This is a genomic window from Thalassomonas sp. RHCl1 (assembly GCF_947387555.1).
GTDB lineage: Bacteria > Pseudomonadota > Gammaproteobacteria > Enterobacterales > Alteromonadaceae > Thalassomonas.
In genome coordinates this window covers 1-57671 of the sequence record NZ_CANDNZ010000006.1, presented here as the reverse complement: position 1 = coordinate 57671, position 57671 = coordinate 1, and the positions used below count along the sequence as shown (strand labels likewise).

The window sequence follows — 57671 nt, the reverse complement described above, 5'->3', positions numbered from 1 at the left end:
CTGGCAAACGTATCATGGCATCGCCGGTGGAACCATTGGTGGGCCAGAAAGTACTGGGGAAAGGTTTATAGTTAAACGCCACCCAATAACTGTTGTCATTGGCCAGACCGAATTCGTTAAAGGCTTTATCCGGGTAAGGCAGATCGGCAATCGGGGTCACTTCCCCCTGCCAGTTATCATCATTTTCCAGTTTAGTGATCAAGGCAGAATAATTATCTGTAGTGATCCATTGTTTAATGCTGCTATCGGAGATTTTCTCGATCAGCGGCCTGCGGTTAACAAACAGGTTTTTCCAGTGATTGCTCAGCCCGAGATCAGAAAACTCATACTCCCCCTGCAAATCGCCGTCACGCATCATATTGGTACGTGTTTTCTCCTGGCCATAACTTTGATGACAGGCAAAACAGGGATTATTAACGCCGTCGGTCTTGGTATAACACTGGGGCGGGATCACCGACTCGGCATTATAAACTTGCTTGTGCTCGATATAAGCCAGCGCGGGAATATCGTCGCCAGCCCGGTAAGGATAAATCTTTTCCATGTCCTGAACAGCGACAACAGGCTCCAAGGCTTGTTTATCGCAGCCGATCAAGGTTAACAGACTAACAGCGACTATTTTGAATTTAACCAATAATTTTGTTTTCAACATCATCATGCTTCACTGGAATAAAAGAAGGGCATCCGGCTGGATGCCCCGGGAGTGTTATAGCCAGAGGCTGTTATTTAGGGGCGTACATCCACAAAGTATTGTTTTCCTGGAAGCCGTCCTCACCGATCAGGATACGGCCATCCTTCATGACAATCACATTGTCCGGTTGCGACAGCTGGTTGACGTCACAACGCTCGGCGCCGTCCAGGCTTGAACGGTAAGTGCCGCCCATGATCACCGGCTCGATGCGGGCCAGATCATAGTTTTCTTCCAGTTTGGCGCGGTAAACGCCGCCACAATCTTTCACCCGGGCTGACAGTTGGATATCTCCTTCATCATCGATCAGGGTTTTATCGATATCGGCAATGCCCATATAGAGATAAGCCCGGGTCACTTCTTCACCGGCAACGGCATCTACCCCTTCAACCGCTTCTATGGCCCTGTCCTGGTTGATGCTTAAGCCTTCCAGCTTGCGCCATTCTGCCGTGGCCCCTTTAAGGCGCGCTGCCTGACGGGATTCCAGGAATGCTGATCTGTCATCCATAGCCTGGCCCGCGGTTACCGCACTGCCGCCGTTTTCTACGCTGGGGTAGGTGGCATCGCCGTTGGCCCAGGCTTCAACATCCGCCATGGTCATATAACTGGTTTGCCCTTCGACATAATCTGAAGTGTCGATACCGTCGTATTCGCTGATCCAGGCTTCAATGGTGGCATTGCTGGCACTCGCCAGCGCTACCCAGGAAACATCAAAACCTGTGGTGCTGGGCTCAGTGCTGCCGGCGTCCTGGGTCAACTTGGCGCCATATAAGGTGCCCGAGCTGAGATCTTCCGGGTTATCGGCGATAAACTTAAACAATACCCCACCGGTATCATCCTGTGACGAGTAAACGGTTTTGCGATCCGGCATTACCACCGAATTTTCATGTTCGTAGCGGCCAATAGTATAATGCTTAACCACCACGGGCTCGGCCTCTGTCGGCTTAGTGATCTCGGCGATATAACCGTAGCGATAAGGATTGGGGAAGTCTGGGGCGGTCATGGCTTCAATACCATCGGTGCTGGTATCTTCGGGATCATTCCAGCTGGCATCCGTGGTAGTCTCCAGGCTGGAACGTACAATCCATTCTTCTGAAGTTAACGGTGTCCCCCAGGGAGAAACTGAACCGAAACAATTGGCGGCGGTACCGGCAACCTGATCAAAATCCACCATCATGGCCTCAAGTACCGACCATTTACCAAAGCTGTCTTTTTTGATCTTCATGCGACTGACGCCACCGGGATAAGATTCCCAGTTGCTGAACAGGTAACCTTCACCGTCACTGGTGGGGATAAAACCGTTAAAGTCCGGGGTATTGCTTTCAACCACTTTTTCGCCGGAGACGATATTGTGGATCACACCCAAACCGGATGGCAGGCCTTCAAAAACCTCATTGGTTTGCCCGAGAATCTGGTATTCACCGACGGCTGACATCACGGTTTGGCGTTCCATCTCAGTGCTGGGCACGGGGGAATCGGCCAGATTGTCGGGTAAGTTATTAAAGTTCACACCGCGCAGCACACCTACGGTGCCGGAATTAAAAGGTTTGCCGTTAACGGCATCCACCTGGGTGTTGGCATCGGAAGGATGTTGAACATTGAAAAACAGATCGCCTTCATCGGTGAGGAACAAGCCGGTGACTTCAGCACCTTCCGGCACAGTAGCGATACGGGTTAATTGACCAACGCTGCCATCGATACCATCTACACCATTACTGCCATCGACACCCGGCGCTCCCGCTTCACCGACGGTGCCATCAACCCCGTCTTTACCCGCCTTACCGTCATCGCTGTTACATGCTGTCAGGACAAAAGCGACAGAAAGTGCCAGCGCAGACAATTTAAACTTATTCATTAACCTTATCGACATGATATTACCCTACACATTATTATTTTTACTCAGTGCCCGTATATTTTTCAGGACGACAAGCACCCAGCCGTTTGATTGCGCGGCTATCTTAGGGCAGATTTTTGACAATAAGGTGATGATAAAGTGACAAAAATATGAAAGGCTGGTGATGCATTGCGGGCTATATAATCGCTGCTTTCCCCTTTAAATGACCTGTGCCTGCAGTACTCAGCTCCCAGATAAACAATCTCATTTTAAAAACTTTTCGTTTAAAACTTGACCAACACCCATATCAAAGTTACATTAAATTAACATTACGACAACCTTTGCGTAATGAGAAAAATTGAGTAATAAAAATTCAATCAATAACAGCGAATAGGATGTTTTATGAAAAATAATAAAGTAAAAGTGGCATTACTGGCTCTTGGACTGGGTTTTGGTATGAATTCGGCCACTATAGCCGCCTGGTATCCGACCCCGGAGCAATGTGCCGAACTGGAAGTACAGTGTGAGGAAGATTTTAATGCCTGCCGTGACTATTTCCACTATTGCCTGAACAGATAAACATCTAACAATATTTTATGGTGAAGCCAGCTATGCTTCACCTTTATTAACTTACGCCGATATGACCTCGTTTTAGTGCCCCTTAACCGGTCGCTATTAAGCTTTTAATGACGTTGATTCCTGATGGCTTATGATCAACAAAATGAAACAATTGGCGAATAACCTTAGCCATTATAATAATCAGCCTGGTTAATTCATCATACCCGCCATAATTTTATATTTTTTTCAAAGTATTACGTCAATCTCCAGTGCGAGAAGAAAGCACTTCGCCAGATATTTCAACCATTTTTACCACTCGCAGATTTTTTCGTCATTTATTACTTTTTCTCAAGCACTTGGCCAATCAATCAAGTGAACGTCAAACGATTAAGCTTAAATTAATAACAAATTTATAAACTTATTATCAAACCACCTTTACCCCCCGGCTATTGGCACAAAGTATGTAAAGCAATCAACAAAGAAAACTTAAGGAAATAAACAATACCGCAAAAACCCGTCCGTACTTGCCAAATTCACGGATAAGCATGAAAACAGAGCACAAACCAACAGCTGAATTTAATATTGCTAAATGAGGTAATGAGTTATGGAACTTCAAAGAAATAATGACACCGTACAAAGGATAGGTAATCGTTTTGAGGCTTTTGTATCTAAACATGCCATTTGGCAAAACCCTTTATTAAAAGCCTGTCAGAATAATGAACTGACCCTGGCGGACTATGGCTATATCATTGCTCAGCACTTTTATTATTCCAAGGGTTTTACCCGGCTGATAGCCGCCCTGATGGTCAATTGCGACGACGATAAGTTCCGTGCCGAGTTATCCCACAACTTATGGGAAGAAGCGGGTGAAGAAGACAGTACAGAGCGTCATTCGAACCTGTTACGGAAAATGCTCAGTAATGTTTTTGCCGTAAATGACCCGGATAACAGCCAGTTTCAAGATTATACCCTGCACTACTTTGAAGACTGCCTGCACTTTTTAAAACATAGCAATTGTATCGGCGCCGCCGCCTTTTTAGGTTGGGGCACCGAAGGTGTGGTTGCCAAGATCTATAGCTACCTGTTCAACGGCCTGACGCAATTAGGTGTTGACGAAAAAGAGTTGGCTTATCTCAGTATCCATATGGAATGCGATGATGAACATGCCGCTGTGATAGAAAACATCGCCTTAAGCCAGTGTAGCGGCGACCTTGATAAGCACAGTCACGAAATTGAAGCGGCTATCGACAGGGCGCTCACCCTCAGGGACAGATATTTTACTGCCATTTACCGCGATCTCACCAGCGTTAAGCTTAACCCACTGATAGATAATATCCTGAAAAAAACCGCTTACCGCAATATTGATGATGTCCGGGCTTACTCACTCAAGCAAAGCACAGGCGCAGGCTTATACAACAACAAGGATAGCAGCTCGAATATCGACTTTACTGTCAGCCGCTTTAATATCGGCAGTGAAGTCATGGATCCGCGTATATTGGAGATCCCGCAAGGTTGTAAAAATGAACAGCATCAACATGCCCATGAATCTATCTTTTATATTCTTTCAGGGGCAGGGCGCGTACATCTGGGCACAAGAACCATAGAGATGCAAGCCGGGGACCTGGTCTATGTCCCCCGCTGGATTGAACACTACAGCGAAAACATTGGCAATGAAAGGCTCAAGGTCCTGGCGCTCACCGACTTTGGCCTGACCAAACTTTTCCCACAAAATACCGACTTTAGTTACCGAAAAAAAGTCGCCGCAATCACCTGACGGATAAACTTTTAAATCCGCACCATAAAATGCCGGGGATCTCGCCAGAGTGCTTTAATAATATCAACAGCACTCAGGTAACCCCTCTAAACAGGGCAAGACGGATCCGTTCACTGTTAATGACTTGCCTGCTCCCATATCTCAAAAACAGCACCGTCTTCACCGTCAATATTGACACTGCAGAAATGAACTTCTGCAGGTATTTTCACAATAACACCTTCAGCAACCGGGTATTTTTCATCATAAGATTCACAGCTGACATTCACATCCCCCAGCCGCCCATGGATATTTTCAATTGAAAAAGCTGAGCGTGCCAGTTTGTGATGCCAGGGTTCGCCTTTGCTGAGCTTACCGGGCACTTTAATCACCCGGTCGCTGTTTATCAGCTGGAGAATTTTATTTTTACTCTCGGTTAAACGCTTAACCCAGTCTTCATCATATTCTTGCGCCGCTTTGATCAGATAATGCACTGTGGTTAACGCGCGGTAATATTGCTTTTGCGCCAGCTCCAGCATATACAAATCGTACAGGGCAATAACATAATTATTATCATCCAGATATTGACGGGCATTAAGATAGCCGTCATCCGAAACATTGGTTGCCGCTATCAAACTGGTGATTTGCGCCTGAATATCTCCGCTTGCCTGATAATAATGGGCTTGCAGCATGGCGTACCAAACAGATTCTATTTTGCTGAATATCCGCTTTTCCTGTAATGCCACTATTTTCACCTTGGCCTCGGTTAACGCCTCGTCGGTAATCAATTGTTCAATCTCGGCATAGGCCTTTTTAAAGTCTCGGCCCGCTCTCATCACGCCATCAATTGACTCAATAATAAAATCTAACCGAACAGACATACCTTCACAGTGCTCAGGTTTTTTACCAGCAATTTCAGTTATTTCATAACGCCACTGGGACAAAGCCCTGCGTCCTGTTTTTATAAAACCTCTATGTCCTTCATAGTCCAGCAGGCTGATATCCGTCACCTGGCCATCGGTTTCAACAGTAAAACTAAAGGATACCCAGCCAGATAGCCATTTACGTGCAGCTTCGATAGGGTATTTGGGCGCCACTCTGTGCTTAGCAACGACCTCGCAGGTTTTTTCATCCGATACGGTCTCAGCGAAACCAATAGCAGGCAGCATTAAGATAAAAGCAAAAAATAATTTCATAAAACAATAATAAAAAATACCGGCACCTGGATGGCACCAGGTCAATGACAGGGTAGTAATAAGGGGTCGGCTCAATGAACTCACCGATAAAAAATCATTCTACCACAGTTTGCGAATGCTGACTTACATGAAACAGGAATGACACAAAGAAAAGCTCCCTGTCAGGCAACAAAGTCCAAAAATAGCGATAAAAAAAAAGCGGCCATCGGGCCGCTTTTTATTCACTAAAACTTAGTGCTTATTTTGACAAGTTTAATTTGGCTTACGCCTGATTAAACTTTTTTCTTGGCAGACTGAATGACGCGTAATTGCGCCACAGCACGGGCTAATTCAGCAGCAACTTCGGCGTAGTCAACATCGGCGCCGCCGGCGCTGATGTTTTCTTCTGCACGTTGTTTCGCTTCTATAGCCGCCTGCTCATCCAAATCGTCGGCACGTGTTGCCACATCGGCAAGCACGGTAACGTTGTTTGGCTGAACTTCTAACATGCCACCGGAAAGATAGATAACTTCTTCCGTGTCATCGCTTTTGACGATGCGTGCCATACCAGGTTTTAGTGAGGTCAGTAAAGGTGCGTGACCAGGCATAATACCTAACTCACCTTCACTACCTGTGATCTGCAGTGACTTGATGCTACCGGAAAACAAGTTTTCTTCGGCACTGACCACATTCAGATTTACAGTTAATAACGCCATTTTGACCTCCTAACAGTGACTTTCTAAAGCCAAATTACATGTTTTTGGCTTTTTCAGTTGCTTCTTCAATAGAACCAACCATGTAGAAAGCTTGCTCAGGTAATTCATCATGCTCACCGGCAAGGATACCTTTAAAGCCAGCAATAGTGTCTTTAAGAGATACGTACTTACCAGGAGAACCTGTGAATACTTCAGCAACGAAGAACGGCTGAGATAAGAAACGCTGGATCTTACGGGCACGAGATACGGTTTGCTTATCTTCTTCAGAAAGCTCGTCCATACCCAAGATAGCGATGATATCTTTAAGTTCTTTATAACGTTGTAATACTGACTGAACGCCACGAGCAACTTCATAGTGCTCAGCACCAACCACTAACGGGTCAAGCTGACGAGAAGTTGAATCTAACGGGTCGATCGCAGGGTAGATACCCAATTCAGCAATTGAACGTGAAAGTACAACGGTTGCATCCAAGTGAGCAAAGGTTGTTGCCGGGCTAGGGTCAGTCAAGTCATCCGCCGGTACGTATACCGCCTGGATTGAAGTGATTGAACCTTTGTTGGTTGAAGTAATACGTTCCTGAAGGATACCCATTTCTTCAGCCAGCGTAGGCTGGTAACCTACCGCAGATGGCATACGACCTAATAGTGCAGATACTTCGGTACCCGCAAGTGTGTAACGGTAGATGTTATCAACGAAGAATAATACATCGCGACCTTCGTCACGGAATTTTTCCGCCATTGTAAGACCGGTCATCGCAACACGTAAACGGTTACCCGGTGGCTCGTTCATCTGACCGTAAACTAACGATACTTTATCAAGTACGTTAGAGTCGTTCATTTCGTGGTAGAAATCGTTACCTTCACGAGTACGCTCACCAACACCGGCGAATACAGAGTAACCACTGTGTTCGATCGCGATGTTACGGATAAGCTCCATCATGTTAACGGTTTTACCAACACCGGCACCACCGAACAGACCAACTTTACCACCCTTAGCGAATGGACAAACCAAGTCGATTACTTTGATACCTGTTTCTAATAATTCGTTTGATACTGCTTGCTCAGCATAAGCAGGCGCTTCACGGTGAATAGACCATGTCTCTTTCTCACCGATTGGACCAGCTTCATCAATTGGCTCACCTAAAACGTTCATGATGCGACCTAGGGTCTCTACACCAACTGGAACTTTAATAGATTCGCCTGTATTTACTACATTCAGACCACGACGCAAACCGTCAGATGAACCCATAGCAATTGCACGTACAACACCGCCACCAAGCTGCTGTTGTACTTCAAGTACTAAACCTGAAAGGTCACCTTCAGTTACATTTAATGCGTCATATACCTGAGGTACAGCATCTTGTGGAAATTCAACATCCACAACTGCGCCAATGATTTGGACGACTTTACCTGTACTCATGATTAATCCTCTAAACTGTTTTGTTTTTTCATTAACAAAAACTTTTGCCTATATGGATTTAGCTTGCCAGGCCAGGGCCCGGCATCTAATCCTATACCGCTGCCGCACCGGCGACGATCTCACCCAGCTCTTGGGTAATGCCTGCCTGACGTGCTTTGTTGTATACCAGTTGTAAATCGTCGATCAAGTCGCCGGCATTGTCGGTTGCGGCTTTCATCGCAATCATACGGGCAGCTTGTTCGCAGGCAAGGTTTTCAACCACGCCTTGGTATACCTGGGATTCAACGTAACGAACCAGTAATTGCTCAAGTAAAACCTTGGCATCGGGCTCGTACAGGTAATCCCAACGATGTTTTATTTCTTCATCGTCTGACTTCGGTAACGGTAAAAGTTGATCGATTGACGGCTTTTGCGTCATGGTGTTAACAAACTTGTTGTAAACAACATACAGCTTGTCGATTTCACCATTGTCGTAGGCGTTTAACATCACCTTAACACTGCCGATAAGGTCAGTGATAGATGGTTCATCACCTAAACCGGAAACTTGTGCTGACACCTTAGCGCCCATGTTGTTGAAAAACGAGGTGGCTTTAGAGCCAACCACGGCAAATTCAACTTCGGCATCTTGTTGCTGCCACTTGGCAGCATCTGCTAAGACTTTCTTAAACAAGTTAATGTTTAAGCCGCCACACAAACCACGGTCTGTTGACACGACGATATAGCCTACACGCTTGACTTCACGCTCTTCCAAATAAGGATGGCGATATTCTAAGTTACCAAGCGCGATATGACCGATCACGTTTCGTATATTTTCTGCATATGGACGAGAGGCAGCCATGCCGTCTTGCGCTCTGCGCATCTTACTGGCTGCAACCATTTCCATAGCATTGGTGATCTTCTGAGTGTTTTTAACACTCGCGATCTTAGATTTTATCTCTTTACCACCGGCCATGACTTTTCACTCCGAAACTTATCTTAAAAAAGATGCTTACCAGGTTTGCGTAGACTTGAATGACTCAAGTGCTTTGGCAAGTCCTGCTTCGATATCTTTATCGTAGTTACCAGTTTCGTTGATCTTAGCCATCAGCTCGGCGTTTTCGTTGTTGACATAGGTATGCAACGCCGCTTCAAAATCATTGATTTTGTCTAGGGCAACGTCGTTTAAGTAACCTTTTTCAGCAGCGAATAAAGACACTGCAGTGTCAGCAACAGATAACGGGCTGTATTGCTTTTGCTTCATCAATTCAGTAACGCGCTGACCATGCTCTAACTGGGCACGAGTCGCGTCATCAAGATCGGAAGCGAACTGGGCAAACGCCGCTAATTCACGATATTGTGCAAGTGCTAAACGGATACCACCACCAAGTTTCTTGATGATTTTCGTTTGTGCAGCACCACCAACACGAGATACCGACAGACCCGCGTTAACAGCAGGACGGATACCCGAGTTGAATAAATCGGCTTCAAGGAAGATCTGACCATCGGTGATCGAAATTACGTTAGTCGGTACGAACGCAGATACGTCGCCCGCTTGTGTTTCGATGATAGGCAGGGCGGTTAAAGAACCTGTCTTACCTTTTACTTCACCTTTAGTGAAACGCTCTACGTATTCTTCGTTTACACGAGCAGCACGCTCTAGCAGACGGCTGTGAAGGTAGAAAACGTCACCCGGGTAAGCTTCACGGCCCGGCGGACGACGAAGTAGCAATGAAATCTGACGGTAAGCAACAGCTTGCTTAGACAGATCATCATATACGATCAACGCATCTTCACCGCGGTCACGGAAGTATTCACCCATAGAACAACCGGAGTAAGGCGCCAGGTATTGCAGGGCAGCGGCTTCTGAAGCAGAAGCAACAACTACAATAGTGTTGGCCAGAGCACCGTGCTCTTCAAGGCTACGTACTACGTTGGCTACGGTAGAAGCTTTCTGACCGATGGCTACGTAAACACATTTAATGCCTGTGTCTTTTTGGTTGATGATGGCGTCTAACGCAATGGCAGACTTACCGATTTGACGGTCACCGATGATCAACTCACGCTGACCGCGACCGATTGGGATCATGGAGTCGATAGACTTGATACCCGTTTGTACCGGCTGGTCAACAGATTTACGGTCGATAACACCTGGGGCTACGACTTCAACAGGAGAGAAACCATCGTTTTCGATTGGTCCTTTTCCGTCTACTGGCTCACCAAGAGTGTTAACTACGCGGCCTAATAAGCCACGACCTACAGGTACTTCCAAAATACGGCCAGTACCTTTAACTTTTACGCCTTCAGCCAGGTCAGCATATGGACCCATAACTACCGCACCGACCGAATCACGGTCAAGGTTTAACGCGATAGCGTAGCGGCTACCAGGAAGTTCGATCATTTCACCTTGCATTACATCGGCAAGGCCATGGATGCGAATGATACCGTCAGTTACAGAAACGATAGTACCTTCGTTGCGAGCTTCGCTGACAACGTCGAACTGTTCAATACGTTTTTTGATCAGTTCGGCGATTTCAGTGGAATTCAGTTGCATGCTCTGTTCCCCGTTAAGATTGCATCATTGTTGCTAAGCGGCCCAGTTTACCTCGTACTGAACCATCTATTACCATGTCGTCGGCTTTAATTACCAGACCGGACACGATACTCGCATCAATGTTACAATTGAGCTTTACTTTTCGAGCCAAACGCTTTTCAAGCGCGGCGCTTAATGTAGTCATCTGTTCTGCCGATAATTCAACGGCAGACGTTACATCCACAGCGACAGTTTTCTCATATTCGGCTTTTAACTCGCCAAATTGAGCCGCGACCTGTGGTAGCACCAACAAACGTTTGTTTTCGGCCATCACTTTAATAAAGTTCTGTCCGTTGCTGTCGAGCTGGTCGTCACAAACTTTAATGAACAAGTCTTGAGTTTGTTCGACCGACGCGCTTCCTGAAAGGAAAGCGGTCATATCTTCGTTTTTAGAAACTTCGGCGGCAAAAACCAGCATGGTTAACCAGTTTTCTACCGCATTGGCTTCAACAGCATATTCAAACGCAGCTTTAGCATAGGGACGAGCGACAGTTGTCAATTCAGACATAGCTCTATACCCTCTATAGTTCAGCTACAAGTTTATCTAAAATGTCGCTGTGAGCAGCGGCATCAATTGAACGCTCGAGAATTTTCTCGGCACCGGCTACGGCAAGAACAGCGACTTGTTGACGCAATTCTTCTTTAGCCTGGTTACGCTCAGTTTCAATCTCGGCATGACCGGCAGCGATAATTTTCGCTTTTTCGGTCTGTGCTTTAACCGTCGCTTCTTCAACTATTTGAGTTTCGCGTTTCTTAGCTGCTTCGATAATACCAGCAGCTTGAGCTTTTGCGTCTTTCAGTTGAGCCGTGGCTTTTTCCTGAGCAAGCTCAAGATCTTTAGCGGCACGGTCAGAAGCGGCAAGGCCATCAGCAATAGTTTTCTGACGATCTTCGATGGCAGTCATAATCGGCGGCCATACGAACTTCATACAGAAAATTACGAATACGACAAATGCGATTAATTCACCGATAAGGGTCATATTAATGTTCATTTGTGTACCTCCTATTGATTATTCGTGTATTAAAAAAGACTTATTAATTAAGAAAGCACGAATAACATGTAAAGGCCGATAGCAACACCGATCATCGCGATAGCATCGATAAGACCCGCTACGATGAACATTTTAACTTGAAGTTGTGGTGCTAATTCAGGTTGACGAGCAGCAGACTCAAGGAACTTACCACCAAGTAAACCAAAACCAATCGCAGTACCTAAAGCACCAAGACCGATTAGTAACGCAACAGCGATATATAACATATTTATCTCCGATTAAAGTTAAAGTTAAAGTTAAAAAAGTTAAAAATTAAATCAAAACTACGGGCCTGCCGGCACTACGCCTGCAAGCCCGCAACATCGAAATTCTAGTGATCTTCGTGAGCCAGACTTAAGTAAACGATAGTCAGCATCATGAAGATGAACGCCTGTAATGGGATAACCAACAAGTGGAAAGCAGCCCATAAGAAGTGCACTGGCAACTGGAACAAGCCAATTGTTGCAATCAGCAAGAAGATCAGCTCACCGGCATATAGGTTACCGAACAAACGTAACGCTAACGACAGCGGACGAGCCAACATGGTGACACTTTCAAGAATGAAGTTCACCGGGTATAACGACCAGTGGCCAAAAGGCTGGGTAGTTAATTCTTTGATGAAACCACCAAGGCCTTTAACCTTGACGGAATAATAAATAACCAGGATAAACACACCAAGCGCCAGGGCGAAGGTCATGTTAGGATCGGTAGTCGGTACCGGCTTCATGTAGATGTCAGCCAGATCCATACCGGTCGCAAAACTGATAAGAGCAGGTAATAAATCTACCGGCACCCAGTCCATGGCGTTCATCAGCATAACCCAAACAAAAATGGTTAACGCTAAAGGAGCGATTAACGGGTTTTTGCCGTGGAAAGTACTTTTCACGCTGTCGTCAACGAAACCAACGATAAGTTCAACCGCACATTGCAGTTTCCCCGGTACGCCGGTAGTAGCTTTTTTGGCCACTGAGCGGAAAATGAAAAGAAAAATCAGACCAAGAAACACCGACCAGCCTAACGTATCTAAGTGAACGGCCCAGAAGCCTTCACCAACCGTTAAATTGGCTAAATGGTGTTTAATATATTCTTGGCTGGTTAATTCAGCACCTGCAGACATATTATTATTCCCAATGATTAAAGTTTAAAAGTTAAATTTTCAAAAAAACCGGTGCCAGTAACGGCATCACCATTACCAGGCAAAATGTGCCAAAAAACGGTATCGGCATAATGACCATAAATTTAAAGGCCAGGGCGAATAACAGCGCCGTCAATACCAGTTTTAATTTCACGCCGCTGTAAAATGATTCAACAACCAATTTAGAGACGCTGGCTCCGGAGAACCTAAAGGCTTTCCAGGCGAATATAAAATTAGGGATTATCCCGATGGCACCGCCGGTTAAAGCGGATATCGCATAGGATAACCCCCAACAAAAATATGCTACTAACGCACAAGCTACGACCAGGAAAATGGAGATGCCTATTTGCTGATATGCCAGCCTACGTCCCGGTTTTACCAGATCATTTCTGCGGGATGTGGTCACCGACAACTCCATACGAAAATATTCGTAAATCTCATGCTAAATTAAAGTAAAAATCACAACTTTAAAAAGTCAGCGCAAGTATACTGATTTAAGCTTTGATTGCAACTTAATCGGGCACAGCGGCCCGGATATTTTCGAATAAATGTTGGTCTACTGGTAATATTTACAAATAAGTCACAACAGAAGGGAAATTAAGAGAATTTTGCCACTATGCCGTCAAGTTCTTCAAGGTTGGTATAAGAAATCACCAGCTTGCCTTTGCCCTTGCGGTTATGGCTGATGGAAACCTGGGAACCCAGCTTCTCAGAAAGGTTATTTTCCAACGCTAAGGTATCGGGATCTTTGACTTTTTCCGCTTTAGGCTTTTCAGGTTCCTGAACCTTTTTCACTAACGACTCGGTTTCCCGTACCGTGAGTTCTTTGGCCACAACGGTGCGTGCGGTGGTGGTTTGCAGGTCGTTTTCCAGTGCCAGCAGGGCGCGGGCATGACCCATTTCAATATCGCCATGCTCGAGCAAGGTTTTGACCTCATCGTTAAGGTTATTCAGGCGTAACAGGTTCGATACCGTGGTGCGGGATTTGCCGACCGCGTCCGCCACTTCCTGGTGGGTCAGTTCAAATTCCGTTAATAACCGCTCTAATGCAATGGCTTCTTCCATGGCATTAAGATCTTCGCGCTGAATATTTTCAATCAGGGCGATAGCAACGGCGGCTTCGTCCGGTACTTCTTTGACCAGACACGGCATCATATCAATACCGGCAAGTAAAGCCGCACGCCAGCGACGTTCACCGGCAATGATTTCATATTGCGCTTCGCCGCTGCCAGCTTCTTCGCTAAGAGCACGCACCACGATCGGCTGGATAATGCCCTGCGAGCGAATAGAATTAGCCAGTTCTTCCAGGGCTTCCGGCGACATGTCTTTGCGCGGCTGGTACTTGCCCGGTTGTAACTGCTCGATCGGCAGTTTTTGTAATTCGCTTTTTTCCAGGACTGTTTCCACCACCGGCTGCTCTGCCGGTTTAGGGGCTTCGTTGGTCAGTAATGCGTCAAGGCCGCGGCCTAAGCCTCTACGTTTTGATGGGCTCATATTGTTCCTAGAAATTAATTGGTTGCGTTTGCTACTTTTTTCGGGCTGGGCTCTTCGCGGCGTAAAATCTCACCTGCCAGGGCTAAATAGGCCTTGGCGCCGGTTGATGATTTATCATAATACATCGCCGGGGCGCCGAAACTCGGCGCTTCAGCCAAACGGACATTTCTGGGGATCACAGTGCGGTAGACTTTATCACCAAAATGACGTTTGAGCTGTTCGGAAACATCATTGGCCAGCCGGTTACGGGGATCATACATGGTACGCAATATGCCTTCAATATGCAGATCGGCATTGATCACTGCCGCCAACTTACTGATGGTGTCCATCAATGCGGTTAAACCTTCGAGGGCATAATATTCACATTGCATCGGCACCAGCACGGAATCGGCGGCGGCCATGGCATTGACCGTAAGCATATTCAGGGAAGGGGGGCAGTCGATAATGATATAATCGTATTCGTCTTTCACCGGCGCCAGGGCATTGCGTAATCTCAGCTCCCGGGCGAATACTTCCATCAGTTTGATTTCGGCAGCGGTGACATCGGCATTGGCCGCCAATAAGTCATAAACCCCGGACGTATCTTTAACTACCACCTCGGCAAAAGGTTTTTCTTCCACCAATAATTCGTAACAGCTGGCATGCACTTCGTATTTGTCGATGCCGCTGCCCATAGTGGCGTTGCCCTGAGGATCCAGGTCGATCAACAATACCTTACGTTTCGTCGCTGCCAGCGATGCAGCCAAGTTGACTGAAGTGGTGGTTTTGCCCACACCACCTTTTTGGTTAGCTACTGCGATTATTTTTCCCACAAGATCCTCTAGCGCTTTAGTTATTTATTGATTTATGAATAAAAGAATAAAGCTTAATTATATTTTCTTTAATTCTATTAAATGACGCTCACCCACTAAGTGCGGTACCTCGATTTCCGAGCCGGTCACCAGTTCGATATTGTCAGGCAAGGCGGCAATTTCTTCTAGCGGATATTGCCCTTTTAAGGCAAAAAATCGTCCGGTATCAACCGCAATTAAATGCTGACACCAGCTAACCATATCATTTAATGAGGAAAATGCGCGACTTAAAACGCCATCAAAAGGAATTTCCGGGTGATATTCTTCAACCCGACTTAATACCGGCTTGACGTTGGTTAATTTTAACTGAAAAACCACCTGGCGCAAAAAGGTAATTCTTTTGCCTAAGCTGTCTAACAGTACAAATTGGCGATCAGGGTAGAGGATCGACAACGGGATCCCGGGAAGTCCGGGGCCGGTACCGACATCGATAAAGGATTTACCATGTAATTGCGGTCCCACCATCAGGCTGTCGAGAATATGCTTAACCAGCATCTCTTCGGGATCCCGCACTGAGGTCAGGTTATAGGCTTTGTTCCATTTAACCAACAAGTCGACATATTGGATCAATAGGTCGACTTGCTGCTCAGAGATTTCCAGGGGTGTTTCACTTAACAGTGATTCCAGTTTCGCTTTTAATGTCATTAGTGTTATCAGGTTCAGGCGCTTTTACGTAATAAGCCGTGTTTTTTCAGATAAACCAATAATAACGAAATTGCCGCCGGAGTAATACCAGAAATACGCGATGCCTTGCCAATTGTTTCCGGGCGGGCGTCGGATAACTTGGCAACCACCTCATTGGAGAGGCCGGAAATCTGGCTGTAATCGAAGTCTGTTGGGATCACTGTGTCTTCATGACGTTTCTTTTTCGCGATTTCATCGATTTGACGCTCGATATAACCGGCATACTTGGTTTGAATTTCCAGTTGCTCGGCTGCCTGCTCGTCTTTAATGGCCGGACCAAAGGCTTCAATTTTCATCAGATCGTCATAACGCACTTCCGGGCGACGCAACAGATCTTCCAGGTTGGTATCCCGGCTGACCGGGTTTTTCAATAAAGGATTGAGATCTTCAACAGCATTATGATCCTTTTGCACCCAGATAGACTTTAATCGTTGACGCTCTAATTCAATGTTTTCCATTTTTTCATTAAAACGCTGCCAGCGGGCATCACAGACCAGGCCAACCTTACGGCCTTGCTCCGTTAAACGGATATCGGCATTGTCTTCACGTAATAATAAGCGGTATTCCGCGCGAGACGTAAACATGCGGTAAGGTTCTTTGGTGCCTAATGTTGAAAGATCGTCGATCAATACGCCCATATAAGCCTGATCACGACCCAAAATGAAAGGATCCAACTCTTTAACACGACAGGCAGCATTGGTTGCTGCGAGTAAACCCTGAGCACCAGCTTCTTCATAACCAGTGGTACCATTGATTTGACCGGCAAAATACAGGTTATGGATAAATTTGCTTTCCAGGGTCTGTTTCAGATCCCGTGGATCAAAGTAATCGTATTCGATCGCGTAACCCGGACGGGTAATATGGGCATTTTCAAAACCTTTGATCGAGCGTACCAGGTTCATCTGCACATCAAACGGCAAGCTGGTGGAAATACCGTTCGGGTAGATTTCGTGTGTGGTTAAGCCTTCCGGTTCAACAAAGATCTGGTGTGAGTCTTTATCGGCAAAGCGGGTGATCTTATCTTCGATAGAAGGACAATATCTTGGTCCTACGCCTTCAATGACCCCGGTATACATAGGAGAACGATCCATGCCCTGACGAATAAAATCATGGGTTTTTTCGTTGGTATGGGTGATATAACAAGAGATCTGCTCAGGATGATCCGCTTGTGATCCCATAAAGGAAAATACCGGTCTGGGTGTATCGCCAGGCTGTTCTTCCATCACAGAAAAGTCCAGGGTGCGGGCATCCAGTCTTGGCGGGGTACCGGTTTTCAGGCGATCCATTCTAAACGGCATATCACGCAGGCTGGAAGCTAAATTAACGCTGGCAGGATCACCGGCGCGACCGCCCTGATAATTATTTAAACCAATATGAATTTGTCCGGCCAGGAAGGTACCTACGGTTAAAACTACGGTTTTACCTTTAAATTTCAGGCCCATTTGTGTGGAAACACCGATCACTTGATCGTTTTCCAGGATCAGATCGTCACAAGGCTGTTGGAAAATAGTCAGATTTTCCTGGTTTTCCAGGGTTTGTCTGACAAAGGCGCGATAGAGAGCACGATCCGCCTGAGCCCTTGTGGCACGTACTGCCGGGCCTTTACTGGCATTCAAAGTTCTGAACTGTATGGCAGAGTGATCGATCGCCGTTGCCATCAGGCCGCCTAACGCATCGATCTCTTTTACCAAATGACCCTTGCCGATCCCGCCGATCGCCGGGTTACAGGACATTTGTCCCAAGGTGTCAATGTTGTGAGTTAATAACAAGGTTTTACAACCCATACGCGCCGCAGCCAGTGATGCTTCTGTACCCGCATGACCGCCACCAACAACGATTACGTCATAAGACTCTTGATACCACATAAATTTACAACCTTAGGTCAGTGAAAAAATTAAGGCGCGTATTTTACCGTTTTTTCACCAGAAGTGAAACGATCAAACGAGGAAAAAGATCTCGTCTCGATCGTTTATTAATAAAGAAGATCTATATAAAGATCTTATTATTATTTTATATTAGGATCCTGCTTTTCTGTGTATAAGTCATATTTCTTCAATAAGATCATATTAGTATTAGAGATCGGATCCTGTGATCAACTTTGGATCAAAGTCCGTATAATCTATGATCAAAAGGCCTGTTTATCCACAGGGGATCAAAATTTTTTTTATGCTCACTGAATAATAATAGAAAATTAATATCTTTTCCTCAAAGTTATTCACAATACCTTGTTTTTATCTTTGGTTTTGTGAATAACTTTTGGATAAGCCTTTTATAAAAGATCCGAATTTTCCTCGATCCACTGCTGAGCAAGATCTTCCGGATCTATATCCTGGCTCATATCTAAGGTTTTAACGGCTTTTGTACAAGTGCAACCTTTTGATATAAGTAGCTTTTCAATATTTTTTGCCGCCTGACAGAAAGTATCATAACTGCTGTCGCCGACGCCGATCGTTAGAAACTTGATCGTGGATAGATCTTCGCTGGTGGATCTTAGATCTGAGACAAATTGATCTATGTTATCCGGATAATCGCCGGCACCATGAGTTGACGTGCAAATGAGCCAGGTTTGATTTTTTTTCGTTATTTGGGCAAATTCCGGCTGTAAATGCAGCTGAGTTTGATGGCCGAGTGACTGTAAACTTTGCTCGCATGCCTCGGCAACATATTCGGTTCCCCCCAACATGCTACCCACGATAATTTGAAATGAAGACATATAACCTCGAATAATTGGCTGATCAAATCTAAAAACTTGAGGCTAATCTTACTAGGTTTTGCTTGCTGAACTGAGCTTATTTACAGGAATTTTTGCTCGTTTTTATTTAGATCAAAGTTCGAAGAGAGTGAAGTATGCAGGTTTACAGATCATTTATTTTTTGCGTATGCTGTAGGGTTCATAGGGCAAGAGTGAACTTATTAATTCAACGGGAATTTTAGTAGTAACCTGCCATTGGGGAAATCCTTTGCCTGGCGGCCAAAAATCTCTTTCCTTAAATTCCTGCTCTGATATTTGTTGCCATTCAAATACGCTGCCACCAGGAAAACTAGTACTTAACCTGTTTTCGAACTCTTCGAGTTTTGGCAAACGCATCAACCGATAAATTTTGGCGCCCGTGATCAACATTTTGGGTTTAAGCCCCAGATCCCGTTCAATTTGCAGTGGCGTTAAACCGTCAATAAATTTTTCCTGGGTGACATAACCAAGATTGTTTGTTATTGCACTTAACGGGGCTACAACTTTGATAAGCCTATTTTTACCCGTCAACTTCCAGGTTTTCATTGAGTTATATTTTACATTTTCATAAAAACTTACTGTTAAAGCCATTTGTGGTTTTCCTGTCACCGATATAAATCCACGAGCTATCTTTCTGCTAGTTGAATATAGACATATGGTGGTTGAATGCCACTTTATTACCCTGTAGCGCTTCAGGAAAATATTCTGCAATGCAGGGATACCTGGCTAACATGCCGTGCTTATTTGTGATGTTTTGTTGTTAAAGCTAGGTCAATATAACAGTAAAAATTGTTGCCATATCTTACTTAATTGTTGGTGTAGTCGGATGCCCGCTGGACTCTTTATTGAAAATACCTTGAACGTGTTCAGAGAAAAGCAATTAGCCAGCAGGAGGCAAGAGATTTATTCTTCCTGAGCCTTCCAGCGGCTAAGGCGCCGGCTTAAGGTTGATTGGGTAATAGAAATATCTTTATAGACTTCTAACCAGATCACCACTTCTTGCTGACTGGCACCATGTTGGCTGACTAACTCCAGAATATCGTTTTTAAAATCATCCAGCGGATGTTTTTTTAGTTCAGCGCGTACCGCCGCCAGTTCTTGTTTTAAGTCAGTCATTTAGTATAAATCTCTATTCTTTAATCTTGATTATATGAGTAAAAAACAGATTTTATCTTAATGCAAGTTTCAATGCATAAGTTATTCTAAAGTTAATTCATTTTTTATGATAAAAGTTATGATTTTAATTATGCATATCTTCATGCATTAAATTATGTATTTTTTGATGAGGGCTTTTAGTCTTCATGACTGTAACAGCTGTATTACCGGGCTGCAGAAAGTAGAGGTAGCCGCCTGATACATCGGCTACCTGAGTTAATATAACTGATAGGACTGTTTAAGCAAGTGATTATTTGCCGATACAAAAAGAAGAAAATATTCTGCCAAGCAGATCATCACTGGTAAATTCACCGGTGATTTGATCCAACTCCTGCTGACACAAACGTAATTCTTCAGCGAGAATCTCGCCGGCAACATAAGATTCAAGTTGATCCAAGCCGGTGATTAAATGTTGGTGGGCATTTTCCAGTGCCGTAATATGCCGTCTTCTGGCAATAAAGCCACCTTCGGTATTGCCCTGGTAGCCCATGATATCTTTCAGATGCTGTTTAAGCTCCTGGATACCCTGGCCGGTTTTTGCCGACAGGGTGACGATTTGGTGATCATTAATGTCTGTGTAGCCGGTTTGTGCTTCGCTGATATCGGCCTTGTTACGGATAATGGTTAAGCCGATATTGTCCGGTAACTTTTCAAAAAACTCCGGCCACAGCACTTTAGGATCCAAAGAATGTTCATGGCTGGAGTCCACCATAAGTAATACCCGATCCGCCTGGCTGATTTCCTGCCAAGCCCTTTCTATGCCGATTTGCTCAACCCGGTCGGAGCTTTCCCTTAAACCTGCGGTATCTATGATATGCAGCGGCATACCATCGATATGTATCTGTTCGGAAAGTACATCCCGTGTGGTGCCCTCGATATCGGTCACTATCGCGCTTTCCTTGCCGCTCAGGGCATTGAGCAGGCTGGACTTGCCGGCATTGGGCCGTCCGGCGATCACCACGCGCATGCCTTCACGGATCAAGCTGCCTTGCTGGGCCTGTTGACGCACTTTAGTAACTTCGTCAATGATGTCTTTGAGATCGTTAACGATCTTCTCATCGGCAAGAAAGTTGATCTCTTCTTCCGGAAAATCGATAGCGGCTTCGACATACATGCGCAAATGGATGACATTCTCTACCATCTGATGAATGAGTTTGGAAAAATCCCCTTGCAGTGAGTTGATTGCACAACGGGCGGCCTGCTCTGAGCTGGAGTTGATTAAATCGGCAATGGCTTCTGCCTGGGTTAGATCCAACTTGTCGTTTAGGAAGGCCTGCTCGCTGAACTCTCCCGGTTTGGCGATCCTGATTTTACCCAGGGCGAGAATTTCCTTGAGTAGCATATCCAGGATCACCGGACCGCCATGGCCGTGCAATTCAAGTACGTCTTCACCGGTAAAGGAGTTCGGGCCTTTGAAGTAAAGGGCTATTCCCTGATCCAGGGCTTGTTTGTCTGCATCTAGAAACGGCAGGTATTCGGCTTTACGTACTTCGGGTATCTTACCTAAAATCGCCATAGCGACATTTTTCGCTTCAGGGCCTGAAACCCGAATGATACCCACGCCTCCCCGGCCGGGCGCCGTTGCTTGTGCGGCTATGGTTTCCTGATAACTGTTGGAGAGGCTTTGCGTGGTCATATAAGGTTCCAAGATAAATAATGCTTAAATCGCCGCTATTATAAACGCTTAACCTGTGGCTGGGTATTTATACTGCGAAAATTATAACCGGATGACTGATAAATTTGATTTTAGGGATAAATCAACTGCAGGCAGGTTTGTTTCCAATGTGTATCCAAGATTACAGGCTGGGCTCCAGTTAATACCGGGCGGGTTACTGACATAGCTGAAGCTATTATGGCCATTAACTTGCCCGGCTTTTGCTCTGTTTACGCCATAGTCAATCTTACGTAGTTAACATTACTTCTTGCGGTTAATCACTCTCCAGCACTCCTGTGTTTCTTCTATTTTCTCCCGGTAGCCGATAACCTGATATTTGAGCCAAAAACACAGGTGCCTGATACCTTCACTGGTGTGCTCTGTGATGCATTCTGGCTCGCGGGTAATCGCTGCGAATGCATCGAACAGGAAGGCGCATTCTTCACTGAATTTGCTAAAGTCTTCACGCAGGTTGGCAAAATCGTCCGACAGCTGCTCCCTTTTGACTGCATCCTCCGTTAGGGGTAATTTTGATTCAGACATGGCAGCTTCCTCCCTTGCTACTTAACGGCGTATAGTTGCTGGCATAAGCTGCCGGTGGAAACCTGGTTATGGGGGCTGGTATATTTTCTGTTAAAGAAACTTTAACCGAGTGAAACTCTGGCATATCATTAGATTTAGCCATGATGGATACTCCTAATATCTGTTGTGGTTAGCTGTCTCTGAGTGTTCCCGCACTTAGGGGCAGCGCTTGGTTTATCTGCTGGTTCTCTTCTTTAAACACCTCCGCTGACGGGGAATTCTCCTGTTAGTGATAGTACAAAATACCGGAAAAATCAGGCTGGGTTGGCATTTAATGTTGATGTTAATTGCCGGCACTGTATTGATAGCGGTACGAAAACATCAACTACATGAAATATATGGATAAAAATAGAGGTTGATGACTTGTTGCAGGTAGCAACAGTTAAGGAAAGCATAGCCGTATTGAGTATATGTCTGGAGCCGTTATGCAGAAAAATTCATGTATAAACCCTGCGCCTTCATATCCATATAACCGCAGGATTACTTACAGGAGGTAAGTACTTAGCTTACGTCGGGAGCGTGTAAGCTGAAATACATCCGTGCATAAAAAAGGCGACCTGAGCCGCCTTAGTTTTTAGCTTAGTTATCAATCAATACAGGTATTAACTGTTCGCTTTTGCCTTTTCCAGGTTATTGAAGATGATCTTCATTTGCACGATGGAAATTACATTACTTACCAGCCAGTAAAGTACCAGGCCGGAAGGGAACCAGAAAAAGAATACGGTAAATACTACCGGCATATACTGCATCATTTTCTGCTGCATTGGATCCTGAATGGTCATCGGTTGCATTTTTTGCATGATGAACATACTGATCCCCATCAGGATTGGCAGCACATAATAAGGGTCTAAAGCTGACAGATCTTGAATCCACAGCATAAAGGGTGCATGTCTTAATTCAATACTTTCCAGGAACACCCAGTAAAGCGCCAGGAATATTGGCATTTGGATCAACAGCGGTAAACAACCACCGGCCGGATTGACTTTTTCCTTGCGGTATAACTCCATCATGGCCTGGGACATTTTTTGACGATCGTTGCCGAAACGCTCTTTTAATGCGGTCAGTTTCGGTTGCAGTTCACGCATTTTAGCCATAGAGGTATATTGCGCTTTGGTCAGGGGATACATACCGCCTTTTACGATCAAGGTGATGATGATAATGGCGATCCCCCAGTTGCCAACGCCGCCGAAGTTAAAGCTCAGACCCAGGGCTTCAAAGTCACCCGACTGGATAGTGGTCAGCAACCAGTAAAGCGGTTGGCTGATCATAAACAAGAAGCCGTAATCTATGGTCAGATCCAGGTTTTCTGCGATCTTCTCCAGTACCCGTTGATCTTTAGGGCCGACATAGAAGGTGGCCGAGGTGCTTATCTGGCTATTGGCGGCAATCGTGATCGCCGGTGCTTTAAAGCCGATCACGGCATCGCGGTTGCTGGAAAAGCTGGTATAAAGCTGGTTGTTATCCTCGGCACCCGGCACCCAGGAAGAAACAAAGTAATGTTGCAGCATGGCTACCCAGCCGCCTTGGGTCGCAGTATTCAGGTTTTGATCTTCGATGTCGTCGAAGTCATATTTTTCATAGCGCTCTTCAGAAGTCGAGTAGGCTGCACCGCGGTAGGTAGGGATTAAAGCACTTGAACCTTCGCCGTTGGCATTTTGTTTTAACTGGGCGTATAACTGCACGCTGGCATTGGCGCTGCTGTTGTTGTTAATGATATAGTCAACTTTGACGCTGTAATCATTTTTGTTAAAGGTAAATCGTTTTGTGACTGCCAGGGCTTCGCTGCCGGCATAATTGAGATCGATCACCAGTTGATCCTGATCGTCCAGGCGGTAGTCTGTATTTGCCGTTTGATAAATAGGGCGCCCGGGGATGATACGGTCCAGGCCGTTGGCGCCGGTTAAACCGCTTTGGGCGATATATTTCTGAGGACCATTTTGCATGATGGTAAAAGGAATACCATTGCCTTGCTCGGTTTCATACTTTAATAGCTTAACTTCAACAATATCACCGCCGCGGGTATCGATTTTCATTTCAAATACATCGGTGGTAACAGTGATCAGCCGGGCAGTTGCCGGAGCTGCTTGAACTTGTGGCGCACCGCTGTCCGATGGCGGCACAAAATCCTGTGTTGCTCCCTGGGATTCTTCAAAAGCCTGGCTTATTGCCGGTTCGCTGGGGGCGGGCGCATTGTCCTGTTGCCATTGGGTAAACAGCAAATAAGTAACAACGAGTAATGCAATAAACAACAAATTGCGTTGGGATTCCATAATGTGTTATTTCTCTTTTTTTGAAGTTGGCACGGGATCATCGCCCCCTGCGTTAAGTGGATGGCATTTTAATATACGTTTGCCTGCTAACCAACTGCCTTTTATCACACCAAAAGCATTTATTGCTTCAATGGCATATGTGGAGCAGGTTGGATTAAATCGGCAATTTTGGCCCAGCAGGGGGCTAAGCAGACGTTGGTAAGCTTTTATCAGGCCTATGGCTAGCGTTTTTGGCGCTGAATTATTTTTCGCCATATTTTTTCTAATTGGTGGTTTATTTCGCTGTTATCCAGCTTATCTATACCTGACTTCACCATCACCACGATATCGATACCGGGTAAATCATGTTGCTTGAGACGGAAGCTTTCCCGTACCAGGCGTTTAATCCGGTTACGTTGTACCGCCAGTTTGACGCGTTTTTTAGCCACAGCTAAACCTAACCGGTTGCGGTCAGTATTATTTGCGGTAATTAGAATGGTAAAGTGACTAGAACCATAGCGGGATGGTTTAGAAAAAACGGATTGGAATTGACCGGGAGTCAGTAATCGAGACTCCCGGTTAAACTCATAAGTAACCATGTTGGCTACCCTATCTCTTTATTTTATTAAAAAGCAAAGAGATTAAGCGCTAAGCTTTGCGCGGCCTTTAGCACGACGACGAGCAATTACGGCACGGCCGTTCTTAGTAGCCATACGAGCACGGAAGCCGTGGTTGCGCTTACGCTTTAATACACTAGGTTGAAATGTTCTTTTCATTACGCTAATCCAGTCGGTTGTTGTTGCCCTGGCAAAACAGCCGTTTCGAGCACACAGGGTTTAAAAAAGGAGCGAATTTTAAATAGTGGCGGCGCTTTTGTCAATGTTTTAGTGTAATCTAATTTGTAAGGATCGTCTGAGGATCTTTGGCCAATTTACCGCGATCGTTCAAGATCGTTTTAAAATATCCACAGTTTTATAACAATAGGGCTTGTTTTTTTAAAAAAAAGGCGTTTTTTTTATCTTTAATAGCGAAAAAATATAGTAATTTTGTTTTAGTGCTTATTTGCTCTATCCAATTCTAACCCTTTAAAATCAACCGATTAATATATTAATCATTAAAAAATGATGTTTATTTAAAAGTCAATCTTGAACTTGTGGATAACTATGGTGATAATAGCGTGAAATTATTACGACTTTTCTTTGCTCATCTGTCTCTTTTTAAGTGGTACTGCTTCGGTCATCTGTGAAGTAGATGAGATTTATTTCTGGGAGTTTTTGGTTGGATCATTCTCTTTGGCAGCGTTGCCTCTCCGTTCTTCAAGAAGAATTGCCTGCACAGCAATTTAGTATGTGGATCCGTCCGCTGCAATGTGTGGTAAATGACAATATCATGACTCTATATGCTCCCAACCGTTTTGTGCTTGATTGGGTTCGTGATAAATATGTTAATCGTATCAATGAGTTAGTATCTCTTCTTGATACCACCAATCCGCCTTTGTTAAGGTTTGATGTTGGCAGTATCCCGGAGCCGGCATCGACAGGCGGGCAGGGGGAAGCGGCAAATAAAGTGGCTCCTCAGGGACTGCCTGCGACTAAGCCGCCTGAGCCTGAGGCCAATCTGCCCAAGACCACCAATGTCAGGATCAAATATACCTTTGACAACTTTGTTGAGGGTAAATCCAACCAGCTGGCCAGGGCGGCGGCATCCCAGGTGGCGGATAACCCAGGGGCGGCATATAACCCGTTATTTATCTACGGTGCTACCGGTTTGGGTAAAACCCACTTATTGCATGCCGTGGGTAATGGCATTTTGATCAATAAACCTAAGGCAAAAATCGCCTATATGCATTCCGAGCGTTTTGTTCAGGATATGGTACGGGCACTGCAGAACAATGCCATCGAGAAATTCAAACAGTATTACCGCTCGGTAGATGCTTTGTTGATCGATGATATCCAGTTCTTTGCCAATAAAGAGCGTACCCAGGAAGAGTTCTTCCATACCTTTAATGCCTTACTTGAAGGCAATCAGCAGATCATTTTAACCAGTGATCGGTATCCGAAAGAGATTGACGGGGTAGAAGATCGTCTTAAATCCCGCTTTGGCTGGGGCCTGACCATAGCCATTGAGCCGCCGGAGCTGGAAACCCGGGTAGCGATCCTTAAACGCAAGGCTCAGGAAAGCAATATCAACCTGGCGGATGAGGTGGCCTTTTTCATTGCCAAGCGTTTACGCTCTAATGTTCGAGAGCTCGAGGGGGCGTTAAACCGGGTGATTGCCAATGCTAATTTTACCGGCCGGGCCATCACCATAGATTTTGTTCGTGAAGCACTAAGAGATTTGTTAGCTTTACAGGATAAACTTGTTACTATTGACAATATTCAGCGCACAGTAGCGGAATATTATAAAATCAAGGTCGCCGATTTATTATCCAAGCGAAGAAATCGCTCGGTTGCTAGACCCAGACAGATAGCAATGGCATTATCTAAGGAGCTCACCAATCACAGCTTGCCGGAAATAGGTGATGCTTTTGGTGGCCGCGATCATACAACTGTGCTGCATGCGTGTCGTAAAATTAAAACCTTGCGTGAAGAAACGCATGATATAAAAGAAGATTATTCAAATTTAATAAGAACGCTTTCTTCTTAGCCGACTTAAGGCTCAGGTATAAATCTAATTAGGTTATAAAAATGAATTTTTCATTAAATAGGGAATTATTGTTAAAACCACTTTTACTGGTTTCAGGTGCCGTTGAAAGAAAAAGTACACTGCCTATTTTAGGAAATATACTTTTAGATGTAAGTGGTGACTCACTCACCCTGACGGCTACTGATTTAGAACTTGAAATGGTTTCTTACACTCAGGTAGAAAACCATGCCGAAGACGGTCAGATCACGGTTCCGGCGAGAAAGCTGTTGGATATCTGTAAGAGTTTGCCGGAAAATTCCATGCTCACTTTCACCTCAGACAATGATGTCATCCGCCTGAGCACCGGCCGTAGTAAATATTCCCTGTCTACCTTGCCTGCAACCGACTTCCCCAATATTGATGAATGGAAAGGGGACGTTGAGTTTAAACTGTTAAAGTCTGAATTATTGCGCTTGATCGAAAGCACGCATTTTTCCATGGCCAACCAGGATGTGCGTTATTACCTTAATGGTATGTCGATTGAAACGGAAAATAATGAAATCCGCTCAGTGGCCACTGACGGCCATCGCTTGGCCATTTGTAAAATTGCCAATGACTCATTAGCGCTTCCTGCCCGCCAGGTGATAGTACCGCGCAAAGGCATTTTGGAGATCATACGATTACTGAGTCCGGTGGATGAAGAGATCCAGGTATTTTTGGGCTCTAACCATATTCGCATTATCGATCAGGAATTCTCTTTCACCAGTAAATTGGTGGACGGCCGGTTCCCCGATTACCGCCGGGTATTGCCGAGAAATGGCGACAAGGTATTAGAGACCGATAAAGATCAATTGCGTCAGGTATTGTCGCGTGCTTCTATTTTGTCCAATGAAAAATTTAAAGGGGTGCGTTTAAACTTCAATCAGAGCGAATTGAAGATCACCGCCAACAACCCTGAACAGGAACAGGCGGAAGAAGAGATAGAAATTAATTTCCCTTATGAAGAGTTAGAAATCGGTTTTAACGTCAGTTATGTATTAGACGTGCTTAATGCCATCAAAGATTCTGAGGTGAAATTTACCCTGGCGGATGCCAATAGCAGTGTGGTGATTGAAGGCTGCAATTCCGGTGAAGCTTTATATGTAGTTATGCCAATGCGATTGTAATGAGTGTTGTTAGTTTAATCACACAAAATTTTAGAAATCTCAGCGGAAAAAAAATAATTTTTCACCCGGATTTAAATTTTATTATCGGGGATAACGGCAGCGGTAAAAGCAGCCTGTTAGAAGCATTATTTTATCTTGGTCATGGCAAATCGTTTCGTACCACTAAAACCGAAAGTTTAGTGAGTTTTAGCCATGAGCAATTTGTCGCCAATATTACCGACAGCCAGGATCGCCGTATGGGCATCAGTCGGAATGTGCTGACCAGCCAAACCGAAATTAAAGTAGACGGCGAGCGACAGTCTCGTCTGTCGGATTTGGCAAAAAATATCGCGGTACAAATTGTTACCCCGGAAAGTTTTAAACTCTTTTTTGGTGGACCGAAGGAGCGTCGTCGCTTTATTGATTTAGGATTGTTTCACGTGAAACATAACTTTGCCAAACAGTGGCGGGACTTTTCAAAAGTACTGAAACAAAGAAATGCCGGCATCCGTAATTTAATGGACCCTGGTTTACGTCGTTATTGGACCGAGCTATTCTGCCAGCATTCGATATCGGTTGCCGATAGCAGGCAAGAGTATATCAATGAGTTTGTTAATGAATTAAATGTCTGGTTAGGGCTGTTATTACCCTCAATTGCTGACGAAATTACGGTACAATATTCTCGCGGCTGGAATAAAAAAAGAGAGCTGCTTGATGTCCTCAATGAAAACGAGGACAAAGAATTAAAATACGGTTCAAGCCTGTACGGGGCACATAAGTTTGATGTGAAATTTATTTTGCATAAGAACCCGATAGATTTTCAGCTGTCCCGGGGACAACAAAAGTTGTTTTTACTCGCGTTAACTTTCGCCCAGGCGAAATTAATCGAAAAAGTTAAACGAGTAAAACCAATTTTATTGATAGACGATATCGGCGCCGAGCTGGATACCGGTTCAAGGGCTTTGGTGTCGGATGCGATAAAAGAACTACATTGTCAGGTGATCCTGACCGCAATTGATAAATTGGTTTTGGTGCCCTTGGTACCAGAGGATGAAAATTACCAGATGTTTCACGTGGAACATGGTGAAATATCAGCAATGAGTGAATAGGCTAAAGCTATGACAGTAGAAAATGAATATGACTCTTCCAGTATCAAAGTACTGAAAGGTCTGGACGCGGTTCGTAAAAGACCTGGTATGTATATAGGTGATACCGATGATGGCACAGGTTTGCATCATATGGTATTTGAGGTCCTGGATAATTCTATCGATGAAGCCTTAGCTGGTCACTGTAGTGATATTGTCGTTAAGATACATCTTGATGGTTCGGTATCGGTTCGTGATGACGGTCGTGGTATTCCGACAGAAATTCACCCGGAAGAAGGGGTATCTGCTGCCGAAGTTATTATGACGGTACTTCATGCCGGTGGTAAATTCGGTGGTGAAGATTCCGGTTATAAAGTTTCCGGTGGTCTGCATGGTGTTGGTATTTCCGTGGTAAATGCTTTAAGTAGCAAACTGAAACTGAGCATCCGTCGTGAAGGGAAACTGCACGAGCAGATTTATCATATGGGTGAGCCGGAAGAGCCGCTGAAGATTGTCGGTGAAAGTGAAAAGACCGGAACCGAAGTGCGTTTCTGGCCAAGTGAAGATACTTTCTCCGATGTGGTTTTCCACTACGACATCTTAGTTAAACGTATCCGTGAACTTTCTTTCCTGAACTCAGGTGTTTCTATCCGTTTAATTGATGAACGTGAAGAAGGCCGTGAAGAGCACTTCCATTATGACGGTGGTATCCAGGCATTTGTTGATTACTTAAATACCAACAAAACCCCAGTGAACGAAGAAATCTTCTATTTCGATCTGGCCCGTGAAGACGGCATAGTGGTGGAAGTGGCGATGCAATGGAACGACGGCTTCCAGGAAAATATCCACTGTTTCACCAACAATATTCCCCAGCGGGATGGCGGTACTCACTTAAGTGGTTTCCGTACGGCATTAACCCGTACCCTGAATTCTTATATGGTCAAAGAAGGGCTCAATAAAAAAGCCAAAGGCGGCGGTGAAACCAATGCTTCCGGTGATGATGCCCGTGAAGGTTTGACCGCAGTAATCTCGGTGAAAGTACCTGATCCCAAGTTCTCTTCACAAACCAAAGACAAGCTGGTTTCTTCCGAAGTGAAAAGTGCGGTAGAACAGGCCATGGGTGAGAAGCTGGGTGAGTACCTGCTGGAAAAACCTGTGGTGGCTAAAACCATTATCATGAAAATTATCGATGCCGCCCGTGCCCGTGAAGCTGCCCGTAAAGCGCGTGAAATGACACGACGCAAAGGCGCATTAGATATTGCCGGCCTGCCCGGTAAACTTGCCGATTGCCAGGAAAAAGACCCTGCGCTCTCCGAACTTTATATTGTGGAAGGGGACTCTGCTGGCGGTTCAGCCAAGCAGGGTCGTAACCGTAAAAACCAGGCCATCCTACCGTTGAAAGGTAAAATCCTGAACGTGGAAAAAGCCCGTTTCGATAAGATGATTTCTTCTCAGGAAGTTGGCACCCTGATCACCGCCTTAGGTTGTGGTATCGGCCGTGACGAATACGACCCGGAGAAATTACGTTATCACAGCATCATTATCATGACCGATGCTGATGTCGATGGTTCCCATATCCGTACTCTGCTGCTGACTTTCTTCTACCGTCAAATGCCGGAAATCATGGAGCGCGGTTATGTTTATATTGCCCAGCCGCCGCTATATAAAGTGAAAAAAGGCAAGCAAGAGCGTTACATTAAAGATGACGAAGCCTTAACCGAATACCTGACCACCCTGGCATTAGACAATGCCGCGATTCATGTAAATGAATCTGCCCCGGGTATCAGCGGTGTAGGTCTGGAACAGTTAGTGAACCAGTACCGTCAAACCATGGATATTATCAAGCGGGTATCTCGCCAGATCCCGGCAGATATTCTTGAGAAAATGATCTACGGCAGCATGATTGCTCCTGCTGATTTTGCCGATAAAGCCAAGGTTGAAGCCTGGACCCAGAGCCTGTTGGCACAGTTAGATGCCCAGGATGGTAATGGTTCCATTTATACCGTTGACGTAAAACATGATCAGGAACGTAATATTTACTACCCGAGTTTTAATGTCAGACAGCACGGTATCGATAAGCTTTATGACTGCGGTTATGAGTTTATTGAGTCGAAAGAATTTGCCAACATTTTAAAACTTAACGATGCTATCAATGGCCTGATGGAAGAAGGCGCTTATGTTAAGCGCGGTGAAAAAGTTCAGCCGGCCACAAGTTTCGAACAGGCATTAAACTGGTTAATGGCAGAATCTAAGCGTGGACAATATATTCAGCGCTATAAAGGACTGGGTGAGATGAACCCGGATCAGCTGTGGGAAACTACCATGGACCCTGAAACCCGTCGTATGTTGCAGGTGACCATTGAAGATGCCATTGCCGCCGATCAACTGTTTAATACCCTGATGGGGGATCACGTTGAACCACGTAGAAACTTCATCGAAGATAATGCGTTAAAAGTATCTAATTTAGATATCTAGTTCAGCGCACTTGTAGTATAAATTAATGCCCGATCACCACATCGGGCATTTTTGTTAAAAACTTAACCAAAAATAAAATTAGGCGAGTTGTTATCTAGTGCAAGTGATTCCTTGCAAGTAATTATCTAACACAAAAGGTATACTTAGCCCAGTTTCAATTTTAATAACGTAAAGCCGGAAATTCATGAGTACGTTTAATATAAATACCTTTCAAGGGTTAATTCTGCAGCTGCAGGATTATTGGTCGCGCCAGGGATGCGTTATCGTTCAACCATTAGATCTGGAAGTTGGTGCGGGTACATTCCACCCGATGACTTTCCTGCGTTCAATCGGCCCTGAGCCGATGAGCAGTGCCTATGTGCAACCTTGTCGTCGCCCGACCGACGGTCGTTATGGTGAAAACCCCAACCGCTTACAGCACTATTACCAGTTCCAGGTAATGCTGAAGCCGTCGCCGAAAAACATCCAGGAGCTATACCTGAACTCGTTAAAAGAGCTGGGTATAGATCCTTTAGTGCACGATATCCGTTTTGTTGAAGATAACTGGGAATCGCCGACTTTAGGTGCCTGGGGACTGGGTTGGGAAATCTGGTTAAACGGCATGGAAATCACTCAGTTTACCTACTTCCAGCAGGTAGGTGGTTTAGAGTGTGCACCGGTAACCGGAGAGATCACTTACGGTCTTGAGCGCCTGGCCATGTATATCCAGAATGTCGACAGCATTTATGATCTGGTATGGACCGACGGCCCTATGGGTAAAGTATTATACGGTGATGTTTTCCATCAAAATGAAGTGGAACAATCCCACTATAACTTTGAACATGCCGATGTTGATGCCTTATTTAAAATGTTTGATCAGTGCGAGCAGGACAGCCAGAAACTGATTGAAAACAACCTGCCTTTACCTGCCTATGAGCAGGTGATGAAGGCGTCTCATGCGTTTAACCTGTTAGATGCCCGCCACGCCATCTCAGTCACCGAAAGACAGCGTTATATCCTCAGGGTAAGGGCTTTGTCAAAAGCCTGTGCCGAGGCCTATTACGCGGTTCGTGAAGAACTTGGCTTTCCTCTTTGTAAAGACCAGGCGGCGGGAGAAAAATAATGACCACAGAAACTTTACTTATTGAATTAGGTACCGAAGAGTTACCGCCGAAATCCCTGAAAAAACTGGCAGTGACCTTTTTCGATCACATCCGTAGCCAGCTGGACAGTGCCGAACTGGCCTATAGCGATATCAAGTGGTTTGCCACGCCTCGTCGTATGGCGGTTCAAGTGTTTGACTTAGTTGAAAAGCAAGCAGACAAACAAATTGAAAAACGCGGTCCTGCGGTTAATGTTGCCTTTAACGAGCAAGGAGAGCCGAGCAAAGCCGCTGAAGGTTGGGCCCGCTCCAACAGCATTACCGTGGCCGACGCCGAGCGTTTAACCACAGATAAAGGCGAATGGTTGCTACACCGTGCTTTGCAACCGGGTAAAACTGTTGCCGAATTGATCCCGGAAATGGTTAATCACGCCCTGGCTAAATTGCCTATCCCGAAACCTATGCGTTGGGGCAGTGAACGTACCCAATTTATCCGTCCGGTACACACTTTGGTGATGTTATATGGCGAGCAGGTACTTAATGGCGAAACCTTAGGGGTGAGTGCGGATAATCAAGTTACCGGCCACAGATTCCACCACCAGGGGCTGGTGAGCCTCAAGCATGCCAATGACTACCAAAGTGCCTTAGAAAATGCCTACGTCATGGTGGACTTCCAGCAAAGACAAGAAAAAATTGTCGAGCAAATCAAAGCTGCCGCTAATGAGATCAACTGTGTTGCCCTGATTGACGACGAATTGCTTGAAGAAGTTACCGCCCTGGTTGAATGGCCGGTGACCTTGGTAGGGACGTTTGAAGAAGAATTCTTGAATGTACCGGCAGAGCCACTTATCTACTCGATGAAAGATCATCAGAAATATTTCCCGGTAGTCGATAGTGACGGCAAGCTGGTGAACAAGTTTATTTTTGTCACCAACATCGAAAGCAAAGATCCGCAGCAAATTATCTTTGGTAATGAGAAGGTGATCCGTCCCCGTCTGGCGGATGCGGAATTCTTCTTTAAAACCGACAAAAAGCAGAGCTTAGAGCAAAGATTGCCGAGCCTGGATGCGGTATTGTTCCAGAAGCAGCTGGGTACCTTAAAAGCGAAATCCAGCCGTATCGCCAGCTTAAGTGAGCATATCGCTTCTGTACTGGGTGAAGATGCCAAAGCAGCCTATCGCGCCGGTTTACTGAGTAAAACCGACTTGATGTCTGATATGGTGCTGGAGTTCCCTCAGGTACAGGGTACCATGGGTAAATATTACGCCCTTAACGACGGTGAAGGGGAAGCGATTGCCCAGGCGTTGGAAGATCAGTATCGTCCGCGTTTTTCCGGCGATAGTTTACCGCAGGCGAATATCGGTTGTGCCGTGGCGATTGCCGATAAGATAGATTCCCTGGTGGGGATCTTTGGCATTAACCAGCCGCCAAAAGGGGATAAAGATCCCTTTGCCTTACGTCGTGCTGCTATCGGTGTGATTCGTATCATTACCGAAAAGCAGTTGGATTTAGATCTGGCGGTATTGATCGATCAGGGCATAGGTTTATTCGGTGATAAATTATCAAACCAAAACACCGCCGCTGACGTGATTGATTTTGTCATGGGTCGTTTCCGCGCTTTCTATCAGGAGCAGGATATTGCGGTAGATGTGATTCAATCTGTGTTAGCCAAGAAACCGACGGCGCCGGTAGATTTTGATAAGCGGGTGAAAGCGGTAAGTTATTTCCGCAGCCTGGCTGAAGCTGAAACACTGGCGGCAGCCAACAAACGTGTCGGTAATATCCTGGCGAAATTCGACGGTGAACTTTACCCTGAGTTTAAAGCGGAACTGGCCAGCGAAGCTGCCGAACGAGAACTGGCTGCTACCTTTGAGGACATTAAGGGCAAAATAGCGCCGTTAATGGCCGATAAGGACTATCAGGCAGCCTTAACCGAGTTGGCACTGCTTAAGGCGCCGATAGACAGCTTCTTTGACTCTGTCATGGTCATGACGGATGATGAAGCGGTTAAAACCAACCGTTTAACCCTGCTTAATGAGATCAGAAACAGCTTCTTTGCTATTGCCGATATCTCGTTATTGCAAAAATAAGTTTTAAACAGCTTTGATAACGAAAAAGGGAATGCCAGCGCATTCCCTTTTTTTATAACCATTTTAAAGTTGTTTGTTGTTTTTTATATGTAAATGTTATTAATTAACACTTCTTAATTAGATAGCGATAGGGGGCCGATTCCGTCTGCTGAGCCACCAGTTCATGTTCCATAAAACGACAAAAGCTGGGAATATCCCGGGTAGTCGACGGGTCATCTGCCTCAATAAGCAAGGTTTCGCCGACGGCGATTTTACGGATATTCATGCGCACCATCATCACGGGCTCGGGACAACGTAAACCCAAGGTATCTAAGGTATGGTTGGCTTGTTCAAATTTGGCAGAGGACATAGATAAAACTTAATGCTAATAAAACCGGCAGTATTCTGATAGGGCACTAGTCTAACCGCTTAACTTTTATTAGCAAGCATTAGCAGCTTTCGCCCTGTTAGAACCTTTGGTTAATATGTCTTAAGTGAGTAAAGTTATCTTTAGACATTAGCAAGCTTTTAGCCAACTAATCTGCGACATAGCGCTAAATTAAATAAAGTTGAAAAAAGCCAATGCCTGCTTGCATTAGTGTCCAGAGCGTGAATAATCATAGGGTAGTATTAATATAGCGAGTGGAATTATGGAAAGGTTTGGACTTGGTCGGATAATGTTATTGGTCGGTGTGATGCTGTTACCGATACAGGAGAGTCAGGCGACCCGGGTACAGACAACAGATCCGCAGCGGAAAACTTATCTCCAGGCAGAAAAGCATTTATGGCATCCGGCTTCGGCCCAATACCAGGAACTTTACCAACAACTGCATTTTTATCCGCTGCAGCCTTATTTGGATCAACAAAGGCTGATCAAACGCCTCAACTTGAAACATCAGCAAGAAATCGACAAGTTTCTTACCACTTATAAGGGCACGCCCCTGGACTGGCCGTTACGGAAAAAATGGCTGCAATACCTGGCCAAACGTAAGCAACAGGCCTTGTTCCTGAAATATTATACCCCGACCTCGGATGTCGCTCTGCAATGCCAGCAGTTAAGGTACCGCTTAAGTGCCGGCCACAGCGAAAAGGAAGTATTGGCACAGGTGACTAAACTCTGGCTGGTGGGGAAATCACAGGATAAAAAATGCGACCCCCTGTTTAAGCGCTGGCAAGAAGCGGGCTACCGTACCCCGGATATTGTCTGGCAACGCTTATCCCTGGCGGCTAACGGCGGCAAGCATACCCTTATTCCTTATTTAACCGGTTTGCTGCCGGAAAGCGAACGTTACCTGGGACGCCTGTGGCATAAAGTCAGACGGGATCCCGCTTATATTACCCGTATCGGTCGTTTTAAGGAAAAGTCTGCCAAAGAAGCGCAGATTATGGCCTATGGCTTAAAACGTCTGATCTGGCGTGCACCGAAAAGGGCGCTGGCGACCTACCAAAAAGCCAGCAAGCAATTTACTTTTACCGAAGAGCAAGATCAGGAAATTATCGTCAAATTTGCCCTGGCGCTGTCCAGTAAAAACCATAAGCAGGCCCAGGTATGGCTGGATAAAGTTGCAGAGAGCTCCTTGTCCAATACCATGATCCAGTGGCGTCTGGCCCAGGTATTGAAGCAAAAAGACAGCGAGCAGCTAAAGTCTGAACTGGTTGCGTTGCCGGAGCAATATAAAAGCGAGCTGAAATGGAAATACTGGTATGCCCGCAGTTTAATCGACACCGGCAATGTCACCGGCGGGGAAAGCCTGCTGCAGGAGCTGGCACAGGAACGCCATTATTACGGTTTCCTGGCGGCGGGGTATTTGAAGCTGCCGGTGAACCTGCAGGATAAACCACTGGATATTTCCGAAGAAGAAAAGGCTGCCGTGTTAACCCACCTGGCGGCCAAGCGCGCGTTTGAGCTGTTTTACCTGCAAAGGTTTAATCAGGCCCGGCGCGAGTGGAATTACTGGTTGTCGCAACTTAATGACAGGGAAAAACTGGTGGCGTCTAAGGTGGCCTATGAAGCCGGCTGGTTTGACCGGGCAATCTTTACCCTGGCACAGGTGGGTTATCTAGATGATGTCGATTTAAGATTCCCGCTTGCCTTTGATAATAAGATTATTGAACACGCGAAAAATAACCAGATCAACCCGGCCTGGGCTTTTGCCATTACCCGGCGGGAAAGCTCCTTTATGACGGACGCTAATTCTTCGGCAGGAGCAAAAGGTTTGATGCAGCTGATGCCCAATACCGCCAAGCATCTGGAAAAACGTAAAGTATCGAAAAAATACCTGCTCGATGCCGACAACAATATCGGTTTAGGCACTAAGTACCTGAAGATGTTGCTGGATAAAAATAAAGGCAATTCGATATTGGCTACCGCCTCATATAATGCCGGTCCCCACAGGGTGAAAAGGTGGTTAAAAGACAGCGTGACTTTACCTGCTGATGCCTGGATTGAAACCATTCCCTTTAAAGAAACCCGGGATTATGTCAAAAGCGTGCTCGCCTACCAGCAGATTTATCAAGCTCAGGTGGGGCAGGAAGGGTCATTATTTGATGATCTCAGCGATATGCACATCAGCGATTAAGGCACTCGGGGCCGGGTTTGCTGTACTGATTTAACCTGTGTGATATGATAGCGAAAAAACACAAGGGAATCGCATAGATGACAAGGTTAACAGCACTTTATCCGGCCCATATCGCAGAATTACAACGCCGATCGGCAACGGCATTATCACGGGAAAACCTGGATGGATTAGTGATCCATTCGGGACAGGAAATCAAAGTCTTCCTGGATGATTATGGTTATCCGTTTAAAGTGAATCCTCATTTTAAGTTCTGGTTACCTTTAGTCGATATTCCAAACTGCTGGCTGATCATTAACGGCAAAGACAAACCTCAGCTGATCTATTACCAACCGGTCGATTTCTGGCATAAAGTGGTGGAGTTGACCGACAGTTACTGGAATGAATTCTTTGATATCAAGATCTTGACCAAGGCCACCGATGTCGATCAGCTGTTGCCTTATGATAAAAAAGGCTACGCCTATATCGGCGCCCATATCGAAGTGGCCAAAGCTCTGGGCTTTGACAATATCAACCCGGAACCTTTATTGAATTATCTGCATTACCACAGAGCTTATAAAACCGCTTATGAGCAGGAATGTATGCGCCAGTCTAACAACTTGGCAGTGCTGGGACATAAGGCGGCAAAAGAAGCCTTTATGCAGGGCAAAAGCGAATATGATATCCAGCAGGCCTATCTGAAAGCGACGCACCATACCGACAACGAAACCCCTTACGGCAATATTGTTGCGTTAAACGAAAACGCCTCTATTTTGCATTACACCGCGTTAAACCGTAATGTGCCTCAGCACCACAAGTCTTTTTTACTGGATGCCGGCGCCAACTTTAACGGTTATGCTTCGGATATTACCCGGACTTATTCTTTTAAACAGGATAAGTTTGCCGAGCTGATCGCCCGTATGGACAAGCTTATGCTCAACGCGGTTGACGGTCTTAAACCAGGCAAAAGTTATGTTGATCTTCACGTGGAGACCTATCGGGATATCGGCCAGGTATTAAAAGAGTTTGATTTTATCAACACAGATGCCGATACCGCCGCTGAAACCGGTATTGTTTCAACTTTCTTCCCACATGGCCTTGGCCATCACCTGGGGCTGCAAACCCATGATGTCGGCGGTTTTATGGCGGATGAGCGCGGCACCCATGTTAACAGTCCGGAAAAACACGCCTTTTTGCGTACTTCACGGGTGATTGAGGCAAACCAGGTCTTTACCATAGAGCCGGGTTTGTACTTTATTGATTCTCTGCTGGGGGATTTAAAAGCATCGGAACATGCGGGGTTAGTGAACTGGGCTGAGGTGGAAGCGATGAAACCTTTCGGCGGCATCCGTATTGAAGACAATATTATCGTGCACAAGTCACATAACGAAAATATGACCCGGGACTGCGGACTTGCCTAGTTTGGCTGGGGGGTTGTTAACGGCAGCGGTGAATAGCTGATGGCCGGTACCTATAACATAGCGGCGAGTGAGGTCATAGATGAAACTATAGTGACCCGCAGCCGCTTTATCTGTTATCTCAGGCCTTGTACTTCACAGGAAGCCGCCAAGGCCTTTATCCGGGAATTGCAGCAATTACATCCCCAAGCCAACCACCACTGTTACGCCTTTGTCTTCGGCGCCCCGGATGACAGCCAGAGCTATGGTTTTTCCGATGACGGCGAGCCCACAGGCACCGCAGGTAAACCTATGCTGGCGGTATTGCAGGGGGGCGGCATCGGCCAGATTTGTGCCGTGGTGGTGCGCTATTTTGGCGGCACTAAACTTGGTACTGGCGGTTTGCAAAGGGCCTATGGCAACAGTGTCCGCCAGGCGCTGGCCTTGATGCAGACGGAAGTTAAGGTACCTAAAGTGACCAAGGCACTGGCATGCCAATATGCTCAGGTGGATGATATTCTGCATTTGCTGGCACAGGTGAAAGGAGAAGTTACCGAACAGCAATACAGCGAGCAGGTAAATTTGACTTTGGCAATCCCAGAAGCGCAATTGGCTGTATTTCAACAAAATTTGTCCACGTTATCATCGGGGCAGCTGACACTGATATCGGTAGACCACTAGCCTGGTTTTGGCTTTTACATTAGAAAAAGAAGAACGTGCAATATAAAAATATCATCCGCATTTTAGGTCTGTTGGTGGCCTTGCTCAGTGTTACTATGCTGCCGCCGGCCTTTGTGTCATTGATTTACCGTGATGGCGGCGGTGTATCATTTTTAATGGGCTTTATCCTGTGTCTGATCACGGGTATTTTATCCTGGTATCCTAACCGGGCTGAAAAAGGCGACCTCAGGGCAAGGGAAGGTTTCCTGATTGTGGTGCTGTTCTGGACGGTATTGGCCAGCTTCTCGGCGATCCCGCTGTTACTGCTTGAAGAGCCCAATTTATCGATGGCGGATGCTTTTTTCGAATCCTTCTCCGGTTTAACCACCACCGGGGCCACTATCCTGACCCATATCGATGAGTTGCCCCATGCGGTGCTCTATTACCGCCAGCAACTGCAATGGCTGGGGGGCATGGGGATCATTGTATTAGCGGTGGCAGTATTGCCTATGCTGGGCATCGGGGGCATGCAGCTGTACCGGGCGGAAACCCCGGGACCGGTGAAAGACTCAAAAATGACCCCCAGGATAGCGGATACCGCCAAACACCTCTGGTATATCTATTTATCCCTGACCATAGCCTGTGCCTTGGCTTATTGGGTGGTGGGCATGTCGGTTTTTGATGCCATCTGCCATGCGTTTTCTACCATTGCCATCGGTGGATTTTCTACTCATGATGCCAGTATGGGGTACTTTAACAGTCCGCAAATTAACCTGGTGTGCGTGTTCTTCCTGGTGATTGCCGGGGTCAACTTTGCCCTGCACTATGCCGTGGTGCAGAGCCGTTCACTGAAGAATTACCTGTTTGATCCTGAATTTAAAGTTTTTATTGCCATCCAGGTAATACTAACGGCAATTTGCTTTACGGTACTGATGATGTCAGGCACTTATATCGATGCCGATGTCGCCCTGGATCAGGCGCTATTTCAGTCTGTTTCCATCAGTACCACCGCAGGCTTTGCCACTACTTCTTTTGCCGACTGGCCAACCCTGTTGCCGTTATTGCTGATTTTTGCCAGTTTTATCGGTGGCTGCGCTGGTAGTACCGGCGGTGGTATGAAAGTGGTGCGGGTGCTGTTGTTATACCTGCAGGGCATACGTGAGCTTAATAAGCTAGTGCACCCCAAGGCGGTGTTTACCATTAAACTGGGTAAAAAGCCTTTGCCTGATCGGGTGGTGGAAGCCGTTTGGGGTTTCTTTTCCGCTTATGCCGCCGTTTTTGTCATTTGTATGTTGTTACTGCTGGCTGCCGGGGTCGATGACCTTACCGCTTTTACCGCGGTGGCGGCCTGCCTCAACAACCTGGGGCCGGGATTGGGGGAGGTGGCCTCTAACTTTGCCGGGCTTAATGATTTCAGTAAATGGGTATTGATACTGGCGATGCTGTTTGGACGTCTGGAAATATTCACCTTGTTGGTACTTTTCACCCCGGCGTTCTGGCGCTCCTAACGGTAAAGAGTTCAGGTAAATAATAGATAAAAAAATGCAGGCTAAGCCTGCATTTTTATTTCCAGGAAGGAATGTATGCCATGGGTTCATGGATGAACGGGAATGGCGTAGCTGCTGTTTAAAAGTATATCGCCCCGACCTGGAACAGCTTCTCAACATCGGAAATATAACGTTTGTTCACCAGGAACAAGATGACATGGTCTTCTTCCAATATCATAGTATTGGAGTGGGCAATTAATACCGTATCGCCGCGTACTATCGCCCCGATAGTGGTACCCGGTGGCAGCTTGATGCTTTTGATTTCACGGCCGACCACTTTAGAAGAATGCTCATCTCCCTTGGCGACAATTTCTATTGCTTCGGCGGCGCCGCCGCGCAGGCTGTAAACATTGTTGATTGCCCCTTTACGGACATGGGTCAGCAAAGCGGAAATGGTGGCCTGTTGCGGGGAAATGGCAATGTCTATGGTACTGCCGTGTACCAATTCGACATAGGCATCCCGCTGGATCAGCACCATGGTTTTACGCACGCCGAGCTTTTTCGCCAGCAAGGACGACATAATATTGGCTTCATCATCATTAGTGACGGCAATAAAAACATCGAACTGGTCGATATGCTCTTCGAGCAGCAATTCATGATCGGAAGAGTCGCCGGTGAAAACCAGGGTATCATTCAGCTCGGAGGCCAGCTGGGCCGCCCGCTGCGGATTATGCTCGATTAATTTGACCTGGTGGTTGCTTTCTAAAATGCTGGCCAGGCCGGCGCCGATATTACCGCCGCCGGCGATCATAATACGTTTATAGGCGGGTTCGAGTTTTTGCAGTTCATTCATCACCGCCCGGATATGTATGCTGGCAGCAATAAAGAACACTTCATCATCGGCTTCAATCACGGTCGTGCCCAGGGGACGAATAGGTTTACCGTTACGGTAAATGGCCGCCACCCGGGTATCTATATTGGGGATATGCTCTTTCAGGGTAGATAAGGCATGGCCCACCAGTAAACCGCCATAATAGGCTTTTACCGCCACCAGGGAGACTTTACCGCTGGCAAATTCCAATACCTGCAACGCGCCCGGATAATCGATCAGATGGGCAATATCTCGGGTAACCAGCTGCTCAGGGGCGATAATATGATCTATCGGCACATCCTTGTTGTGAAACAGCTGCTCCCGGTACCTTAAGATCTGGTTCGAGCGGATACGGGCGATTTTGGTCGGGGTATTAAACAGGGAATAGGCGATCTGGCAAGTGATCATGTTAGTGGCATCGTCATTGGTCACCGCGATGATCATATCGGCGTCTTCGGCGCCGGCTTTTTTCAGGACTTCCGGATAACAGCCCTGGCCGGGCACAACTTGCAGATCGAGTTTGTCCTGCAGCTCATGCAACTTTTCATGGTCGATGTCGACCAGGGAGATTTCATTGCGTTCACCCACTAAGTTTTCGGCTAAGGTACCGCCAACCTGTCCCGCACCAATAATTATTATTTTCATATCGCCGTTAAGTCTTTGTTATCTGCTTAAGCTTTCTTCATTAATTTCGCATAATAAAAGCCGTCCATGCCCGAGTCACCGGGCAATATCTGCCAGCCGGGCTCTGCATTGTCGCCAGCTTCGGGCAGCGGGATCAATTCGGCATCGTTATTTTCTGCGAGAAACTGCTTTATCTGCTCTTTGTTTTCTTCGGGCAAGATACTGCAAGTGGCGTAAATCAAGGTACCACCGGGTTTAAGCAAAGACCATATGTTTTTCAATATTTGCTGCTGCAACACCGTCAGCGCCGGAATGTCGCTGGCTTTTCTCAGCCACTTGATATCCGGATGACGACGGATCACCCCGGTGCCGGAGCAGGGGGCGTCGAGCAGGATGCGATCAAATAATTGTTTGTCCCACCAGGCGCCAGGGTCAGCGGCATCGGCGGCAATCACTTTGGCTTCGAGCTTTAAACGTTCCAGGTTTTCTTTGACCCGCACCAAGCGGCTTTCTTCGATATCAATGGCCGTCACCGAAGCCAGATCCTGAGTATATTCCAGGATATGACAGGTTTTACCGCCGGGAGCGGCGCAGCAATCGAGTACATGATCCCCGGGTTGGCTGTCGAGCAGGCGGGCGGCTTGTTGGGCGGCGCCATCCTGAATGGAAACATCGCCGTCGGCAAAGCCGGGCAGGCGGTTAACATCTACCGGTGAAGTTAAGGGAATAGCGCCGGATTGACTTTCGGGTTCACCGTGAGCAATTTCTGCAGCTTCAAGTTGAGTCAGGTAAACATCGAGTTCATGGTGTTTTTTATTGACCCTGAGCCACATCGGCGGTTTTTGCTGGTTTTCTGCTAATACCGCTTGCCATTTTTCCGGGTAGGCGGCCTGTAATTTTTTCAGCAGCCAGCCCGGATGGTTGTAGCGTACGCTATCCGGTTTTTCTGCATCCTTGTTATCAGCTTCTTGTTTTTCCTGCTGACGTTGGTAGTTACGCAATACGCCGTTAATCAGCCCCTTTAAGTGACGGTTTTTTAACGGCCCGGTGGCGGCAACGGTTTCACTGACTGCGGCATGGTCCGGAATACGGGTATATTTGATCTGGTAAATACCTACCAGGATCAGGAAATGACAAACCCGTTGTTTACCGGTTAACGGTTTGGCCATCAACTGGCGGACGTCATATTCCAGTTCCGGCAGGTAACGTAAGACGCCATAGGTGATTTCCTGTAGCAGGCCTTTGTCTTTGCCTTCTACCTTGGCCTGTAACCTTGGCAGTTCATCCGCCAGACTGCGTCCCTGATCAATAACCGCATAACTACATTTGGCGGCGAGTGCTCTGATATTCATTAACTGGTTTACCCGTTGCTCTGCTCTGTGGCTTGTTCGCCGGTGATATTATTTCCAGGGCTGAACCAGTCGCCGCGGCCATTGAGAATATCTTGTACCGCCAGGGCTTTCTTACCCGGTAGTTGCAGGCTTTCCAGGTTTAATACCCCGTCGGCTGTGGCCACTTCAATACCGCTTTTGCCGGCGGCAAGAATAGTGCCCGGTACTTTATCTGTGGTTTTCTCCAACACACTTGCCTGCCAGATCCGGACTTTATGGGCCTTGTCATTTTCATGATAGGTGAACTGGGCGACGGGCCAGGGAATATAGGCGCGTATTTTTCGGTGCAGTTCGGCTGCGCTCAGCTGCCAGTTAAGCTCGGCTTCGGTTTTATCCAGCTTGGCGGCATAAGTGGCCAGGTCGTTATCCTGTTTTTCCCTGGGATAACTGTCGCCGGCCATCAGGGTCAGGGTTTCCAATAAGGCTTTGGGACCAAGTTCGGCCAGTTTGTTATACAGGCTGGCGCTGGTGTCGGTATCTGTAATGGCACAGCTGGCTTTTAAGATCATATCTCCGGTATCCAGGCCCTTGTCCATTTGCATGATAGTCACTCCGGTTTCGGCATCACCGGCTTCCAACGAGCGCTGGATCGGTGCGGCGCCGCGCCATTCTGGCAGCAGCGAGCCGTGGACATTGATACAGCCCAGTCTTGGCGTTTCCAGGATCACGGTTGGCAGCAACAAGCCATAAGCCACTACCACCATCACATCGGCCTGGTATTCGGCGAGTTTTTGCTGATCCGCAACGTCTTTGAAGTTAAGCGGCTGCTCTACCGGGATATTGTGTTCCATCGCCAGCACTTTGGTGGCACAGGCGGTTAACTTTTTGCCTCTGCCGGCGGGTCTGTCTACCGGGCAATAGACGGCGACAACGTTATGCTCGGAGGCTATCAGGGCTTTTAAGTGTTCGGCGGCAAAATCCGGTGTTCCGGCAAAGATAATATTTAATGCTTTGGACAAGGGTGTTTCCTAAATACTGTGTTGGCTGTTTGCTTAAGCGTGGGCTTTTTGCAATCTGGCTTCTTTTTCAAGCTTGGTTTTAATGCGCTGGCGCTTGAGGGGAGATAAATAATCCACAAACAGGATCCCGGCCAAATGGTCGAGTTCGTGCTGGATACAGATGCTGAGCAGCTCATCGCCGTCCAGGGTAAATTGCTCGCCGTTGCGGTCAAGTGCCTGCACCGTCACGGTTTCATGGCGGGTAACCTTGGCATAACAGCCGGGAACCGACAAACAGCCTTCTTCATTGATAAAGGTTTTCTCGCTTTTGGCAATAATTTCAGGGTTGATCAAAACAATCGGATTGTCACTCTTATCGGAGACATCGATCACTACGATACGCTGATGGATATTTACCTGGGTGGCAGCCAGGCCGACACCATTTTCCTGATACATGGTTTCGATCATGTTATCGACTATGGTTCTGATTTCATCATTTACTTCAACCACATCGGCGGCTTTGGTTCTTAATCTTTCATCGGGAAAGCGCAATACATTTAAAACGGTCATAATTTTTATAAAAGAATTAGCGATAATTCATATAGAGTGTTATGTTTTAATTTTAGCCATTTAATTCAATTAATAATAGTGGTTTAGCGTAATTGCTATTAAAAATGGGCTCAGCAGCATGATAATAAAAAGACTCCTTTTGATAATATGCCTGTTTCTGCCGTTAGTGGTTAAGGCCGATGTCCTGCAAATAAAGCCGGATGCGCCCAAATCCTATCAAGTGAAAAAAGGCGATACCCTTTGGGACATTTCTGCTATTTTTCTTAACCAGCCCTGGTTATGGCCTAAGCTCTGGCGCCTGAATCCGCAAATCAAAAACCCCCACCTGATTTATCCCGGCGATAAATTACGTTTAGTGTACGATGAACAGGGGCAGCCTATGCTGGTGAAGGGTAAACCCGAATTGAAGTGGTCCCCTAAGGTGCGTACTAAGCTCAAAGATCAGAGCGCCATCAGCACCATCTCGCTGGATGTTATTGCCCCCTATTTAAGATATGAAAGCTTCTTTACCGAGCAGGAATTAACCTTGCTGCCTTATGTACTCGGCAGTGATGAAGCTTATAAATCCAGTATTGATGGCTTTCGGGTTTATGTTAAAGGCGATATGGAAGTTGGCCGGGCCTATGCCATTTATCAAAAAGGTGAAGCCCTGCTTGATCCCCAAAGCGGAGAAATGCTGGGCTATCAGGTGGATCTGGTTGCTACCGCGCAGGCGTTAAGGGTCGGTAATATCAGCGAAAAAATCCCGTCGACGCTTTATGTCACCGATATTCAGCAAGAGATCCATGCCGGAGATTTTGTTGTGCCGGTCAATGAAGGGCAATTATTGCCTTCGTATTTTACCATGCAGGCGGTTGCCGGGGATGTTCGCGGCGCCATTATTCAATCTGCCAGTGGCGGTCGTGAATTTGGTAAATCGGAAGTGGTGATGATCAACCGGGGCTCAGATAATAATGTCCGTCCCGGCGACGTTATGACTATTAAAAGAACCAGCCCGAGCGTGGTGGAGTCGGGAACCGGCCCTGTTTATACCGAAGATGCGCCCAGGTGGAGCCGCATGGCCAATGCCGGTGAATCGGATTACCAGATGCCGGAAGAAAGCTTAGGCCAGGCCATGGTTTTTAAGGTTTATGATAAAGTCAGCATGGCGCTGATTTTAAAGTCCTCCAAAGCCATCAGGTTGCAGGATACGGTAACGGCTCCCTGATTTTTACGGGGAGAAAACCAGGGGAAGTTTCGGGAAGCTGTGCCTTAAAGGCAGATCTTTCTTAAGGAGAAGCTTAGTGGTAAAAGAAGAGGTACATTACTGGCTGGCGTTGAAATTAGTGCCCAGGCTCGCCATCAGTAAAAAACTCGCGTTAGTGGACCGTTATGGTCTGCAGGAACTTTTTATCTCTTCATCCTGGCTTGCTGATGCCAGCCTAACCGCAGCGCAAGTTAACGCGTTTCAACAGCCAAACTGGAGCAGGGTAGAGACAATTGTCGCCGCTTCCAGTCTGTGCCAAAGCCAAATTATTTTTTATAACAGCCAAGATTACCCCGAACTCTTGATGCAGTTGCCGGATCCGCCGCTGGTGTTATTTGTTCAGGGCAATGCCTCGCTATTACAACAAAGCCAGCTGGCGATTGTTGGCAGCCGTTTTGCTACGGCCGCAGGTCGGGACGAGGCTACGGCGATGGCCAGAGCCCTGGCACAACATGGCCTGGTGATCACCAGCGGTTTAGCCATAGGCATAGATGGTGCCGCACACCGAGGCGCCTTACTGGAAAAATCGGGTACCGTTGCCGTGGTGGCGACCGGGCTGGATAAGGTCTATCCGGCCAGGCATAAGCAACTGGCGCAAAATATTCTGGACAGTCAGGGATGTATTGTCAGCGAATTTGAACCCGGCATACCACCCAAAGCCGGTCATTTTCCCAGGCGTAACCGGCTGATCAGCGGGTTAAGTCTAGGTGTACTGGTGGTAGAAGCCGCGATGAAAAGCGGTTCTTTGATCACCGCCCGTTGTGCCCTTGAGCAAAACCGTGAGGTGTTTGCCATGCCGGGCACTATTCATAATCCCCAAAGTAAGGGGTGTCACTGGTTAATAAAACAAGGAGCTAAATTAGTTGAGGAATGTGCCGATATAATGGATGAGTTAGATATGTCTGTTACGTCGGGTCTGTCTAAAGAGAAAGCGGAAAAAAATGAAAAAACTGCTCAGCAGGACTTGTTTCTGGATCCATTGTTGGCTAGTGTGGACTTTGAAATCACCCCCGTAGACATGGTGGTTTCCCGGTGTAAGCTACCCACAGATGTAGTGTTGACCCGGTTAACAATGCTTGAGCTAAGAGGTCTGGTATCTGCGGTGCCAGGTGGCTATCTTAGACTAAATAGGGGCTAGTTATGTTTGATATCTTAATGTACCTTTTTGAAAACTATATTCATAGTGAAGCCGAGGTAATGGTTGATCATGACGTACTGACCGATGAGTTGACACGCGCGGGCTTTCATCAGGATGAAATTTACAAGGCACTCACCTGGTTAGAAAAACTAGCAGCATTGCAAGATAGTGAGTCCTACGCTTATGTGACCCGGGTTGCACGTCCGTCGGTACGTATTTATACCGCGGAAGAAATGCAATTGCTTGACACCGAATGCCGGGGCTTTTTAACCTTCCTGGAGCAGGTCAATGTGCTCGACTTCTCCACCCGGGAAATGGTGATCGACAGGGTAATGGAGCTCGATACCCAATACTTTTCCATCGACGATTTAAAATGGGTAGTGCTGATGGTGCTGTTTAACGTACCCGGACAGGAAAGCGCCTATTCGCAAATGGAAGATTTAATTTTTGACGAGCAGGAAGGCCCCTTGCATTAACTTGGCCTTTACTTAAATAAAGAGCTAAACAAGTAGCTAAGTAAAAGCTGAGCTTTCGCTAAGATTACTAACAAGAATAAAATATGACATAATACCGGCTGTGACCCTGTCAGCAACGAAAGGACCGGTTGGGTATTATGTCAAATTCAGATAAAAGTTTATTTACACTACACGAACACGCCCTGGAAAAAGAGCATGAGCTGTGTCCCGACTGTGGTGAAAAACTCCTGATCAAAAACAGCAAAAAAGGTCCTTTCCTCGGCTGTAGCGCTTACCCCGACTGTCAATATACCCGCCCCGTGGTTGAACATGAACGCATTGAAGATAAAGTGCTGGCCGGCAGTAGCTGCCCGGAATGCGGCCATTTACTGGCGGTAAAGCAGGGGCGTTACGGCATGTTTATCGGTTGTACCAACTTTCCCGAGTGCCAGCATATTGAAGAAACCCATCACCAGGATGATGTCAATATTGCCTGCCCCAAGTGCAGCAGCGGTGAGTTGATGGAAAAAACCAACCGTTACGGCAAAACCTTTTATTCCTGTGACCAATATCCCAAGTGTAAATACGTGCTTAATTATCCCCCGGTGGCGGAAACATGCCCCTTATGTCAGTGGCCAGTACTGGTAAAAAGGAAGATGGCCAGCGGAGAAGTCATAATATGTCCAGAAAAGAAATGCACGTACAAGCGGAAGGCTTTATAATACCCCCTCATTCATTTTTTTAACTAAAGTAGAGAAAAAGTAATGTCCACAACCTTTGTCGCCATTTTAATGGGTTCTGATTCTGATTTACCGGTAATGCAAGCAACTATTGATATCCTTAAGAAGTTCGATATTTCCTATGAAGTAAAGGTACGTTCTGCCCACAGAACGCCTGATGCGGCAAAGGCTTATGTGAAAGACGCTGAAGAGCGTGGCTGTAAGGTATTCATCTGTGCTGCCGGTTTGGCCGCTCACCTTGCCGGTGCTGTTGCCGGTATGACCACGCGTCCTGTTATCGGCGTACCTGTTGATAACGGTCCTCTTCAAGGCCACGATGCCTTATTGTCTACCGTGATGATGCCTGGCGGTATCCCGGTAGCTACCGTTGCTATCGGTAAAGCAGGTGCGAAAAATGCCGGTTACCTGGCAGCGCAAATTCTGGGTGTAGAAAACCAGGATATTGCTGATAAAGTGAAAGCCGAGCGTGCAGCCAATGCCGAAGCTTTGTTGGCAAAAGATGAAGCTATGCAGAAAACCTTAGCTTAAGCCGAATGTCTTTTTCATCGGCTTTAACGGCTTACCGTCAGGGTGGGGTGATTGCCTACCCGACGGAAGCCGTCTTTGGATTGGGCTGCGATCCGGATAATGACGCAGCCATTCAAAAATTACTGGCCATCAAGCAAAGGCCAAAAGAGAAAGGTTTGATTTTACTGGCCGGCGATTACGCGCAGTTACAGCCTTATCTTGATGAATCGACCATTTCTGCACAGCAAAAAGCAGAAATCTTATCCCGCTGGCCGGGCGCCATTACTCAGATCATGCCGGTAAAAAGTACCGTTTCTTCCTGGGTAAAAGGTAGCTTTGACAGCATCGCGGTGCGGGTGACTGAGCATCCCGACGTGATTGACTTGTGTCGGCAAACCGGAAAACCAATCATTTCTACCAGCGCCAACCTTACCGGGCAACCTAGCCTTTGCGAGTACCAGCAGGTGGTGACACAGTTCCAGGATAAAGTCGATTTTATTCTCGAAGGAAAAACCTTAGGTTTTACCAACCCGTCCACCATTATCAATGCGCTCAGCGGAGAAATATTGCGACCATGACAACCAAGAATAATATCCCGGATATCAATCAGGTGATCCAATACCTGAAAAGTTTGCAGGACAGCATTTGTCAAAGTCTTGCCCAGGCCGACGGCAAAGCAAGTTTTATGGAAGACAGCTGGCAGCGTGAAGAAGGCGGTGGCGGTCGTAGCCGGGTATTAACCGACGGCGCAGTATTTGAACAGGCGGGCGTAAATTTCTCTCATGTATCCGGGGAAAGAATGCCGGCTTCGGCCACGGCACACCGTCCTGAATTACAGGGACGGTCATTTCAGGCCTGTGGTGTTTCTTTAGTGATCCACCCGAAAAATCCTTATATCCCGACCACACATGCCAATGTTCGTTTCTTTATCGCGGAAAAAGAAGGCGCAGATCCGGTATGGTGGTTTGGCGGCGGGTTTGATCTAACCCCCTATTATCCGTTTAAAGAAGATGTTATTCACTGGCACCAGATGGCACAGCAGTTAAGTCAGCCTTATGGCGACGATGTTTATGCTAAATATAAAGCTTGGTGTGATGAATATTTTTATTTAAAACACAGGGATGAAACCCGCGGTGTCGGCGGAATCTTTTTTGATGATCTCAACGAGTGGGGCTTTGACAAAAGTTTTGCCTATATGCAGGCGGTGGGAGACAACTTTATCCCGGCCTATGTCCCTATTGTTGATAAGCGTAAAGACACCCCTTACGGTGAAAAAGAGCGGCAGTTCCAGTTGTATCGCCGTGGCCGTTATGTGGAATTCAACCTGGTTTATGATCGCGGTACCTTGTTTGGCCTGCAAACCGGTGGCCGTACCGAATCTATTTTGATGTCATTGCCGCCTCTGGTCCGTTGGCAATATAACTATCAACCGGAAGAAGGCTCAGCCGAAGCCGAGTTATATAATACTTATTTGAAGCCGCAAAACTGGCTTGAACTTTAACGGCAAAACCTCAAACAAGGCGCGGTTATTTTTGATAAAAGCGCCTTAACTCTTCCAGGGCCACCAACGCCTGACTGATATTTAATTTCGCCTCCGGCAATTCCTGATATTGGTTGTTATAAATGGCAAAGTTGCCGAACCTGTCAATCTCATTAAGTTGTTCGCCGATTTTTATCGCGTAATTGCCGTCTCTTCCCAAAATAATGTGGCCATGGCTGTTTTTATCGAACAGCGACTGGCCGATGGAATAATCAGCTGTGGCATTTTTGCAACCCAGGGCCCCGGATAACAGGGTGGGAGCGATATCATAATGACTGGTTTCTCCGCTGAAAAAGTCATGTTTGTTACCTGGCCAGTAGATCACCAGCGGCACTCGGGTTTGATAGTCTGAATAGTTACTGTTATGGCCCCAGTAACCTTTGCCGTTGTCGTTAAATTCTTTGCCGTGATCTCCAGTGATAATAATGATGGTATTGTCTAAGTCATTTTCGATTAGCTTTAATACCTGCGCCACCTGCTGGTCCATATAGTAAATAGCGTTTTTGTAGAGGTTAAACAGCGACCTGGGATCATAACCCTTATCCAGCGCCATATAGTTGGCATAGTCGAGAGATGGTTGGAAAATCTTGGCGGAATCTTTGGGGACCGAAAGGCCATGGGGGGCATCATAAAATAAAAAGGCAAAATAAGGTTGCTCCTGGTTTTTACTTTGGTACCAGTTGCCAAAGTCCCGGGTAATGTCCAGATCCCGCTCGGCAGGCGTTCTTCCCTCAGAATGGCTACGCAATGGGTTAACGGCGCTAAAGATAGTTTGATCAAACTCCGGGCTGGTTAATTTGGCGCTGCTGAACACCCCTATCTGGTATGTCTGCTGTTTTAATATGTCTATCAGTACCGGGCTTCTTTGCTGATTTAATACCGGCTGCCAGTAATGACCGGGTAAGCCATAAAACAGACTGAATAAACCGTGGCGGGTATTATTACTGCCGCTGTAATGACGTGTGAATATGCTGCCCTGTGTAGCCAGTTGCGTGATGGCCGGGGTAACCTCGGGATTCATCATATCGCTGCGCCAGGAGTCGACAACCAGCAGAATAATATTTTTCAGGGGACGTTTGTTGTTGCAGGTCATGGCTGATAAGGGGTAGTGCAAACTTGATTTGCTTTGCCTGGGCGCCAGTAATGCCTGTTGTTTATAGGCGGCCAAATCCAGCAAACCCAGCTTGGCGATAAGGGATTTTGCTGTCAGGGGGTAGGATAAGGGCAGATAAAAGGCCTGGCGGGTAATATCTTTTCTGAAGGTAGCATCGGCCCAGATGTTGAGACCTTGTGCAAATAAAAAAAGCAGACACCAGCTGAGTACTATGGCTTTTAGTCTGATGCGCATATGGAAAAATTTCCGCCATAAACATTCGCTTATTATTCCTTGTGCCAGAAAAAAGGCTATGATCATCAAGGATATGCGTAACCACAATTGCCAAGAAAAGCTGAGAATTTCATTTCCCCCTTCAAGTATCAGTTTCAGTATCATGGCATTCAAATGAAAGCGGTATTGCTGGTAAACAAAGGTATCGGTGAGCAATAAAGCCAGGGACAAGCCAACCAAGGCTATACTGAAAATTCTGGTGATTGCCGCTTGCCGGATAAAACGACTTATCAAGCGGATAACCGCTAAAAGCATTAAGGTGAGCAGGCCCAGGTGAGCGATAAAATAACAGCTTAAAAAAATGCCGGCGGCAAGATTGTCGGGTAAGGGTTGTGGTGCCAGGTATCTTAAGCTTATCAATAAGGCAATAACAAAATTAACCAGAATAAATTGACTGTGCCAGTTAGCCAGTTGTTTATTCCAGTCCTTGAACATATTCAGACTTTGCTCCCATAGCGCTTAGATCTCATGAAAAATCTGGCCGGATCACAAATGCTGTTCACTTAAATAACCATTACCGTTTTTCTCCACATCTATTATAGGATTTTTTGCCACAGCCGGGAGAAATAAGGGGATTAGCCTGAAAAACTTGTTCTAGATTATATTCCCCTAAACTTCCAAGGGTTTTATTGTCATTTCTTGCGGTAGGTCAAGTTTTGTTTGCAAAAGCGGGATTAGAATCGCCTCATTAAATATCCGCACTAAAAAAATGGAAATTAGTTATGAAAAAATCTCTCTTAGCGCTAACAGTACTTTCTGCCTTAACCGTTTCTTCATTTGCATCAGCAAATCAGGCTGGCGACATCCTGATCCGCGGTGGTGCGACTATGGTTAACCCGGATAGCGATAAAACCGGTATTGATTTAAACGGCGCAGATTCAGGTATGTCATTAAGTGTTGATGACAACACGCAACTGGGTCTTAACTTTGTTTATTTCTTTGACAGCAACTGGGCTGTCGAGTTACTTGCCGCCACGCCTTTTAAACACGACATTACCGTACATGATCCAAATGCGGTTTTAGGTGTAGACGGTGTGCATTTAGCCGAAGTTACTCAGTTACCGCCAACGTTAAGCGCATTATACTATTTCGATACTTCTTCAAAATTAAAGCCTTATGTTGGTCTTGGTCTTAACTACACCATTTTTTTTGATGAAGGTTTTGAAGATGCACCGAAAAGCTTAGGGTTCAGTGATCTGGAGTTGGATTCATCTATCGGCTATTCGGTACAAATTGGTGCGGATTACCATATCAATGACAAATGGTCTATCAACGCTTCTGCCCGTTATATCGATATCAATACCGATGCCACTTTTAAATACAATGAGAACGTTAAAGGTTCTGCGGATGTCGACGTAGATCCTATGGTTTACTCTCTGATGATCGGTTACAAATTCTAAATATTTACTCTTCTGCACAAAGAGTAAATATAGAAGTAGTTAAAAGCAGTAACACAAGTTGCTGCTTTTTTATTTTAAAAAGGTAAATCTTGGGGTAGGCTAGAAAAAATTTTTATCATAAATCATCTCTCATGGACCAATATCGCGTATTCGGCAATCCCATTAAGCATTCCCGCTCTCCCTATATACATCAGGCTTTTGCCAAAGAAACAGCTCAGGAATTAACTTATCAGACTCAGCTGATTGAGTTAGACGCCTTTGAACAAGACATTAAAGCTTTTGCCCGGGCTGGCGGTAAAGGGGGCAATGTCACAGTACCTTTTAAAGAGCAGGCGCTTGCCTTATGTGATCAGGTGTCCAAACGTGCCGCTTTGGCTGGAGCGGTTAATACCTTGAGTTTTAGCGATGGTCAAATCCTGGGAGATAATACCGATGGCGTCGGCCTGGTAAAAGATTTACTCGCCAATAAAGTGCCCTTAAACAATAGCCGTATCCTGTTAATAGGGGCTGGCGGAGCTGCCAAAGGAGTAGTGTTACCTTTATTGGAGCAACAACCGCAGCAATTGGTGATTGCCAACAGAACCTTGAGTAAAGCCGAGCAAATTTGCCAGCTGGTATCGGATAGCAGGTTAACTTGTTGTACCTTTGAGCAAACCAATAATTATGACTTTGACGTGATTATCAATGCCACTTCTGCCAGCTTGGACGGTCATTTACCTGCCGTCCCCGAAACGGTCATTGCCGGGGCCGAGGTTTGTTACGACATGGTTTATGCGAAACAACTCACGCCTTTTTTGTTATGGGCGAAAGAGGCTGGCGCAAATAAAGTGATAGACGGCTTAGGTATGCTGGTGGCGCAGGCGGCAGAAAGTTTTAATATCTGGCGTGGTGTGATGCCGTCAACAGATGAGGTATTACAGAAGTTAAGGGCAGACTTAACTTAACCTAACCTTTATTTCATTACTTACATACAACTAATGTACAGGGCGGGAATGACACTTGAACCAAGCAATTCTATTTAATGATGATATCCATTTTAATGAAGCGCACAATGCCTGGAGTTTCACCGGGTTAATGGCCGGACAAAAAGTTACCGTTTTTATAAAACAAAGCTATCCGGATAAAAACCTGGTAATTACTGACTGCGTCAGGTTTGATTGGGAAGAGGCGGTAGAGATCTGGTTGGAACAACATGAGCCAGATCTCAATAATGAAATTCACTTAAAGCTTTAATTTAAGGGTTTTCTTAAGACTTTTGTTAAGAAGAGGGCATTAGTTAGCCATATCCGCAAGATAATCATCTTTTAATTGCAGATAATTAGTGGCAGATTGCTTTAAAAAACTGACTTCATTGTCACTAAGCGGTCTGCTCTTTTTCATTGGGTTCCCGACATAAAGATAACCACTCTCTAATACCTTATTGGGAGGCACTAAAGTACCGGCACCGATAAAAACGTCATCCTGGACTACCGCGCCGTCCATAATGATTGCCCCCATACCAACCAGAATACGATTACCTAAGGTACAGCCGTGCAACATACATTTATGGCCTATAGTCACATCATCACCAATAGCTAAAGGAAAACCGTCAGGGTTATGCTCACTTTTCCGGGTAACATGTAATACGGTACCATCCTGGACATTGGTACGGGCACCCAGGGTTATTTTATTCACATCACCCCTTGCCGCGACTAAAGGCCAGATACTCACTTCATCGCCTATCGTAATATCGCCGACCAGTACTGCCGACTGATCTATATATACCTTTTCGCCAACTTTTGGGCTGATCCCCTGGTAAGAACGTAATTTATATTGAGTCATAATCGTCTATTGCCATGAATTTTTCTTAACTTTAGCAAATTAAAGCATGCTTAACTGACATTATTAAGTGAAATGTTTCATGTGAAACGTTATTAAATGCATAAAAGAGCAATGCTCCACAGAAATAAAAAACAGTATTAGGGCTGCTATTCGCTGGTTTAATCGCCAATAAGGTCGCGGCTTGTACAAAAATGAAAGAATATGAAATTAATTTCAAAAAGGTGTTGACCTCCACAAGAAAATGTCTAAAATGCGCATCCACTTCCACGGGGCAGCCCAACGAAGTGTTTTGATAAGTTTAAGTGATGCAAACATCAGTTAAACAGCCAACAAAACTTTGAAAAAAGTTGTTGACATCAAAGCTGAGAAGCGTATCATGCGCATCTCGCTTGAGACAAGCGCTCAGGCAATAACGGTTAACGAATGCGATTAATCGTTTCATCTTCTTTCGAAGATGAGTTCTTTAAAAATTAGTTATCATGCAATTTGTGTGGGCACTCACGTTAATGTTGATTTTACATAGTCCTTCGGGACAAAAATAAACTTAATGATGAATGACACACAAAACTATTTATTCATAGTTTTATATGTACAGATTCATTGAGTCAGAGAGCTTGTCTCTCACAAACGATTTTTAATTGAAGAGTTTGATCATGGCTCAGATTGAACGCTGGCGGCAGGCTTAACACATGCAAGTCGAGCGGTAACATTTCAAAGCTTGCTTTGAAGATGACGAGCGGCGGACGGGTGAGTAATGCTTGGGAATATGCCTTATGGTGGGGGACAACAGTTGGAAACGACTGCTAATACCGCATAATGTCTACGGACCAAAGCGGGGGACCTTCGGGCCTCGTGCCATTTGATTAGCCCAAGTGAGATTAGCTAGTTGGTAAGGTAACGGCTTACCAAGGCGACGATCTCTAGCTGGTTTGAGAGGATGATCAGCCACACTGGGACTGAGACACGGCCCAGACTCCTACGGGAGGCAGCAGTGGGGAATATTGCACAATGGGCGAAAGCCTGATGCAGCCATGCCGCGTGTGTGAAGAAGGCCTTCGGGTTGTAAAGCACTTTCAGTTGTGAGGAAAGGGTGTAGCTTAATACGCTGCATCTGTGACGTTAGCAACAGAAGAAGCACCGGCTAACTCCGTGCCAGCAGCCGCGGTAATACGGAGGGTGCGAGCGTTAATCGGAATTACTGGGCGTAAAGCGTGCGTAGGCGGTTTGTTAAGCAAGATGTGAAAGCCCCGGGCTCAACCTGGGAACTGCATTTTGAACTGGCAGGCTAGAGTTTTGTAGAGGGTGGTGGAATTTCCAGTGTAGCGGTGAAATGCGTAGAGATTGGAAGGAACATCAGTGGCGAAGGCGGCCACCTGGACAAAAACTGACGCTGAGGCACGAAAGCGTGGGGAGCAAACAGGATTAGATACCCTGGTAGTCCACGCCGTAAACGATGTCAACTAGCCGTCTGTATCCTTGAGATGTGGGTGGCGCAGCTAACGCGATAAGTTGACCGCCTGGGGAGTACGGCCGCAAGGTTAAAACTCAAATGAATTGACGGGGGCCCGCACAAGCGGTGGAGCATGTGGTTTAATTCGATGCAACGCGAAGAACCTTACCATCCCTTGACATCCAGAGAAGTTACCAGAGATGGTTTCGTGCCTTCGGGAACTCTGTGACAGGTGCTGCATGGCTGTCGTCAGCTCGTGTTGTGAAATGTTGGGTTAAGTCCCGCAACGAGCGCAACCCCTATCCTTATTTGCCAGCGCTTCGGGCGGGAACTTTAAGGAGACTGCCGGTGATAAACCGGAGGAAGGTGGGGACGACGTCAAGTCATCATGGCCCTTACGGGATGGGCTACACACGTGCTACAATGGCAAGTACAGAGGGCAGCAATACCGCGAGGTGGAGCGAATCCCACAAAGCTTGTCGTAGTCCGGATTGGAGTCTGCAACTCGACTCCATGAAGTCGGAATCGCTAGTAATCGTGGATCAGAATGCCACGGTGAATACGTTCCCGGGCCTTGTACACACCGCCCGTCACACCATGGGAGTAGGTTGCAAAAGAAGTGGCTAGTTTAACCTTCGGGAGGACGGTCACCACTTTGTGATTTATGACTGGGGTGAAGTCGTAACAAGGTAACCCTAGGGGAACCTGGGGTTGGATCACCTCCTTATCTTGAAGTAAAAC

At 46.2% G+C, this 57671-nt stretch carries 54 protein-coding genes and 1 rRNA gene (1 of these 55 running past the window's edge); 23 read left to right on the top strand and 32 right to left on the bottom strand.

From position 1 onward, the window contains the following. Together QL234_RS17320 and QL234_RS17315 are read right to left on the bottom strand one after the other, a co-directional pair. Positions 1-652 carry the 5' portion of a hypothetical protein gene (locus QL234_RS17320; RefSeq protein WP_281559371.1) on the bottom strand. The gene continues 1049 nt to the left of window position 1, outside the view, so the window shows 652 of its 1701 coding nt (coding positions 1-652); its start codon is at positions 650-652; the stop codon falls past the left edge of the window. 67 nt (positions 653-719) lie between these two features. Further along, positions 720-2555 carry an alkaline phosphatase PhoX gene (locus tag QL234_RS17315; RefSeq protein WP_281559059.1) on the bottom strand — a complete coding sequence of 612 codons (1836 nt, stop codon included), beginning with the start codon at positions 2553-2555 and terminating at the stop codon, positions 720-722. 366 nt (positions 2556-2921) lie between these two features. Between QL234_RS17315 and QL234_RS17310 the strand changes: the two genes are divergently transcribed. Continuing rightward, complete coding sequence (locus QL234_RS17310) at positions 2922-3098, top strand: hypothetical protein (protein ID WP_281559058.1); 177 nt, start codon at positions 2922-2924, stop codon at positions 3096-3098. Between the two features lie 583 nt (positions 3099-3681). Continuing rightward, positions 3682-4851, top strand: a complete 1170-nt coding sequence (locus QL234_RS17305; RefSeq protein WP_281559057.1) for an iron-containing redox enzyme family protein — start codon at positions 3682-3684, stop codon at positions 4849-4851. A gap of 116 nt (positions 4852-4967) precedes the next feature. Here QL234_RS17305 and QL234_RS17300 read toward each other — a convergent pair whose 3' ends face one another. The 23 genes from QL234_RS17300 to rpmH form a co-directional block, all read right to left on the bottom strand. Continuing rightward, the gene (locus tag QL234_RS17300) at positions 4968-6098 is read right to left on the bottom strand and encodes an energy transducer TonB (protein WP_281559056.1); all 1131 of its coding nucleotides are present in this window, start codon (positions 6096-6098) and stop codon (positions 4968-4970) included. A gap of 197 nt (positions 6099-6295) precedes the next feature. Continuing rightward, the gene (locus QL234_RS17295; protein ID WP_281559055.1) at positions 6296-6718 is read right to left on the bottom strand and encodes a F0F1 ATP synthase subunit epsilon; all 423 of its coding nucleotides are present in this window, start codon (positions 6716-6718) and stop codon (positions 6296-6298) included. Between the two features lie 34 nt (positions 6719-6752). Next, a complete protein-coding gene (gene atpD, locus QL234_RS17290; protein WP_281559054.1) occupies positions 6753-8138 on the bottom strand; it encodes a F0F1 ATP synthase subunit beta in 1386 nt (461 codons plus the stop codon). A gap of 91 nt (positions 8139-8229) precedes the next feature. Beyond that, entirely contained in the window at positions 8230-9090 is an 861-nt protein-coding gene (gene atpG, locus QL234_RS17285; RefSeq protein WP_281559053.1) for a F0F1 ATP synthase subunit gamma, read from the bottom strand. A gap of 36 nt (positions 9091-9126) precedes the next feature. Then, complete coding sequence (atpA, locus tag QL234_RS17280; RefSeq protein ID WP_281559052.1) at positions 9127-10668, bottom strand: F0F1 ATP synthase subunit alpha; 1542 nt, start codon at positions 10666-10668, stop codon at positions 9127-9129. 13 nt (positions 10669-10681) lie between these two features. After that, the gene (gene atpH, locus QL234_RS17275; protein WP_281559051.1) at positions 10682-11215 is read right to left on the bottom strand and encodes a F0F1 ATP synthase subunit delta; all 534 of its coding nucleotides are present in this window, start codon (positions 11213-11215) and stop codon (positions 10682-10684) included. A 13-nt stretch (positions 11216-11228) separates the two neighbouring features. After that, entirely contained in the window at positions 11229-11699 is a 471-nt protein-coding gene (gene atpF / locus QL234_RS17270; RefSeq protein WP_281559050.1) for a F0F1 ATP synthase subunit B, read from the bottom strand. Positions 11700-11746: 47 nt separating this feature from the next. Further along, entirely contained in the window at positions 11747-11965 is a 219-nt protein-coding gene (gene atpE / locus QL234_RS17265; RefSeq protein ID WP_044833126.1) for a F0F1 ATP synthase subunit C, read from the bottom strand. A 104-nt stretch (positions 11966-12069) separates the two neighbouring features. Continuing rightward, a complete protein-coding gene (gene atpB / locus QL234_RS17260; protein WP_281559049.1) occupies positions 12070-12855 on the bottom strand; it encodes a F0F1 ATP synthase subunit A in 786 nt (261 codons plus the stop codon). A 31-nt stretch (positions 12856-12886) separates the two neighbouring features. Next, on the bottom strand, positions 12887-13279 hold the full coding sequence (locus QL234_RS17255; protein WP_281559048.1) for an ATP synthase subunit I: 393 nt from the start codon (positions 13277-13279) through the stop codon (positions 12887-12889). 191 nt (positions 13280-13470) lie between these two features. Further along, positions 13471-14367 (bottom strand): ParB/RepB/Spo0J family partition protein, encoded by an 897-nt coding sequence (locus tag QL234_RS17250; protein ID WP_281559047.1) that lies wholly within the window; start codon positions 14365-14367, stop codon positions 13471-13473. Between the two features lie 14 nt (positions 14368-14381). Beyond that, positions 14382-15179 carry a ParA family protein gene (locus QL234_RS17245; RefSeq protein WP_044833130.1) on the bottom strand — a complete coding sequence of 266 codons (798 nt, stop codon included), beginning with the start codon at positions 15177-15179 and terminating at the stop codon, positions 14382-14384. Between the two features lie 57 nt (positions 15180-15236). Next, positions 15237-15863 (bottom strand): 16S rRNA (guanine(527)-N(7))-methyltransferase RsmG, encoded by a 627-nt coding sequence (gene rsmG / locus QL234_RS17240; RefSeq protein ID WP_281559046.1) that lies wholly within the window; start codon positions 15861-15863, stop codon positions 15237-15239. A 14-nt stretch (positions 15864-15877) separates the two neighbouring features. Continuing rightward, positions 15878-17767 (bottom strand): tRNA uridine-5-carboxymethylaminomethyl(34) synthesis enzyme MnmG, encoded by a 1890-nt coding sequence (gene mnmG / locus QL234_RS17235; protein ID WP_281559045.1) that lies wholly within the window; start codon positions 17765-17767, stop codon positions 15878-15880. Positions 17768-18171: 404 nt separating this feature from the next. Then, a complete protein-coding gene (locus QL234_RS17230) occupies positions 18172-18615 on the bottom strand; it encodes a flavodoxin domain-containing protein (protein WP_281559044.1) in 444 nt (147 codons plus the stop codon). 153 nt (positions 18616-18768) lie between these two features. Continuing rightward, positions 18769-19224, bottom strand: coding sequence for a hypothetical protein (locus QL234_RS17225; protein ID WP_281559043.1), 456 nt, complete (start codon positions 19222-19224; stop codon positions 18769-18771). A gap of 312 nt (positions 19225-19536) precedes the next feature. Then, on the bottom strand, positions 19537-19749 hold the full coding sequence (locus QL234_RS17220) for a hypothetical protein (RefSeq protein WP_281559042.1): 213 nt from the start codon (positions 19747-19749) through the stop codon (positions 19537-19539). Positions 19750-20038: 289 nt separating this feature from the next. After that, on the bottom strand, positions 20039-21424 hold the full coding sequence (gene mnmE, locus QL234_RS17215) for a tRNA uridine-5-carboxymethylaminomethyl(34) synthesis GTPase MnmE (protein ID WP_281559041.1): 1386 nt from the start codon (positions 21422-21424) through the stop codon (positions 20039-20041). A 279-nt stretch (positions 21425-21703) separates the two neighbouring features. Further along, positions 21704-21985, bottom strand: coding sequence for a hypothetical protein (locus QL234_RS17210; RefSeq protein WP_044833938.1), 282 nt, complete (start codon positions 21983-21985; stop codon positions 21704-21706). A gap of 641 nt (positions 21986-22626) precedes the next feature. Then, the gene (gene yidC / locus QL234_RS17205; RefSeq protein ID WP_281559040.1) at positions 22627-24294 is read right to left on the bottom strand and encodes a membrane protein insertase YidC; all 1668 of its coding nucleotides are present in this window, start codon (positions 24292-24294) and stop codon (positions 22627-22629) included. A gap of 6 nt (positions 24295-24300) precedes the next feature. After that, positions 24301-24549: a membrane protein insertion efficiency factor YidD gene (yidD, locus tag QL234_RS17200; RefSeq protein WP_281559039.1), complete on the bottom strand. Its 249-nt coding sequence runs from the start codon at positions 24547-24549 to the stop codon at positions 24301-24303. Then, positions 24516-24872, bottom strand: a complete 357-nt coding sequence (gene rnpA, locus QL234_RS17195) for a ribonuclease P protein component (protein WP_044833139.1) — start codon at positions 24870-24872, stop codon at positions 24516-24518. Before rnpA ends, yidD begins: the two co-directional genes overlap by 34 nt. A gap of 42 nt (positions 24873-24914) precedes the next feature. Beyond that, positions 24915-25049 carry a 50S ribosomal protein L34 gene (gene rpmH / locus QL234_RS17190; RefSeq protein WP_068547039.1) on the bottom strand — a complete coding sequence of 45 codons (135 nt, stop codon included), beginning with the start codon at positions 25047-25049 and terminating at the stop codon, positions 24915-24917. A 502-nt stretch (positions 25050-25551) separates the two neighbouring features. Between rpmH and dnaA the strand changes: the two genes are divergently transcribed. From dnaA to glyS, 6 genes are all read left to right on the top strand, one after another. Continuing rightward, positions 25552-26919 carry a chromosomal replication initiator protein DnaA gene (gene dnaA, locus QL234_RS17185; RefSeq protein ID WP_281559038.1) on the top strand — a complete coding sequence of 456 codons (1368 nt, stop codon included), beginning with the start codon at positions 25552-25554 and terminating at the stop codon, positions 26917-26919. Between the two features lie 41 nt (positions 26920-26960). Beyond that, a complete protein-coding gene (gene dnaN / locus QL234_RS17180) occupies positions 26961-28064 on the top strand; it encodes a DNA polymerase III subunit beta (RefSeq protein ID WP_281559037.1) in 1104 nt (367 codons plus the stop codon). Then, positions 28064-29152 carry a DNA replication/repair protein RecF gene (gene recF, locus QL234_RS17175; RefSeq protein ID WP_281559036.1) on the top strand — a complete coding sequence of 363 codons (1089 nt, stop codon included), beginning with the start codon at positions 28064-28066 and terminating at the stop codon, positions 29150-29152. The genes dnaN and recF overlap by 1 nt, the downstream gene beginning before the upstream one ends. A gap of 9 nt (positions 29153-29161) precedes the next feature. Continuing rightward, positions 29162-31603 carry a DNA topoisomerase (ATP-hydrolyzing) subunit B gene (gene gyrB, locus QL234_RS17170; RefSeq protein ID WP_281559035.1) on the top strand — a complete coding sequence of 814 codons (2442 nt, stop codon included), beginning with the start codon at positions 29162-29164 and terminating at the stop codon, positions 31601-31603. 184 nt (positions 31604-31787) lie between these two features. Beyond that, positions 31788-32705, top strand: a complete 918-nt coding sequence (glyQ, locus tag QL234_RS17165) for a glycine--tRNA ligase subunit alpha (protein WP_044833144.1) — start codon at positions 31788-31790, stop codon at positions 32703-32705. After that, positions 32705-34774 (top strand): glycine--tRNA ligase subunit beta, encoded by a 2070-nt coding sequence (gene glyS, locus QL234_RS17160; protein ID WP_281559034.1) that lies wholly within the window; start codon positions 32705-32707, stop codon positions 34772-34774. The genes glyQ and glyS overlap by 1 nt, the downstream gene beginning before the upstream one ends. 103 nt (positions 34775-34877) lie before the next feature. Here glyS and tusA read toward each other — a convergent pair whose 3' ends face one another. Continuing rightward, on the bottom strand, positions 34878-35123 hold the full coding sequence (gene tusA / locus QL234_RS17155) for a sulfurtransferase TusA (RefSeq protein WP_281559033.1): 246 nt from the start codon (positions 35121-35123) through the stop codon (positions 34878-34880). Between the two features lie 307 nt (positions 35124-35430). On the opposite strand from tusA, the gene QL234_RS17150 reads away from it, so the two are divergent. From QL234_RS17150 to QL234_RS17135, 4 genes are all read left to right on the top strand, one after another. Next, the gene (locus QL234_RS17150) at positions 35431-37332 is read left to right on the top strand and encodes a transglycosylase SLT domain-containing protein (RefSeq protein WP_281559032.1); all 1902 of its coding nucleotides are present in this window, start codon (positions 35431-35433) and stop codon (positions 37330-37332) included. A 77-nt stretch (positions 37333-37409) separates the two neighbouring features. Beyond that, positions 37410-38729 (top strand): Xaa-Pro dipeptidase, encoded by a 1320-nt coding sequence (gene pepQ / locus QL234_RS17145; protein ID WP_281559031.1) that lies wholly within the window; start codon positions 37410-37412, stop codon positions 38727-38729. A 39-nt stretch (positions 38730-38768) separates the two neighbouring features. Continuing rightward, the gene (locus QL234_RS17140) at positions 38769-39386 is read left to right on the top strand and encodes a YigZ family protein (RefSeq protein WP_281559030.1); all 618 of its coding nucleotides are present in this window, start codon (positions 38769-38771) and stop codon (positions 39384-39386) included. 35 nt (positions 39387-39421) lie between these two features. Then, entirely contained in the window at positions 39422-40873 is a 1452-nt protein-coding gene (locus tag QL234_RS17135; protein WP_281559029.1) for a TrkH family potassium uptake protein, read from the top strand. Positions 40874-40991: 118 nt separating this feature from the next. Here QL234_RS17135 and trkA read toward each other — a convergent pair whose 3' ends face one another. From trkA to def, 4 genes are read right to left on the bottom strand one after another with little or no spacing between them, the layout of a single operon-like run. Then, on the bottom strand, positions 40992-42368 hold the full coding sequence (trkA, locus tag QL234_RS17130) for a Trk system potassium transporter TrkA (RefSeq protein WP_281559028.1): 1377 nt from the start codon (positions 42366-42368) through the stop codon (positions 40992-40994). 26 nt (positions 42369-42394) lie between these two features. Beyond that, entirely contained in the window at positions 42395-43699 is a 1305-nt protein-coding gene (rsmB, locus tag QL234_RS17125) for a 16S rRNA (cytosine(967)-C(5))-methyltransferase RsmB (RefSeq protein WP_281559027.1), read from the bottom strand. Positions 43700-43707: 8 nt separating this feature from the next. Beyond that, on the bottom strand, positions 43708-44697 hold the full coding sequence (fmt, locus tag QL234_RS17120; RefSeq protein ID WP_281559026.1) for a methionyl-tRNA formyltransferase: 990 nt from the start codon (positions 44695-44697) through the stop codon (positions 43708-43710). Between the two features lie 33 nt (positions 44698-44730). Continuing rightward, the gene (def, locus tag QL234_RS17115) at positions 44731-45246 is read right to left on the bottom strand and encodes a peptide deformylase (RefSeq protein WP_044833153.1); all 516 of its coding nucleotides are present in this window, start codon (positions 45244-45246) and stop codon (positions 44731-44733) included. A 139-nt stretch (positions 45247-45385) separates the two neighbouring features. On the opposite strand from def, the gene QL234_RS17110 reads away from it, so the two are divergent. The 7 genes from QL234_RS17110 to hemF all read left to right on the top strand — a co-directional run bounded on the left by QL234_RS17110 (position 45386) and on the right by hemF (position 50833). Further along, positions 45386-46453, top strand: coding sequence for a LysM domain-containing protein (locus QL234_RS17110; protein ID WP_281559025.1), 1068 nt, complete (start codon positions 45386-45388; stop codon positions 46451-46453). Between the two features lie 76 nt (positions 46454-46529). Then, entirely contained in the window at positions 46530-47630 is a 1101-nt protein-coding gene (dprA, locus tag QL234_RS17105; RefSeq protein WP_281559024.1) for a DNA-processing protein DprA, read from the top strand. A gap of 2 nt (positions 47631-47632) precedes the next feature. Further along, complete coding sequence (locus tag QL234_RS17100) at positions 47633-48106, top strand: DUF494 family protein (RefSeq protein ID WP_044833156.1); 474 nt, start codon at positions 47633-47635, stop codon at positions 48104-48106. A gap of 137 nt (positions 48107-48243) precedes the next feature. Beyond that, positions 48244-48807, top strand: a complete 564-nt coding sequence (locus QL234_RS17095; RefSeq protein ID WP_281559023.1) for a topoisomerase DNA-binding C4 zinc finger domain-containing protein — start codon at positions 48244-48246, stop codon at positions 48805-48807. A gap of 42 nt (positions 48808-48849) precedes the next feature. Further along, positions 48850-49353 (top strand): 5-(carboxyamino)imidazole ribonucleotide mutase, encoded by a 504-nt coding sequence (gene purE / locus QL234_RS17090; RefSeq protein ID WP_044833158.1) that lies wholly within the window; start codon positions 48850-48852, stop codon positions 49351-49353. A gap of 5 nt (positions 49354-49358) precedes the next feature. Continuing rightward, positions 49359-49910: an L-threonylcarbamoyladenylate synthase gene (locus QL234_RS17085; protein ID WP_281559022.1), complete on the top strand. Its 552-nt coding sequence runs from the start codon at positions 49359-49361 to the stop codon at positions 49908-49910. Beyond that, the gene (gene hemF / locus QL234_RS17080) at positions 49907-50833 is read left to right on the top strand and encodes an oxygen-dependent coproporphyrinogen oxidase (RefSeq protein ID WP_281559021.1); all 927 of its coding nucleotides are present in this window, start codon (positions 49907-49909) and stop codon (positions 50831-50833) included. The genes QL234_RS17085 and hemF overlap by 4 nt, the downstream gene beginning before the upstream one ends. A gap of 25 nt (positions 50834-50858) precedes the next feature. On the opposite strand, the gene QL234_RS17075 is transcribed toward hemF, so the two are convergent. Beyond that, positions 50859-52694: a DUF3413 domain-containing protein gene (locus QL234_RS17075; protein ID WP_281559020.1), complete on the bottom strand. Its 1836-nt coding sequence runs from the start codon at positions 52692-52694 to the stop codon at positions 50859-50861. 287 nt (positions 52695-52981) lie between these two features. Between QL234_RS17075 and QL234_RS17070 the strand changes: the two genes are divergently transcribed. The 3 genes from QL234_RS17070 to QL234_RS17060 all read left to right on the top strand — a co-directional run bounded on the left by QL234_RS17070 (position 52982) and on the right by QL234_RS17060 (position 54892). Further along, a complete protein-coding gene (locus QL234_RS17070; RefSeq protein ID WP_281559019.1) occupies positions 52982-53659 on the top strand; it encodes an OmpW family outer membrane protein in 678 nt (225 codons plus the stop codon). A 131-nt stretch (positions 53660-53790) separates the two neighbouring features. Then, on the top strand, positions 53791-54603 hold the full coding sequence (gene aroE, locus QL234_RS17065) for a shikimate dehydrogenase (RefSeq protein WP_281559018.1): 813 nt from the start codon (positions 53791-53793) through the stop codon (positions 54601-54603). Positions 54604-54658: 55 nt separating this feature from the next. Next, positions 54659-54892 carry a hypothetical protein gene (locus QL234_RS17060; RefSeq protein ID WP_044833163.1) on the top strand — a complete coding sequence of 78 codons (234 nt, stop codon included), beginning with the start codon at positions 54659-54661 and terminating at the stop codon, positions 54890-54892. 39 nt (positions 54893-54931) lie between these two features. Here QL234_RS17060 and QL234_RS17055 read toward each other — a convergent pair whose 3' ends face one another. Continuing rightward, the gene (locus QL234_RS17055; protein ID WP_281559017.1) at positions 54932-55480 is read right to left on the bottom strand and encodes a gamma carbonic anhydrase family protein; all 549 of its coding nucleotides are present in this window, start codon (positions 55478-55480) and stop codon (positions 54932-54934) included. Positions 55481-56115: 635 nt separating this feature from the next. Here QL234_RS17055 and QL234_RS17050 point away from each other — a divergent pair. Then, a 16S ribosomal RNA gene (locus tag QL234_RS17050) occupies positions 56116-57657 on the top strand. Positions 57658-57671: the final 14 nt, after the last annotated feature.

Bases quoted from the DNA above. Each gene is read 5' to 3' on its own strand.
- hemF (WP_281559021.1), top strand. From the start codon at position 49,907: ATGACAACCAAGAATAATATCCCGGATATCAATCAGGTGATCCAATAC.
- trkA (WP_281559028.1), bottom strand. From the start codon at position 42,368: ATGAAAATAATAATTATTGGTGCGGGACAGGTTGGCGGTACCTTAGCC.
- atpG (WP_281559053.1), bottom strand. From the start codon at position 9,090: ATGGCCGGTGGTAAAGAGATAAAATCTAAGATCGCGAGTGTTAAAAAC.
- yidD (WP_281559039.1), bottom strand. From the start codon at position 24,549: ATGGCGAAAAATAATTCAGCGCCAAAAACGCTAGCCATAGGCCTGATA.
- QL234_RS17220 (WP_281559042.1), bottom strand. From the start codon at position 19,749: ATGACTGACTTAAAACAAGAACTGGCGGCGGTACGCGCTGAACTAAAA.
- pepQ (WP_281559031.1), top strand. From the start codon at position 37,410: ATGACAAGGTTAACAGCACTTTATCCGGCCCATATCGCAGAATTACAA.
- QL234_RS17230 (WP_281559044.1), bottom strand. From the start codon at position 18,615: ATGTCTTCATTTCAAATTATCGTGGGTAGCATGTTGGGGGGAACCGAA.
- QL234_RS17150 (WP_281559032.1), top strand. From the start codon at position 35,431: ATGTTATTGGTCGGTGTGATGCTGTTACCGATACAGGAGAGTCAGGCG.
- yidC (WP_281559040.1), bottom strand. From the start codon at position 24,294: ATGGAATCCCAACGCAATTTGTTGTTTATTGCATTACTCGTTGTTACT.
- aroE (WP_281559018.1), top strand. From the start codon at position 53,791: ATGGACCAATATCGCGTATTCGGCAATCCCATTAAGCATTCCCGCTCT.
- def (WP_044833153.1), bottom strand. From the start codon at position 45,246: ATGACCGTTTTAAATGTATTGCGCTTTCCCGATGAAAGATTAAGAACC.
- QL234_RS17310 (WP_281559058.1), top strand. From the start codon at position 2,922: ATGAAAAATAATAAAGTAAAAGTGGCATTACTGGCTCTTGGACTGGGT.
- atpD (WP_281559054.1), bottom strand. From the start codon at position 8,138: ATGAGTACAGGTAAAGTCGTCCAAATCATTGGCGCAGTTGTGGATGTT.
- atpA (WP_281559052.1), bottom strand. From the start codon at position 10,668: ATGCAACTGAATTCCACTGAAATCGCCGAACTGATCAAAAAACGTATT.
- atpE (WP_044833126.1), bottom strand. From the start codon at position 11,965: ATGTTATATATCGCTGTTGCGTTACTAATCGGTCTTGGTGCTTTAGGT.
- dnaN (WP_281559037.1), top strand. From the start codon at position 26,961: ATGAATTTTTCATTAAATAGGGAATTATTGTTAAAACCACTTTTACTG.
- glyQ (WP_044833144.1), top strand. From the start codon at position 31,788: ATGAGTACGTTTAATATAAATACCTTTCAAGGGTTAATTCTGCAGCTG.
- rnpA (WP_044833139.1), bottom strand. From the start codon at position 24,872: ATGGTTACTTATGAGTTTAACCGGGAGTCTCGATTACTGACTCCCGGT.
- rpmH (WP_068547039.1), bottom strand. From the start codon at position 25,049: ATGAAAAGAACATTTCAACCTAGTGTATTAAAGCGTAAGCGCAACCAC.
- QL234_RS17295 (WP_281559055.1), bottom strand. From the start codon at position 6,718: ATGGCGTTATTAACTGTAAATCTGAATGTGGTCAGTGCCGAAGAAAAC.
- gyrB (WP_281559035.1), top strand. From the start codon at position 29,162: ATGACAGTAGAAAATGAATATGACTCTTCCAGTATCAAAGTACTGAAA.
- recF (WP_281559036.1), top strand. From the start codon at position 28,064: ATGAGTGTTGTTAGTTTAATCACACAAAATTTTAGAAATCTCAGCGGA.
- QL234_RS17100 (WP_044833156.1), top strand. From the start codon at position 47,633: ATGTTTGATATCTTAATGTACCTTTTTGAAAACTATATTCATAGTGAA.
- atpF (WP_281559050.1), bottom strand. From the start codon at position 11,699: ATGAACATTAATATGACCCTTATCGGTGAATTAATCGCATTTGTCGTA.
- glyS (WP_281559034.1), top strand. From the start codon at position 32,705: ATGACCACAGAAACTTTACTTATTGAATTAGGTACCGAAGAGTTACCG.
- mnmE (WP_281559041.1), bottom strand. From the start codon at position 21,424: ATGACCACGCAAAGCCTCTCCAACAGTTATCAGGAAACCATAGCCGCA.
- rsmG (WP_281559046.1), bottom strand. From the start codon at position 15,863: ATGACATTAAAAGCGAAACTGGAATCACTGTTAAGTGAAACACCCCTG.
- tusA (WP_281559033.1), bottom strand. From the start codon at position 35,123: ATGTCCTCTGCCAAATTTGAACAAGCCAACCATACCTTAGATACCTTG.
- QL234_RS17075 (WP_281559020.1), bottom strand. From the start codon at position 52,694: ATGTTCAAGGACTGGAATAAACAACTGGCTAACTGGCACAGTCAATTT.
- QL234_RS17095 (WP_281559023.1), top strand. From the start codon at position 48,244: ATGTCAAATTCAGATAAAAGTTTATTTACACTACACGAACACGCCCTG.
- QL234_RS17070 (WP_281559019.1), top strand. From the start codon at position 52,982: ATGAAAAAATCTCTCTTAGCGCTAACAGTACTTTCTGCCTTAACCGTT.
- QL234_RS17305 (WP_281559057.1), top strand. From the start codon at position 3,682: ATGGAACTTCAAAGAAATAATGACACCGTACAAAGGATAGGTAATCGT.
- QL234_RS17315 (WP_281559059.1), bottom strand. From the start codon at position 2,555: ATGTCGATAAGGTTAATGAATAAGTTTAAATTGTCTGCGCTGGCACTT.
- QL234_RS17140 (WP_281559030.1), top strand. From the start codon at position 38,769: ATGGCCGGTACCTATAACATAGCGGCGAGTGAGGTCATAGATGAAACT.
- rsmB (WP_281559027.1), bottom strand. From the start codon at position 43,699: ATGAATATCAGAGCACTCGCCGCCAAATGTAGTTATGCGGTTATTGAT.
- QL234_RS17055 (WP_281559017.1), bottom strand. From the start codon at position 55,480: ATGACTCAATATAAATTACGTTCTTACCAGGGGATCAGCCCAAAAGTT.
- QL234_RS17085 (WP_281559022.1), top strand. From the start codon at position 49,359: ATGTCTTTTTCATCGGCTTTAACGGCTTACCGTCAGGGTGGGGTGATT.
- QL234_RS17210 (WP_044833938.1), bottom strand. From the start codon at position 21,985: ATGTCTGAATCAAAATTACCCCTAACGGAGGATGCAGTCAAAAGGGAG.
- atpH (WP_281559051.1), bottom strand. From the start codon at position 11,215: ATGTCTGAATTGACAACTGTCGCTCGTCCCTATGCTAAAGCTGCGTTT.
- QL234_RS17225 (WP_281559043.1), bottom strand. From the start codon at position 19,224: ATGGCTTTAACAGTAAGTTTTTATGAAAATGTAAAATATAACTCAATG.
- atpB (WP_281559049.1), bottom strand. From the start codon at position 12,855: ATGTCTGCAGGTGCTGAATTAACCAGCCAAGAATATATTAAACACCAT.
- QL234_RS17250 (WP_281559047.1), bottom strand. From the start codon at position 14,367: ATGAGCCCATCAAAACGTAGAGGCTTAGGCCGCGGCCTTGACGCATTA.
- purE (WP_044833158.1), top strand. From the start codon at position 48,850: ATGTCCACAACCTTTGTCGCCATTTTAATGGGTTCTGATTCTGATTTA.
- mnmG (WP_281559045.1), bottom strand. From the start codon at position 17,767: ATGTGGTATCAAGAGTCTTATGACGTAATCGTTGTTGGTGGCGGTCAT.